This is a genomic window from Pectobacterium sp. HCp5_1, assembly GCF_032905925.1.
Classification (GTDB): domain Bacteria; phylum Pseudomonadota; class Gammaproteobacteria; order Enterobacterales; family Enterobacteriaceae; genus Pectobacterium; species Pectobacterium brasiliense_A.
Map to the genome: position 1 here is coordinate 1 of NZ_JAUMIO010000002.1, position 57,671 is coordinate 57,671.

Genomic DNA, 57,671 nt, shown 5'->3' on the forward strand with positions numbered 1-57,671 from the left:
GCACTCCGCGCTGAATTATCAGGCGCCGTCTGAATTTGCGGCGGCCTGGAGAAAGGGTAATTCTGATAGTGAAGGATCCGACATTACTAAGTGAGCGTTGTATCTAATCCTGGGGGCAGGTCAACCATTAGATAGAAGGTCTAATGATGCATATATTCTGGCTCTCTGTTTCCACATTCTGAAGCTGAAACCTGTGTCATGTAAAAAACGGCGGGAGAAAGTACGTTCCGACATATTCGCAATATCAGCCATGTCCATTAAGGTCGCCTCCCAGCGATGGCTGAGCATCAGCTCTCTTGCGGCACGAAATAAACGTTCATCATGCGGCATAGGGAGCTCCGCAGTCACGGACGGTGCTTCACTAAGAATTTCCAGTAGTAAAAGCGCCATTTTTCGCTTAGCCGCACCGTGGTATTCATCAGTAAACAGACCCGCGATTAACGCCTTCAACAGCACTGTCGCGTTAATGACATGAACCTGACTGTTCTTCGTAAAATTTGTGCACTCCGCAATAAGGCTTCGACTGACATAGATAGCACGTAATTCTGTATGGGACAGAATGCTGTAAGAGTGAGTCATCAACGGTGGGATCCACAGCGCACGCTGAGGAGGGATAACCCATCGCCTGTCTGCCGTTTCAACAAGCATAACCCCTTTAGTGGCAAACAAGAGTTGCCCTTCAAGATGGTAATGCGGGGGATCGACCTCTCCACGCTGATAAGATATGGCAGTCCCTGACCACCCCGTCGCCTCATCGTGTCTTGGCGCTTTATCTATGCAAACTGACATCTCAGATTGATCCCCTTTGTTTACCATGGTTCAGCTAACACTGCCCGGCTGATCATTTTGGCAGGGTAACGCGTACTGAATTAAGGTTGTGACAAGCATTACAGGAGCATACGCCAATGCGAGTACATTTTATTGTGCATGAAAGTTTCGAAGCGCCCGGCGCTTATGAAACCTGGGCCATGAGTCGTGGTCATGAAATAACGTTTTCCCGTGTTTATGCGGGCGAGAAACTGCCGCAAGATGCTCGGGACATCGATTTGTTGATCGTGATGGGCGGTCCACAGGATCCTGCCTTCACCGTAGATCAATGCGCCCATTTCGATTCAAAAGCTGAGCAAGCGCTGATTGCTTCTGCAGTGAGTTTCGGTAAAGCCATCATTGGTGTCTGTCTGGGCTCTCAACTGATTGGCGAAGCGCTGGGGGCTCCGTTTGCTCACAGCCCGGAAAAAGAGATAGGCGTGTTCCCCATTTTTCTGACGGATACTGGCACCCAGAGCGAGATGTTCTCTCACTTCGGAAGTCAGCTCAACGTAGGTCACTGGCATAACGATATGCCTGGCCTGACGCCTGAGGCTAAAATTATCGCCTACAGCGAAGGATGCCCACGCCAGATAATTGCTTATTCCAAATTGGTTTACGGGTTTCAATGCCACATGGAACTCACGCCAGACATCGTCGAATTATTAATTGCACACTCAGATAAGGATTTAAGTCAGGCCGAAAAATATCGTTTCATCAACACCCCAGAAGAACTGCGGGCTCATGACTACAGTGAAATGAACAAGGTTTTATTCACGTTCCTCGACAAACTGGAATCATATTATTGCCGGTCAAAAGCGTAGCGAAAATAATCTCATCCGAATAACACCAGTAGCGCGATAAATAGATGCCGTCATTTTTAGGTTGAGAAAAAGCCCCCGGCTGAGACAGTCATCGGGGGCTTAGCGGAAGAAAATGTAGAACGTTATAGGCCCAGCTCCGACAGACCGGGATGATCATCCGGACGACGACCCAGTGGCCAGTGGAACTTGCGTTCACTCTCTTTAATAGGCATGTCGTTTATACAGGCGAAGCGGCGGTGCATCAGGCCATCTGCTTCAAATTCCCAGTTTTCGTTGCCATAAGAGCGGAACCAGTTACCCGAGTCATCATGCCATTCATAGGCGTACCGCACGGCGATGCGATTGTCAGTAAACGCCCACAACTCTTTAATCAGACGATACTCAAGTTCTTTTTTCCACTTCCGCGTGAGGAAACCTTTGGCTTCTTCACGATTGGTTGCAAACTCGGCGCGATTACGCCATTTGGTGTCCAGCGTGTAAGCCAGCGATACCTTTTCGGCATCCCGGCTGTTCCAGCCATCTTCAGCGAGCCGCACCTTCTCAATCGCCGTTTCGCGAGTGAAAGGAGGAAGTGGCGGGCGAATCTGTTTATCGGACATGGTAGAGCCTCCAAAATTTGGATATATCAATAGAACGGGATTTTTTGAAACTCAGGCCTCAGTGAGAGGCCTGTTTCAACAACAGTTGCGCCACTTCTCTTGCGCTATCGGCGGCGCTGTAATCGCCCATCACGTGTGACATGGTGATAGCGCCCTCCATCAGAATCAGCAGCTGTCTGGCCAGGGCTGACGGTTGCTCGATGTTTAATTGCCCGGTGAGTTCCAGCGTGTAATCCAGCAATTTTTGTTTATGCAGCTTTGCGATCTGGCGAACGGGATCGGAAGGGTCTCCGACTTCTCCAGCCGTGTTAATAAAGGCACAACCACGAAAGCCCTCTGACTCAAACCAGCCTTTGAGTACAGTGAACATATTCAGGATGCGCTCCTGAGGGGGGTCGCCTTTATCACATTCCGTTCTGAACCAGTGCATCCAGCGTTCATCACGTGCATTCAACGCGGCAGCCGCCACGTCATCCTTGGTCGCGAAATAGCGATAAATGCTTTTCCTTGCTACGCCAGAGGTCTTGACCAGAAGGTCCATGCCGGTGGCATGAATGCCGTTCTGATAGATAAGTTGCTCGGCGGTCGCCAGGATTTTTTCTCGGGTGTCGTTTAGTTTTTTGTTCATGAACAAATGGTAGAATGATCGTTCTACCTAGTCAAGCGTTAGCCTGAAAACATTTTCAAAAAATGAAGAGTGCAGTCCGTGTGAGAGAGGCCCTTCCCTCTCAAATATGAAAACACTATTCCCATTTTAGGCCCTACACCAAGCCATAACAGGAAGTTAGAATATAGCCACTTTCAGTAAATAACGGATTTTCTGTTATTAAATAACAATAAAAACAATAATTTGTAATTATTTATGGCGTTAATGTCCTTTTGAAAACCCACGCAGGATCCTTTCAAATTAATTACCAAATGTGAAAAGGTTTAAGCTGTGATTTTTATACCCGTTGATAGTGACGCGAAATTGAATGAAGAGTCACAACATCTCGCCCAAGTACAAGTCCGGAAGGCTTTGCACAATAAATCCTGCAAGCATGGCAGGCGCTGGCGCAGCTTCCCCTGGAACTGACGGTTTATCCGAACCAGCTGACTCGCAAGCACTTTTGGTCTGAACAGGAAATTTATCTAGAATGAATCAATTAGTAGCAGCTTATCTGAATCGCCTTGGCCTTGATGCTGAGACACCGTCCCTGCAGGCACTGACCTCAATTCATCGAGCTCATGTTGAACGGATACCCTACGAAACCTTCTGGATCCACCTCAAAGAGGGATGGGGGATTGATCCACTTGAAAGTTTCAGAAGAGCAGCGACCACGCGGCGAGGCGGTTACTGTTTTCAGTTGAATGGCGGCTTATACACATTACTCACCCAGCTTGGTTATCGTGTGAGTCTCAACCCTGCAAATGTCCATGGGGTTGAAGGCCCTGAACGGATTAAACTGGAAAATCATGTCGCCATTATCGCTGAGGGGATGCAGTGTGAAAGCAATCCTAATGGCCGATGGTGGGTTGATATCGGCCTCGGCGACGCGCTGCATGAACAAATGCCTCTTATAAATGCAACCGTCCACCAGGGATTAATGAAGTTTGGAATGGAGGCCGTTGGCGAGGATGGTGTGGGTGACTGGCATCTCACTGCCGATCCATCTTGCTGGATTGCAGGTGTAAGTATGGCTGATGAGCCTACTGATATGGGGAACTTATCAGACCGCCATCACTTTAATGTGTTTTCGCCAGAGTCTGGTTATGCCAAAGTTGTCACTGCGCAACTTCGACAGCCTAACGGTAAAACGATAATGCGGGGTTGTGTTCTTACCAAAACTGACGGCAACATCGTGACCACTCATACTTCCGCGTCTCTACCCGAATGGCTGGACGTGCTGAGGGAAGAGTTTGGCCTGACTTTTGACAATGTTCCCGGTGAATCACTCAAAACATTGTGGTCCAGAGTACAGAAGATCCATGAGGAATGGCTTCAGTCCCGTGATAAGGGGTAAAGCCGTAATCTGTTCGTTGAACCTGATACGTTAACGCCCTAAATCGGTATTGCATCCGGCGGACAGCTGAAGCGCTAAGAAATTGGCGCGTGCCACCTGTGAGCGACAATATGGTCGGCAACAGTTGGCCGGAGCGGAATTTTTGAACTTCGTCGTCAAAATTTGCTTAGTAGATCTATCATAAGCGCTGAGCAATCTGTCGGTATGGTATCTCGCTTCGGATCTGAGGTGGACGGCCAGTATGAAAGACCGTGGCCCGTGACGAATTATTTGAAGGCGTTATGAATCGAGTGACAGGCCGCTGTGAGCGAGGTGCGGAAGTAAATCTTATGGTTCTAAATTTGTTAATTTCACTTGTATTGCCGCTATTTCTTGATCAATAGTATTAAATCCTTCACTGATAGCATCCCTAAGCTCTGCATCAATAATTTTTATCCCTTGCGCGTAATCCACCATTACCTCGATTTTTGCAGCATACAATCTTTCATACATATCTTTATTTTTATTATTATCAGCCATGTCAAAAAGTATTTTTTCGTACTCAACAACAAGTTGGTTGTTTCCTTTAAATGACTGTATTAGTGAATGAGCATATGTATAGATATTAATTATTGAATCTCTTGCTGCATCATTCAGTTTTGCAATAAATTTTGCATTTTGTTCATAGAATATAAAGTTATCATCCCCAACGGGAAAGTTAATAGGTAGAATCTTCCCCGGTTCGATACCATCAATATGATCTTGCATTCTTTTATTATATAGACGGATTAAAGTAAACACCTCCCCCTTAATTCCTTTTAATACAGACAACTGCAACTCAAGAGACTCCTTTTCAGCCTCTGCCCTATTAATTTTAGCCTCGCGGTCAACGCCTCTAAGAGTAAACCATCCCCCAATGACCGCTCCAATTAAAGCGGTTATAAAGGATGATAACCATTCAGGAATACTATTTAAAAAATCGCTAATCTCGCTCAAAATGGCCATTATGATGCACCTCTCAATCAACTTTTAACCACAGTCACATACAGATAAAACTGTATATCAAACTCCATCTAAAAATACAGTTAACTTTTCTAATCCTTATGCACATAAATTAGAAGGGTATAAAAAAGCATGCCAACTATTCTATGTAGCCTGCTTCCCAATAATTAATACAGAGCGGACTTAGCAACGTCTCCTTCTGGCACAGGGCTGCTGACCTGCTCCCCGTTGATCAACTCAGACTGTTGTTAGCAACGTCAGCTTCTAGCAATTACTATGAGGGTAATCCCTTCTTCAAATCGGGATACCCGTTTTGAGATCGAGCTTAAAAGATTCCCAGCCTCCTGGCGGATCCCACTCTCCAAGGCCAAGCACCGTATCATTCTCTATTGATGTAATGATCACGCCATCAATGGCGCACTGACTGGATTTCCAGAGAATTCCTGCTGGAATATCAATCAGAAAAACGTGACAGTAAGTAGCGACCATAACCCGATCATGTAGCCTGTCAGAATGGATGTCAGGAACTGAATAAATATGGGCAACGTAATCACCTAGTGGATGGCTTCTGAACGAGTGTGTGGTCATGTCAAAAACATGAAAATGATCGCCACAAATGATTGCCACGTGGGATTCATTCAGGAGAAAATCAGAAAAGGCGCTGGAAATAAGACAGCCATCCTCATCTACACGTACATACAACTGTAAAATCAGAATGGGCTCAGCGTCCTTACTGATTAGCAGTCGCCGATCCATTTCTCCATTAGGGCCAAAAGGATTGACGTCGATGATCGAAACACCTTCAGTTTCATCACCAAGCGTAGGCTGTTCAAGATAGGTCGCTTGTAATGTCATTGAGCATCCAAAGTGTGACAGGAGAAGAACTCATACTACTTTACAAGCTTATGTCACGACAGCACCGTATGTTGCCATATTGCGCTGACCAGCCCCCGCAGATTAGTACATTCCTATGTTATCAACGTCCGCTCCTGGCACGAACCTGCCAAAAAGGATTTATTTAGGCTGCCTTAGGGGACATGGTACTGCACTATCTGGCGCTTTCTATAGGGCATCCTAAATATGTTCGTTCATTCCACACACCCTGAAGTCGCCCTATGGTTTACCAGCTTAGATGTCGCCGAGGTGTCGTACAGTGTGTGTTCCATAGACCTGTCTAACGAACCTCCCGAACATTGGTCTTATAAACGAAATAAGCCGCGGCCTGAAAGCCTAAAACTGGAATTACGCATTCCATCTAATGGGAACTGATTAGTCGACCTATCACGTCATGACAAGCTGTTCAATATCCAGTGGTGCCCCAATGATGACTTACGCATCGTGTCAGACCAGCTACGCTACCGCAAGTTGATCAAGTGGCCTCGACTGCCCTGCCTCATGGGTTTTCCCCTTCTGGTTGGACAAATAAAGGAAGGTGAAGTCGGTTAAGCGAAAGGAGGCATGACGTTGCAGCCGCAACAGCCATGCCGAAGAGAATTCAGTTCAGTTAATTTCAGCGGGAAGCACGATCTCAATACAACTTCCCCCCAAGGCACTGTCTCTGCAACTTACCTGACCGCCATGCGCCCTTGCGATAGCATTCACTACGGCCAGCCCAAGCCCTGAGCCATCTGTTTTCGCCGAGCACACAGTATCAGCGCGATAAAACGCGTCGAATATCGCCGTCATATCCTGTGGCAGAATGCCCGGCCCTTCATCTTCTACCGTAATACGGATGTCGCTATTTACCCAATGACAGGTAATGAGAATTTTACCGGCAACAGAATATTTAATGGCATTACTCAGCAGCGCTGATAAAACCTGACTGATACGGATTTTGTCCACAAAACCAGTGAGTTGATCCGCCTCGATAGCGGGTGTCAGGCCTTTCTTCTCAAGTTCATCACGAAAGAGTTCGACGCTGGTTACGATCAACTGATCCATCTGTACGGTTTCACGATACAGGTAGAGCTGGCCGCTATCGGAAAGGCTTAACACCCTTAAATCATCGATAAGTCTCGATAAACCTTCAGTCTGGTTGAGCAACAGCAAAAATTGCCGGTCGTCTTTCTCAAATACGCCATCCAGAATGCCCTGAATCCTGCCTTGTAAAATGGTAACGGGTGTCCTCAATTCGTGAGCGATAGCGGCATTCCATTTCTTCATTTCACTGGACATCACTTCCAGTTTACTGGCCATCGCATTGAAATCATCGACCAATAATGCCGCCTCCCGGATTTCCCGAGCGCTATGTGTTGCTCTTGCGCTAAGCCGGCCTTCCGCAATCTTGCGGGCGCTTTCGGCCACGGCATTCAATGGAATAATGATTTTTCGCGCAAAGGACCAGGCAAAACCCAACGCGACCACGGAAGATAACAAACCAGAAATCAACGTCAGAACCCAGTCATGGGTAGTGGGTATCCAGCTATATTCATCCTGCACATCAGCAAAAGTGATGATATAGATGCTGTAAACCAAGGACAGGAGGATGAGCGTACTGAGCGCCACTTTAGACGTCAGGATGAAGAGCTGATAACGAATACCGGTTTTCACCCTCTTAGTCTCCAAGCCGATAGCCAAAGCCACGAATGCTCTCAGGTACAGAGGATAACCCCGCCTGTTCAATTTTCTTCCTCAACTTGCTGATATGGCTGTCCACCGTTCGCTCACTGGCTTCGCCCTCCGGCAGGCAATACTCCAGGATCTCCTGACGTGAAAATACCCTTTTTGGATAGCGAATAAGGTGGAGCAGAATTTTGAACTCTGTCGACGTGAGCTGGCTGCCAATATCGGTATGGGTATTTTTAATCACGACCGTGTGATGGTTGACGTTCAGATCGATATGACGCGTGCTGAACGAGAGCGAGTTTTTATCGGTGCGGTGAAAAGACATGCGTCTTAAAATGACGTGAATCCTTGCGATTACCTCGGCAGGGTTGAAGGGTTTAACGATGTAATCATCAGCCCCTGTCCGCAAAGCCTGAATCTTATCGATATCCGCATCCAGCGCGGTTAGCATCATGATCGGCACATCATTATCCCGCCTGATTTCACTCAGGACCTGCCAGCCATCCACATGCGGCATTCGAATATCCAGGATCACAAACGAGGGAGATTCGGCAAAAAAAAGTGAAATCGCTTCAAGGCCATCTTTCGCTCTCACCACAGTAAAACCTTCTTTCACCAGATAAGCGGTTAGAATTTCTGCAATTTCGTTTTCATCTTCTGCCAACAGGATTTTGATGTTTTTCATTTTTGCTCCAGATATCCGCTCATCTTTATCGCTCTCCACACCATCTCCATACAACCTACACTTAATGTAAACATATGAATTATATAATCATTCTAGCATTTTATATCTATTTTAAATATCAGGAAATGACGAGAATGATGCTTAACAGAACGACGAAAATAAGTGTGTTATCCCTCTTCTGGCTTTTATCAGCCTGTGATTCAGGTTCCGAAACCGCCACACAAACCGAAGAGATGCCGGCCATCGTGAACGTGGAGACACTCACCGCAGAACCGGTGTCCCATGAACAAACTTTTCCGGGACGAGTGGCTGCTTTTCGTATCGCACAAATTCGACCTCAGGTGAGCGGTATCGTCACTGAAATGCAGTTTAGCCAGGGAAGTGAATTAACGCCGGGGCAGGCATTATTCCAAATCGATCCCGCACCGTTTAAAGCTGACGTAAACAGTGCGGCCGCCGCGTTGCAAAAAGCGCAGGCCAGTTACAGACAGTTGCAAGCTAAAGCCAGCCGCCTTGCGAAAATAAAGCATTCAGGTGCAGTCAGCGACCAGGATTACGAAGAAGCGCTTTCCACTGCTGAGCAGGCAAAAGCGGCTATCTCGGAGGCGCGTGCCATTCTCGAACGCAAACAACTGGATCTCTCCTATTCAACGGTGAAATCCCCCATCGGTGGGCGGGTTGATCAAAACTTTATTACTGAGGGCGCGCTGGTCAGCGCCAGTGACAGTCAGGCTCTCGCAACGGTCCAGCAGATCGACAAAGTGTATGTTGATGTTCGACAGCCTGCCGCGCAAATGAACGCGCTGCGCGCCGCCGCAGGAGTCAGCGGTGAGAATGCGGCGTCCGCCGCCATTGTCTCCGCTGATGGAACGCCCTATAGCAACAAAGCACAAATCCTGTTTACCGGCGTCAGCGTTGATGCGGGTACGGGGGACGTGGTGATGCGTCTTCTGGTTGATAATCCGGACAGAACCCTTTTGCCAGGCATGTATGTTCAGGCAAAAGTCTCACACCTGTTGGACAAAGAAGGCCTGATGGTTCCGCGTGAAGCCGTGGTACGTGAAGGCACTAAAACGCATGTCTGGCTCAATGATGAAGGTAAGGCGAAATCTGTCGAGGTTGAGCTGGGAGAAGCCGTTGGCGCTAAGTTCTCAATCACAAACGGCCTTAAGGCTGGCGACCAATTAGTTATCAAGGGGATGGGTAGATTACAGGACGGAATGTCTCTGCAACTGGCACAAGGTACACACCCGTAACCCCACCCTCACTATTATTCAGGATTTTCTATGCCGCAGTTTTTTATTAATCGCCCTGTCTTTGCCTGGGTTATTGCCGTGTTTATTGTGCTGTTCGGGATGATCGCCATCCCCAAACTGCCTGTTGCCCGTTATCCCTCCGTGGCCCCACCCAGTGTCAATATCTACGCCACTTATCCGGGCTCTACGCCTGAGATGATGAACAACAACGTCGTGTCTTTAATCGAGCGTGAGCTGTCTTCGGTTAAAAACCTGCTCTATTTTGAATCGTCCAGTGACACCAGCGGACAGGCAACCATTACCGTCACCTTTAAGCCCGGTACCGACCCCGAGCTGGCTCAGGTTGACGTGCAAAACCGTATTAAAATCGTCGAGCCAAGATTGCCCCAGGTGGTACGACAGAATGGCCTCAATGTTGAAGCGTCATCCTCAGGCTTTCTGATGATTATTGGGCTTTCCTCGAAGCAGGGGAAGATGTCGGACAGCGATTTAAGCGATTATTTCTCCCGTAATATGCTTGAAGAATTACGTCGGGTTGAAGGTGTGGGGCGAGTCCAGCTGTTTGGGGCGGAAAAAGCCATGCGCGTGTGGATCGATCCGGTCAAACTCAATCAATATCGCCTGACGGTGAACGATATTAGTCAGGCGATCACCGCAGAGAATGCCCAGATATCCCCTGGACGAACCGGCGATTCCCCCGCGGTGCCGGGCCAACAAGTCACTTACCCTTTACTGGTTAAAGGCCAGCTCAGTTCGCCTGAAGAGTTTGGCAATATCACACTGAGATCGAACCGGGACGGCTCGCGTGTGGTACTTTCTGATGTTGCCCGTCTGGAACTTGGGCCACAAAGTTATACCTTTTCAACCCGGGAAAATGGGCAGATTTCCACCGGCGCGGCAATTCAGCTTGCTCCGGGCGCAAATGCGGTCAGAACAGCAGACCAAATTAAGTTGCGCCTTGATGACCTGAGTAAAGCGATGCCGTCAGGCATGCAATACACCATTCCGTTTGATACCACTCCGTTCGTAAAAATTTCGATTGAGAAAGTGGTGCACACGTTCATTGAGGCAATGGTATTGGTGTTCCTGGTGATGTATCTGTTCTTGCAGAATGTCAGGTATACCTTTATCCCCGCCATTGTTGCCCCTATCGCGTTGCTGGGTACGTTCACGGTCATGCTGATGTCCGGCTTTTCCATTAACGTGTTGACCATGTTCGGCATGGTTCTGGCGATAGGGATCATCGTGGATGATGCCATCGTGGTCGTGGAAAACGTCGAGCGCATCATGGCCGAAGAAGGATTGGGCCCGAAAGAAGCGACGCAGAAAGCGATGAAAGAGATAACTGGGGCGGTTGTCGGCATTACGCTGGTGCTCAGTGCCGTGTTTATTCCCATGGCGATGGCTACGGGGTCGGTCGGAACCATATACCGGCAGTTCACGCTGTCGATGGCCGTTTCGATACTGATTTCTGCTTTCCTTGCGCTTAGCCTGACGCCCGCGCTGTGCGCCACGCTTCTGAAACCAATTGATAAAAATGCCCATGAGAAGCGCGGGTTTTTCGGCTGGTTTAATCGCAAGTTTTCGGCGATGACCGACCGCTACGAAAGCGGCGTTACCCGAATGCTGAAGCGAGTTGGACGGTCGCTGGCCGTCTATGCGGCGCTGTGCGTTGTCCTGTTCTTATCGATGAGGAGCGTTCCCTCCTCCTTCCTGCCAGAAGAAGATCAGGGATATTTCCTGACCTCAATTCAGCTGCCTTCGGATGCCACGGAGGAGCGAACCTTAGGCGTGGTGAAAACGTTTGAAGATACTGTGCTGGGCAGAGAAGGCATCGAAACCAACCTGTCCATCATGGGATTCAGTTTCTCCGGTTCAGGGCCTAACTCGGCGATGGCATTTACCACGCTAAAAGACTGGGGTGAGCGTCATGGTGCGACCGCAGCGTCCGAGTCCGGTCACGTGCTGGAGGTGCTATATGGCCACCCTGAGGCTGAAATCTACAGTCTGATGCCTCCGGCGATTGATGAGCTTGGAAACTCTTCCGGCTTTGCCATGCGTCTTGAAGACCGAGCGGGTAAAGGGTATGCCGCCCTCAAAGAAGCACAAAATAAACTTCTGGAGCTGGCAGCGGGCAGCAAGGTTGTTCAGGGCGTCTACGTTGACGGCTTGCCCGACGGGCAAGTGATTAACCTGCAAATCGACCGCCAGAAAGCCTTCGCATTAGGTGTGGCATTTGATGAAATCAGCCAAACGTTATCCGGTGCCGTGGGTTCTTTGTATGTCAATGATTTCCCTAACGCTGACCGTATGCAGCAAGTCATCATTCAGGCAGATGCTCCGTACCGTATGCAACCAGAGGACATTCTCAAACTGTACGTACGTAATGGCAGTGGCGGGATGGTTCCGCTTTCCGAGTTTGTTCAGGCTAAATGGGAGAATTCGCCGCTGCAGCTGGTGCGTTATAAAGGCTATCAGGCCATTAAGATTACCGGCAGTGCGGCGGCAGGCTATTCAAGCGGAGATGCCATAAAAGAGATGGAGCGACTGGCAGAACAGCTGCCAGAAGGGTTCGCTGTTGAGTGGACAGGTCTGTCATTGCAGGAGCAGCAGTCTGCCTCAGAAGCGCCGATGCTGATGGTTCTGTCAATGCTGGTCGTGTTCCTGGTACTGGCGGCGCTTTATGAAAGCTGGGCCGTTCCACTGTCCGTCCTGATGGTTGTGCCGTTGGGCCTGTTAGGCGCCGTGCTGGCTGTCATGATGAGAGATATGTCGAACGATGTCTTCTTTAAGGTCGGGATGATTACCATCATTGGCCTGTCGGCAAAGAACGCGATCCTCATCGTGGAGTTCGCCAAACAGATGCATGAGGGCGGCAAAGGTTTACTCGAGTCAACGATTGAAGCCGCGCGGATGCGCCTGCGACCTATCCTGATGACTTCTCTGGCATTTACCCTGGGCGTAGTCCCCCTGATGATTGCCAGCGGAGCCAGCGCAGAAACCCAACATGCCATCGGTACGGGCGTATTTGGCGGTATGGTCAGCGGAACGATACTGGCAATATTCTTCGTCCCTGTCTTCTACTTCGCAGTCATGAAAGTGGTCGAGAAATTTACCCGTAAGGCTTAATTTTTAGTGAGGGGCGTATCGTATGCCACAGAGAAATTGACCAGCAATGACAGGCGGCAAACGCCGCCTGCAATCGTGAGTCGTAATTAATAACGTTCCAGCCAGTGGGCGTAAGGCGTTGGCAGCGTCCACGAGGCGCGATCGATGCCCAGTTCGCGTGCAGCCTGATAGCTCCAGTGCGGGTTCGCCAAATGCGCTTTTCCTACCATCACCAGATCCAACTGACCCGATGCCACAGCCTGCTCGGCTAGCTCCGGCGTGCCGAAGCCCCAGGCAGAAGAGACAGGAAGATCGGCCTGTTCGCGTACCTGCTGCGCAATCGGTCCCATAAAGGCAGGTGCCCACGGAATGTTCGCCGTCGGCGTAGAGAAACCAATGCTAACGCTCAGCATATCCAGCCCTGCGGCTTTGAAGCGGCGTGTCAGCTCAATCGATTCCTGCAAAGTTTCCTCATCGCGACCATCAAATTCAATCACGCCGAAACGGGCGGTCAGCGGCAGATGCTGTGGCCACACATCGCGAACGGCAGCCAGCGTTTCGAGCAGAAAACGGCTACGGTTGTCGAAGCTACCACCGTACTGATCGTTGCGCTTATTGGAGTGCACGGAGAAGAAACTCTGTGCCAGATAGCCGTGAGCAAAGTGCAGCTCCAGCCATTCAAACCCAGCGTCCAACGCGCGGCGAGCGGCAGCAACAAAATCATCACGCACGCGGGCGATATCTTCCAGCGTCATTTCCTGCGGCTGCTTGGGCAAATTCGCACCGAAAGCTTCTGCGGAAGGGGCAATAGTCTGCCAGCCGCGTGCATCCCCTTCAGGAATATGGTCGTCGCCTTCCCAGGGAATGTTGGCGCTGGCTTTGCGTCCGGCGTGCGCAATCTGAATACCCGGTACGGAGCCTGCATCTTTAATAGATTTAGCAACCTTGGCAAACGCCTGCGCCTGCTCATCATTCCAGATTCCGGTACAGTGCGGAGAAATGCGGCCCTCGGGGGAAACCGCTGTTGCTTCTACGATAACCAACCCGGCACCACCGCGCGCCAGAGAAGCGTAATGCACCTGATGCCAGTCATTGATCAGCCCATCATTCGCGGAATAGGTACACATCGGTGGAACGGCAATGCGGTTGCGTAAAGTAATATCTTTCAGTTTGAAGGGTTGAAACAGTGCGGACATAATATTTTCTGCCTTGTCTGGTTACTTCGATATTTCGATATTTCGATATTTCGATATTTCGATATTTCGATATTTCGATATTTCGATATTTCGATATTTCGATATTATTCGAATAATAGATTTTAGACAACCCTGACGCTATAATTCTCTCATGAGACCTTTTAAACACCCTACCCCCGAAGAATTTACTCTTGAGCGCGTCCTGTATGCCTTGAGCGATCCGGTACGCTTATCCATTGTGCGTTGTTTATCCGTACAAGAAGAAGCAACGTGTAGCGAACTTGACGGCGGTCGGCCAAAATCCAGCGTATCCCACCATTTTCGCGTGTTGCGCGACTCGGGCCTGCTGCATACTACCAACATCGGCACTACGCACATCAACCGACTGCGCCGCAGTGATATGCAACAGCGTTTCCCCGGCCTGCTCGACGCTATTCTGGCCCAATCCGCCGAGTAAATTTTTAGCATTAATGGCGGTCGTTCCGCCATTACACACGCCCGTTCATTCCCCCTTTCCCGCTATTCCAACATTGCTGCTTTGCTTTGCATTTCTATGAATATAGCGGCCACCATTTTTCCATTACTCTGATGCTGATACGGGTTTTACGAGGCAGGGTCAGAACCGCATGGATTACTACATTGGCATAGATATCGGGACCTCAAAGGTCAAATCGGTGCTATTCGATGCCGATTTCAATGAACTGCTGATTGCGTCAGCCAACACCGTGACCTACTCGCCGCAGCCCGGCTACGCCGAGCAAGAGATGTCTCAGGTGTGGGACGCCGTGCTGTCTACCCTGAAAACGCTGGCTACCTCGCCACCGCTACAGCAGGGTCGCGTACGCGCCATCGGGCTGGCCGGACAAGGTGAAGGCGTCTGGCTGAGCGATCGCCACGGGCAACCGGTACGACAGGCCATTCTCTGGAGTGATACCCGAACAGCGGAACAGGTTCATCAGCTTAAACAGCGCCCGAATCTGGAAGCGACGCTCTTTCCCGAAACCGGTTCTCCCCTGCTCCCTTGTAACAGCGCACAGCAGTTACGCTGGCTGACACAACATCAGCCAGATGCGCTGAGCGATGCCGATTACTTCTTTTTTGCCAAAGACTGGGTTCGCTTTCGACTGACGGGACAGGCTAATCTGGAACTGACGGATGCCGGTACGTCACTGCTGGATCTGCATAGCGAGACGCTGTCAAAAACCGTGCTGGATAAGTTGGACTTACAGGCGATTAGGCCGCTTTTTCCGCCGCTGCTTTATCCCGATGACATCGCCGGCACGCTCAGTGATACCGTCGCCGCACAAACAGGTCTGTCAGCAGGCATCCCTGTCTGTGCAGGCGCACTGGATGTGTCTGCCGCCGCGCTGGGTATCGGCGCTATTCACGACGGCGACATTTTCACCATTCTCGGCACCACCTGCTGCACCGGCATTGTGTGCCGTGGTTTAACGCAGGTAAGCCTGCAAACCCGGTTTGTCGCGCACGCCTGGCCGGGCCACTATCTCAACCTGTTCGCGATGCAGTCCGGCACACCGAATATTGACTGGGCGCTGAGCACGCTGGCTGACGATGCCGATTTTCAGACCATCAACGCACGCATTGCCCGCGTACCGCCTGGCAGCGGCGGCGTTTTCTATCAGCCTTACCTTAATGGCGAGCGCGCACCGTTTTACAGCACCTCGGCCCGAGCGGGATTTTTTGGTATCGAGCAGTCCACCACTAACGCGCATTTGCTGCGCGCGATCTTTGAGGGGCTCGCCTACGCGATTACCGATTCGCTTAGCGGCTACCCTGCCCACGGCGATCTCTACATCGCCGGTGGCGGAGCCGCCTCAGCGATTTGGCTGCAAATCATCGCGGACTGCACCGGGCGGCGGGTGATCGCCAGTTCGGTTAAGGAAATGAGCGCATGCGGTGCTGCACGCCTTGCCGCTCTGTCCATCGGAGAAAGTGCCAACATGGTTCCTGCCGTCAACGCACAGGCGTCAACGTTTCTCCCTGATGCCGACGCCCATCGGCAGTATCAAACACTGTTTCCGGTTTTTCGCCAACTACGCGACCAGCTACAGCCGCTCTGGCAGGCTCGGGCTCTGGCACTTAATGCACTCGACAATCACAACGCGGCGCGTTCGCACACGCCTCCTACCTCACAGGAAAGTCTTGCCTCATGAAGATCGTATTTACCGCCGAATATGGCGGCAGCCTTGATGCCTTTCAGGCACTGGGGGAATTGGTGGTAGACGGCTGGGCCATCGGTCAGCCCAAACTGAGCGAAGCGGCGCTGATTCGACTGGCGGAGAACGCCGACGTCATCGTCACCAGCTATGACGATATTACCGCCCGCGTCATTGAGGCGTGCCCCCACCTGCGGCTTATCGCCTGTACACGCGCCAATCCGGTCAACATCGATATCGAGGCCGCACGCCGCCGGGGTATTCCGGTGCTTTACACACCCGGACGCAATGCCGATGCCGCAGCAGAATTAACGCTGGCGCTGATGCTGAATGCCACCCGCCACATCCCTCAGGCCCATAGCGCCCTGAAGCGCGGCGAATTCACGCGTGAAACCGACACCGCGCTACAAACGCAGGACGGGCTACGGCAGGATGTGGTGTGGGACGTAGACAAACACAGCCCGTATGAGGTTTTCAAAGGCGGTGAACTGCGTAATAAGACGCTCGGCATCATCGGCTATGGCAGTATTGGTCATCGGGTCGGGAAGCTGGCGCGTGCCTTCGGTATGCAATTGCTGATAGCGGATCCGTATGTCGCCGCCGAAGAGATCGACGAGCCGGGCATTCGCAAGACTACGCTGGACGCGCTGTTTTCGCAGTCCGATTTCGTCAGCCTGCATCTGAACAGCACGCCGCAGACCAAAGGGCTGGTCAACCTCGACAGACTCAGAACCATGCGCCCCTCGGCCTATCTGATCAACACCTCGCGTGCTGCCGTTATTGTCGAAGCCGATCTGATCGCGGCGCTACGCGAAAAGTGGCTGGCGGGTGCCGCACTTGATGTTTACGACAGCGAGCCGCTCTGGCGTCATCACCCGTTCATTACCGAATTTGATAACGTGGTACTCACGCCGCACATTGCCGGCGCGACGCGGGAGACGCTGGTGAAACACACCGCGATGATCGCCGCCGACCTGCAGCGGTTTATTCGCGGCGAACCGCTGCTTTACGAATGGAAATAGACGCGGCACTAATCTGGTAGATCAACGTCTCTTAATAGGTAGGCGCTTCTGCCATAAACTTCAGCGTATGCTCCCAGTCAATCACGCCCGCATCAGAACCCAATCCGGTGGCAACCAGCCCTGAAACAGCCGAACCGAGCTGGCAGGCCTGCTCCAGATCCCAGCCTTTTGCCAGGCCGGCAATAAAGCCACCGCAGTAGCTATCGCCGCACCCGGTCGTGTCCGATACCGCCACGCGATAGGCGGGAATGTGCAGCGTGACATCCTGACCGAACACGTAAGATCCGGCGGCACCCGCTTTGAAAATACAGGTGCCGACGCCGCGATCGAGAAAGAAAGCTGCAATCTCCGCTGGTGTAGTCAGGCCGGAGATAAACGCGGCCTCGTCCAGCGACGGCATAAAGTAGTCGACATCTGGCAGCAGTGGCGTCAGCAGCGACAGCGTCTCCGCATTTGGCGCAATCAGATCGAAACTGGTCGTCAGCCCTTTAGCTTTAGCGTGTCGAAGCAGACGCGCGCTCTGTCCCTGATCCATTTTCGCCAGCAGACCCGTACCGCCGTGGTGTAAGAAACGTGCATTGCACACGGCGTCAAAGTCCTGCTCGTCGATGAACAGGTGATCTGACGCCCCGCGATAGTGCAGCGCAGGACGTTCACCGTCCGGCCGAATGGTCAGAATGGTCGCGGAGGTCGATGCCGCCGTCGTTCGCTGTACCAGCGAACAGTCGATGCCCAACTTGCGATAGGTTGCCAGAATAAAATCGGCTTTCTCATCTTCACCGAGGCAAGCTGCCGTCGCGGTGCGGATACCGATGGCGGCATTCATCGCCGCACCGCTGGCTGTACCGGCGGGATTAAGGCGAATTTCATCGATAAAGTGTACACCGCCGCCTTCGGGTAAACCGGTCACCGGCCGACCGGCAACATCCAGAATGGTTAATCCAACAAAAACCGCATCAAATTGGCTCACGCTCGCTCCTTCTTCACATTCTGTTTTTTTATTCGTGGTCGATTCATTATTGCCGCTGACGCAGTCGCCCTTGCAGGAAAGAGAGCGCCAGCGCCAGCACTAAAATCACGCCGCTCAGCGCATCTTTGACGATAAAATTCAGCCCCATCAGGTTCAAACCGTTGGCGATCATACCGAGAAACAGCACGCCAATTAGCGTCCCCGCCACGTTGGGTCGCCCCTGCGCGTGGAACGCGGTGCCGATGAACACCGCGGCAATCGCGTCCATCAGGTAAGCCTGTCCGGCCAGCGGCGTAAACTGACGCAGATTGGCGGATAACACCACGCCACCGATAGCGCACGTCACCGACGTGACAATCAGCAGCCAGAACATCGTGCGCCGCACGTTAACGCCGGCAATCAGCGCCGCTGGCGCATTCAAGCCCATCGCATGAATACGTTTACCGGCAATCGTCCGTTCAAAAAACAGGTAATAGGCAAGCCACAGCACCGCCACAATCACGATCGGCACCGGAACGCCCCACAGATCGCTAACGGCCAAATCATGGTACTGCGGTGCCATCCGACGGTAAGCGATCGGCCCGCCGCCCTCGGTGTAAATGCGTTCGATGCTACTACCGATAAACCACGTCCCGAGCGTTGCCAAAAACGGCTTAATGCGGCAGTGAATAATCAGCACCGCGTTAAGCAAACCAATCAGTGCGCCTCCCGCTAATGCTGCCAACACCGCTGCCTGCCACGGCAAGCCATAGACTTTGAGTGCCACCAGCGCGAAGGCGGCACCAAAATCCAGCGCAACGCCCACGGACAGATCGATCCCACCTGCGGTCACCACTAGCGTCATAGCCAGAGCCACAATCAGCAGCACCGCACTGCCCTGCAGCAGATTTCCCCAGTTACCTAACGTCAAAAATATCGGGTTTTGCAGCGAGAAAAACACCAGAAAAGCCAGCAGAATGACCAGAAAACCATAACGAATAAAGAACGACAGCCCCAGTCTGCCGCCCGGCAGCGTAGGCTGCACCGCCAAAGAAGAAGGTTTCACGCGTGACTCCTTTGCCTGCGTAGCGAGGCGGCGGCGAGCACCACCAGAATCAGTACGCCCTTAATCGCGCCGACCCAGAAGATATCAACTCGCAGCAGCGCCAGACCGTTCGACAGGGCGTTCACCAGCAGCGTACCCAGCAATGCCCCCCAGATGGTGACCACCCGACGGCGTGAAAACGCCGCACCAAGAAACGTCGCCAATACCATCTCCAGCAACAGTGGTTCTGCCGTGCCGGGAGAACTGCCCGATCCTTGCGCCACCAGCGTCAGCGAGGCCAGCGCCGCCGCCAGCGCCCCTAGCAAATACGAACCGATAACCAGCGGCGTATGGGAAATGCCTGACAGTTGCGCCGCTTCGCGGTTTCCGCCCGCGGCCTGCAAATGCTGGCCCCAGCGGCTATGGTGAACGAGAAATTGAAACAAGAGGAAGACCAGCAGCATGAACCAGACCGCCAGCGGCAACCCTAGCAGGCTGCTATCGCGAAACGCCACAATCACCGGATCGCTCACGCTGATGCGCCGCTGCTGAGTCAGTAAATTGGTGAGCCCGATAACCGCCACGGAGCAGGCTAATGTCGCCAATAGCGGCGGTAGCCGAATCGCCACCACCAGCGCGGCATTCACCGCCCCTGCCAGTAGCGCAGCTCCTGCCACCAGCGCAATCAACCACGGGTAGCTGAACCCTGCGTTCGTCAAACCGTCGCTGATTATCGCCACGGCAAGTACCGCAATCGCAGGCAGCGAGAGATCGATACCGCCGGAGACAACATCGTCACCGCCGCCCGTAATGACGCAGACCAGCCCGAAGCACAAGATCGCTAGCGGCGCACTTTGGCGTAAAATAATGGTGATATTTTGCCAGCTGAGAAAATAAGGTGCGCTCAGGCAGAGGAACAGCAGCAGTGCCGCAAACAGCACTAAGGGTATATGATTAAAAAACCCGGCTAAACGCGGCGTCACTCGGAGGGATTGTAAGACACGAGTCATACCGCCTCCTGCATGCGACCGCTGCTGGTCAACGTCAGCAGGCTATCCAGCGAGAGGTGTTCCGTCGGCACATCAGCGATGAGTTCACCGCGCCACATCACCAGAATGCGATCGCACAGCCCCAGAAGTTCACCGTCATCGCTGGAAGAAACGATAACGGCCCGCCCTTCTGCCGCGAGCTGCCGGGTAAGCTGATAGATTTCTGCTTTCGCGCCAATATCAACCCCCAGCGTCGGTTCATCAAGAATAAGCAGCCGGGTATCGGTCTTTAGCCAGCGCGCCAGTATCACCTTCTGCTGGTTACCGCCGCTTAAATTGCGCACGGGCACGCTGACATCGCGCGGCCGGATATCCAGCGTCTGCGCCAGATGGTTCGCCTGCGCTACAGCTTGCTTACGCCGCAGCCAACCGCGCCAGGCGACAGCGGGCAAGGAAGCCAGATTGATATTGTCCGCCACGGATAGCGGTAAAATCAGCCCATCGTGACGACGATCGCGCGGCACCAGCGCCATCCGCTGCGCGATGGCCTGTACTGGAGAACGCGGGCGCAGCGTCTGACCCTCGATCGTAATATGTCCTTCACGGGCGGGCGTAATGCCATAGAGCGCATCAATCAGCGCCTCACGTCCCGATCCTAACAACCCCGCAATGCCAACAATTTCTCCCGCCGCCACCTGAAAACGGATTGGCTGAAAATGCTGCCGATCCGTGAGCTGTTCAACCTGTAGCAACGGCGTACCGCTTTTCTCTGTCTTGCGCTTCCCGTCAAACAGGCTGGCAATCTCTCGCCCCACCATCAGACGAATCATTCCGTCGATATCCTTCGTCGCAGGATCGTCCAGCGTCGTCACGCCCTTACCATTGCGTAACACGGTAACGCGATCGCAAATATCCGCAATTTCATTGAGATAGTGAGAGACATAGATAATCGCAATACCGCGCTGTTTCAGCGTCTGGAGCGTATGCAGTAGCTGCGTGGCTTCTCGTGCTTCCAGCGGTGCCGTCGGTTCATCAAACACCACCAGCCGCGCCTTGCCGTCGATCAGCGCTCGTGCGACCTGCACCAGTTTGCGTTCCGCCAGACTTAACTCCCGGATGAGCCGATTGGCGTCTATCGATAAATTGAATGTGTGCTGAAAAAACTGTTCCGTTTCACGCAGCATCGCCCGACGATCGACGCCTCGCCAGCGGTTCACTCGTTCCTGACCGAGAAACACCGACTCCGCCACGGTAAAATGGGGAATCAGATGCAGTTCCTGATGGATAAAACGAATGCCGTGCGCGTGGATCACCGCGGGCGTCACAGCGCTCAACCGCTGCCCATCGACAGCGATCTCGCCGCCATCTGCGGCATAAACGCCAGCCAGCACCTTGATTAAGGTCGATTTCCCCGCGCCGTTTTCCCCGATCAGGCCGAGAATTTCTCCCGGCCGAACCATTAACGAAACATTGTCCAGTGCGGGAATCCCTGCAAACTGCTTGCTGATGTGCGTCATTGCCAGACCGCCGCCGGACGGCGACGGGGCTGAGTGATATCCCACCATAGGCTATTTCAGTTCGCCATAGCCAAGCTGTTTATAGACCGCCTTGGCTTCCGCCTCCCCTTTGACAGGCAAGACGGGTACAAACGTCTGCGGCAGCAGCGTGGCACCCGCAAAATAGCGTGCGACGTTTTTCGCCGACGTGGTGCCAATCAGACGCGGCTGCTGCGCAACGTTGGCAACAAACGGACTGCCTTTTTCCGCCATAATTTCCAGCGTTTCTGGCCCGGCATCAATCGCCGTGACCTTCACGTCCTTGTCACGCCCCGTTTCCTCCAATGCCTGCACCACGCCGATGGCTGGTTGATCCCAGCAGGCAACGTGGATTGCATCCAACGTGCCTTTCGGGTACTGGCTCAGCAGCTCAAGGGTTTTCTTACGCGCATCTTCCGGCGAGTTGGAATATTGTTCGGCCAGCTCAGGCTGAATGATTTTGATCCCCGGATAATCCTGCAAAACGTATTTCCACAGGTCATAGCGAATACCGCAGATGCGCAGCGCGTTGGAGAAGGCGTTGAAAACCGCGATGTTCCCCTTTCCGCCCAGCGCATCCGCCGTATAGCGCCCAATCGTCGAACCGATCGCGTAGTTATCTGACGTTGTGTTATTGATGGAGTAAGACGAGACATGATCGACGGTAAAAACCGGAATCTTTGCCTCACGCAGCGCTTTAAACTTCGGCTCTACCGCGCTGTCGCCGAGAATACTGATCACGGCATCAACCTTGCGCGCCAGCAGGATATCGTGATTATTGGCATGAACCTGATTATCACGCCCCCCATCCACGCCCACAACCTGCCCACCAAGTTTCTCAATTTCTTCGGTCGCCCCTTTGTAGGCCTCACGGTCCCAAAAGTGCTGTGTTCCCACTACGGCAACGCCAATGGTTTTTCCCTTCAATGACAGTGTCTCATCCGCTGCCTGAACCGAGGTCATTACCCCTGTAGCCAGCACGCACGCAGCGAGACGAGAAAAGCGAGTCTTCATCATTTTTATCCCGATTTTTATAAAATTATTAGCAGGGAAAGAGATTAGCAACGGGAAAAGTTAAATCGAAATAACAAAAATGATAATGGCTAGTGATTAAATAGAAATAGCATTGATAAACAGATGTAGCGATTTTTACTTATTGAATTTACAGGAATAAGTTATAAAAAATGCATCTTGTTTTTTGTCCCTATAAAGGGAATGGTTAAGGTTCTTCTATACCCAAGGGAAAAGCAGACATGACAACGCTAGCGATTTACCACCGTCCACAGATCACGCAACCCGTCCAGCAACTCACCACGTTTACTGACATCGCTTCCCTGCTCGCCAGCGCCGGGATCCAGCTAGAGCACTGGCAGACCGATGCACCACCGTTAGACGCCAGCAACGAAACCATTTTGGCTCAGTACCAGGCCGACATTGAACGTCTCAAACAGCAGGAGGGCTACACCTCTGCCGACGTGATCAGCCTGACACCGGATCATGCTGAGAGACTGGCACTGCGGGAAAAATTTCTTCAGGAACATACCCATAGTGAAGATGAAGTGCGCTTCTTTGTGCGCGGCAGCGGAAGCTTCTTTGTGCCGATTGGCGAGCAGGTTTTCCAGCTTACCTGTGAGGCAGGCGATCTCTTACGCGTTCCCGCCAACACGCCGCACTGGTTTGACTGTGGCGAATTTCCTGATTTTGTCGCGATCCGTATTTTTACTAATCCAGAAGGCTGGGTTGGGCACTTTACCGGACGGGAGACGTTTCACTAATTCCACGATCGTTTCTGCATTTCTCCGCCGTTCCCTTTATACTGTGCGTTTTGTACCAAGACGAACGGCGAGACCCCTTCCGTAATGATGAATAACGATGTCCTGCGCAGCGTGCGCTATATGCTGAATTTGAATAATGACCACCTGCTGAAGATCCTGGCACTGGTGGAGATGACCGTCCCTCCCCAGCAGTTGGCGAGCTACGTCAAAAAGGAAGGGGAAGAAGGTTATCAACCTTGCCCAGACATCGTGATGAGTTATTTCCTGAACGGGCTGATTCTGCAAAAACGTGGACAAGATGAAAACCAGCCTGCGCCGCAGTTTGAGCGCAAGATGACCAACAATATTATTCTGAAAAAGCTGCGTGTCGCGTTTTCATTAAAAACGGATGATATTCAGGCGATCCTGCTGGCACAGAATTTCCGCATCTCAGTACCGGAAGTCACCGCGATGATGCGCGCGCCCGATCATAAAAACTATCGCACCTGCGGCGATCAGGTGATCCGCTACTTCCTGAAAGGGCTGACGGCGCGAGTACGCAAAAGCTAAAAGCGCCGTTAACGAAAGACGTGAGCGTTGCCTGACTGACCTTTTCTTATAAAGGCATCAGCAGCGCTCGGTTTTTAGTACGGTATCTTTTAATACGGTATTGTTTAATACAGTATCAATGCTGTGTGTCATGCAGGATAGCGGTGACCAGTTGCTCCAGCTCTTCGTTTTCAAGCTGAGTGACCTGCTGCACGCTGTTCTTATCCATTCCCGTTAGCAATAAATTACGGGCAATTTGTCTGGCACTGCTTTTCATCCCTTGTTCAATGCCCTGCACCAATCCTTGTGCTAATCCTTGCTGAATACCGCGTTGGATTCCTTCCTCGAATCCCATTTTTTTCAATTGTTCTGCAATCGTCATAATGTCCTCCTGACCGGTTGATAGCGGTGCTGCCAGTGCGTCAATGAAATCTGCGGGTTTGGATGTGTTTCCCGCCTGTGCAATATAAAATAACAGCGCACGACGCTGCGTCAGCGGCACCGACCAGCGTTCAAATAGTAACCCAATCTCACGCGCCAACTCCAGCATATCACGGGTACGAATATGCTTCTGTACCAGTTCCAGTAACGCCATACGTCGGTGCGTGCGAATCTCATCGTCCGGCATGACGGTTAAATCCACCAGTGGGAAAGGCTGTTCATACAGCGCTTGTGCCAGTACGGGATCGGCGAAGCTGTCCAGCCAGCGGAGGCTGTAAGGATAAGGACGCGCTCTGCCATGGTAAAACAGCAGCGGCACCACCAACGGTAAGCGATCGTGTCCCTGATCCAGATGTTGCTGCATAGCAGCCAGACAATAGCGCAGCAGCCGGAAAGCCATCTGCTTTTCCGGGCGACTTTGGTGTTCAATCACACAGTAAATATACCCTTTGCCTGCGGTGGTGCGCAGTGAGTACAGCACGTCCGATATCCGCGCACGCAGCTTTTCATCAATAAACGATGCGGATTCCAATTGCAGCGTGCTGAAATCACAGCGTTTGCGGATTTCATCCGGCAGATGAATCGTCAGAAAATCCCGTGCGACTGCGATATCGCTTAAAAACTGTTTGAAGATCGCATCATGCGATGGCATCTCGTCCCCTTCCCTGTAGACCATGACTGAAAATTCAGTAGGGAGGGTAACGGGGACACGACAATAAAGCAGAAAACCGCGTAGAAAGTGGAAAGCGCCTCGAAGAAAAACCGATTTATGTCGAGGCGCTGATTGTAGGCAGAGAGCCGTTGCCGTCAGGCGGCTTCATGCTTTTCCATCATCAAGCGTGCAGGCGCAGCGTCGACGTGCAGCGCCGGATGACGACAGAAGCGGACGACATCGCCGACCACCAGCAGGCTAGGCGACTGTGGCTGATAACGTGCCAGCAGTGCCGGTAAGGTCGCCAGTGTTGCAGTCAATAACCGCTGATCCGGCTGAGTACCGCGTTCGATAATCGCGACGGGCGTCTGCGCGGACAGCCCGTGCTCGATCAAGCGCTGACATAGCCGACTGCTGTGGCTCAGCCCCATATAGAACACCAGCGTTTGCTGGCTGTCCGCCAGCGTCGGCCAGTCCAATTGCGGTTCGCCATCACGCGAATGACCGGTCACGAAGCGCACCGACTGCGCACAAGCCCGGTGCGTCAGCGGTAGCCCTACGGCCGCCGCACAGCCTGTCGCGGCGGTAATACCGGGTACGACGTGGCAGACAATTCCGGCCTGTTGGGCATAATCCATCTCTTCGCCACCGCGCCCAAAAATAAACGGGTCACCGCCTTTCAGACGAATCACCCGCTGCCCGGCCTGCGCCAGTTCGACCAACAGCTGATTGATTTTTTCCTGTGACAAACGGTGACAGCCGCGCGTTTTTCCGACATCGATGCACAACGCCTGCTCCGGCACCAAATCCATAATCTCCGCCGACACCAGCCGATCGTAGACCACCACATCCGCCTGCTGGATTGCCCGCAGCGCCTTCAGCGTCAGCAGTTCTGCATCACCCGGCCCTGCACCTACCAGCCAGATTTCACCGCCGAGTACAGGCTGACGCCGTTGGCCCTGCGCCAATATTGATTGTGTTGTCATCATGTCACACCTCATTACGCCGTAGCGCTCAACCTGCTTTTTTCAATTCATTGACCGTTATCGGCACATGCTGGCTCAATAACGCTTTCAGTTCGGGGATACAGGAACCGCAGTTGGTCCCACATTTCAGCGTGCCGCCTAGCGCTGCCACGCTGTGGCAGCCTTTACGAATCGCGCCGACGATGATCGCTTCACCGACGCTATAGCAACTGCAAATCGTCGCCCCTTGCGTCACCTGCCCCTGCGGTGCCTGCCCCGCCAGTAACGCATGGCGTTCGTGCGGGAGCTGCGGTGGAGTGGTAAACGCCTGACACACCGCATCGCTGTCGATACGCAGCGCCTGTGCACTGACATAGCAAGCCAACACCACACGGCCATCACGCCAGCCAATCAGGTGAAATACGCCGTTACCCTGTGCAACCTGACACTGCATGTTTTCCAACCCATAATGTTCGGCCAGCCATGCCTGCCAATCGTCTACCGGCACGCGGTCGGCAAACAGATACTGCGTCACGCCCTCATGAGGCACTTTGCTCCAGTAGGTGGCAGGCGGCGGTAGAACGTCATGCTCTGCGGGTAACGTTAATAGCGCAGTAGGTGGCTCGTCAGCAAAAAACAGCGCTGCCTGCCAGGCTGTGTGCCAACGCTGGATACGCACCCGGCTGTGCTTGCTTTCTGGCTGGCCGGAATACGGATCGGTAATCGGCGCCACTAAACTGTCAGCCCGAGCCTGAGCGCTGAACTGCTGATTCCAATGCATCGGCACAAACACGCTACCGCGCACCTGTCCGGCGTCAATCCGCGCCCGCGCCAACATCCAACCGTGCACCGACGACAGGCGTACCAGATCGCCCGCCTGAATATCATGCGTCTGCGCATCCTGTGGATGCAGCTCGCAGTAAGGTTCGCTGATATGCCGCATCAGCCGAGCCGCTTTGCCCGTACGCGTCATGGTGTGCCACTGATCGCGAATACGCCCCGTGTTCAGCATTAGCGGATACGCCGCGCTCCACGGGCTTTGCGGCAACGACGGCGTGACCGCCACCAGACACGCTTTGCCATCGGCGTGCCAGAATCGGCCATCGTCACCCAGTCGAGCGCGCCCGTGTGGGTATGTCGCATTCACCGGCCACTGTATCGGTTCCAACTGCTGCCACTGCTGATTGCTGAGCGTCGCCAGCCCGCTGATATCAAACGCGCGACTACCGTTATTCTCAAATCCAGACAGCGCCGCATGTTCACGAAAGATCTCTGCCGGATGCTGATAAGCAAATGCCTCGGCAAACCCCATACGTTGCGCCACCTGACTCAACATCCACCAGTCGGCTTTGGCTTCCCCCGGCGCAGGCAGAAAGGCTCGCTGACGAGACACCCGGCGTTCGGAATTGGTTACCGTGCCGTCTTTTTCTCCCCAGCCCAACGCAGGCAGTAAGATATCAGCGGTTTCTGCGGTATCGGTGTGGCGCATCACTTCGGAGACGATCACCAGCGGGCAGCGTTCCAGCGCCTGTTTCACCCGGTCAGCATCCGGCATCGACACCACAGGATTGGTGCCCATAATCCACACCGCTTTAATATCGCCGCGTTCAACCGCGCGAAACAGCTCCACCGCATTCAGGCCGGGCTGCGTCGCCACATTATCGCTCTGCCAGAAGCGCCCTACGCGCTCGATATCCTGCGGCGTAAAGCCCATATGGCTGGCAAGTTGATTGGCCAGCCCGCCAACTTCCCGCCCACCCATCGCATTTGGCTGTCCGGTTATCGAAAAGGGGCCGGAACCCGACACGCCGATTTTGCCGCTCAGCAGGTGAGCATTGATGATCGCGTTACATTTATCACTGCCCGAGGACGATTGATTAACGCCCTGCGAATAGAGCGTGACCACTTTGTCGCTCATGCTAAACAGGTGATAAAAACGTGCGATATCGGCTTCATCTAACTGACAGAACTCCGCCACCTGCGCCACCGACCACGTCTGCGCCGACTGTAATGTCTCTTCTACACCGGAAAAACGCTCGGCCAATTCGGTGCGATCGATACGTGGATCTTGTGCAATCCACTGCAGCAGGCCGTTGAACAGCCCGGCATCGCTACCGGGTTGCAGCGGTAAATGCAGATCGGCAATGTCACAGGTTGCGGTACGTCGAGGATCGATCACCACCACCTGCATCTGTGGCCGCTGCTGTTTCGCCTGCACCAGCCGCTGATACACCACCGGGTGCGCCCAGGCCGTGTTAGAACCGACCAGCACCACCACATCCGCCAGTTCGATATCTTCATAGTTGCAGGGAACAGCGTCTGCCCCCAGCCCGCGCTTGTAGCCGATCACCGCAGATGCCATGCACAGCCGCGAATTGGTATCCATATTGGCGACGCCAATAAAGCCCTTCATCAGCTTGTTGGCGACGTAATAATCTTCCGTCAACAGCTGACCTGAACCATAAAACGCCACCGACTGCGGGCCGTGCTGCTGCATCGTCGCCAGCAGCCGTTCAGCTACCGTATCGAGCGCCCGATCCCAGCTAACGCGACGCCCTTCCACGAGCGGCCACAATAGCCGGCCTTTCAAATCCAGCGTCTCTCCCAGCGCGGAGCCTTTGACGCACAGCCGGCCCAAGTTCGCCGGATGTGCGGGATCCCCGCTGATCTTTACCGCACCTTGCCCATCGTGTTCTGCCAGCACGCCACAGCCGACGCCACAATAGGGGCAGGTTGTCCGACAGACGCGCGCGTTCATGATGCTTTCGCCATGGCAGTGTCTGCCAGCACGACGCCTTCAGGCACGGCTAACGGTTGACGGCATACCCAAATCTCGTCGTCTTCCACACGTACCGGCCAGGCACGTACGTACAGCGCGCTGTCATCCGGGCTCACACCATCCCGCAGCTTAAAGCGTTTCTTGTACAGCGGTGAAATCACCACCGGTTCACCCGCCACGTCACCGATCAACCCACGCGACAGCACATTCGCTCCACTGCCCGGCTCGTGGTTTTCCAACGCGTACACCTGCTGCTCGCTACTCGGCAGGTGGAACAGCGCGATCTGCTGCTGTCCGAGGCGCGCCGCCATGCCGGCATGGCGCGGAATATCGCCCAGCGTCGCCACCTGTACCCATTCCGCCTCATGCGCGGCGGGTTTCAGAGCAACCGGTTCTGGCGAGACCGCTTTTTCATGATCCTGCGCCGGACGGATCTGTCCGCGTTCTGGCACCATCACTACCGCTTCATCCGGGCTATCGCTGTTCAGGAAGCCGCGGAATAGCGCCAGACGTTCCGGGCTTTCCAGCGTGGTTTGCCATTCGCACTGGTAGGCATCTACCACGCGCTGCATCTCTTTATCTAACTCTTCACCGATATTCAGGCTGTCTTCCAAAATAACCTGACGCAGATAGTCGATACCGCCTTCCAGATTATCCATCCAGGTACTGGTACGCTGGAGACGATCGCCGGTGCGGATATAGAACATCAAGACCCGATCGATGGTGCGCAGCAGGGTTTCCGTATCCAGATCGCTGGCGAAGAGATCGGCATGGCGCGGTTTCATGCCGCCGTTGCCGCACACATACAGATTCCAGCCTTTATCTGTGGCAATCACACCGATATCTTTGCTTTGCGCCTCAGCACATTCCCGGGTACAGCCGGAAACCGCCATTTTGACTTTATGCGGCGAACGCAACCCCTTGTAACGGTGCTCCAGTTGGATCGCCAGCCCAGTGGAATCCTGCACGCCATAGCGACACCAGGTCGATCCCACACAAGATTTCACAGTACGCAGCGATTTGCCGTAGGCATGGCCGGTTTCAAATCCGGCATCGATCAGCTCGCGCCAGATCTCTGGAAGCTGCTCCAGGCGCGCACCGAATAAATCCACGCGCTGACCGCCGGTGATCTTGGTGTACAGGTTATAGCGCTGTGCCACCTGACCGATCGCGATCAGCCCTTCCGGCGAGATCTCCCCTGCCGGCACGCGCGGCACGACGGAATACGTACCGTCTTTTTGGATGTTGGCAAAGAAACGATCGTTGGTATCCTGCAACGGCAGGTGCTGCGGTTGCAGCAGATAATCATTCCAGCAGGACGCCAGCATCGACCCCACCAGCGGCTTACACACTTCGCAGCCTAAACCGTGGCCGTAACGCTCAAGGAGGCTGTCGAACGAGCGGATCTCATGCACACGAATCAGGTGGTACAGCTCCTGACGCGAATAGGCGAAGTGCTCACAAATGTCCTTCTTCACTTCGACACCCAGTTGTGTCAGTTCATACTCCATCACCTGTTTCAGCAGCGGCACACAGCCGCCGCAGCCCGTTCCCGCTTTGGTGCAGGTTTTCAACGCGCCCAGTTCGCCGCAGCCGCCCGCCACCGCCGCCGAGATATCGCTTTTGCTGACGTTATGACAGGAGCAAATCTGTGCGCTAGCTGGTAATGCCGCCACGCCCAATCCTTTCGGCGCATCGCCAGAACGCGCAGGCAAAATCAACCCTTCCGGCTGTTTAGGCAACGGCATATCGTTAAGCATCATTTGCAGCAACGTGCTGTAATCGCTGCTGTCGCCAATCAGTACCGCCCCCAGTAAACGCTTGCCGTCGGCAGAGACGACAATTTTCTTGTAAACCTCATTCGGACCGTCCGTCCACTGGTAGCTTTGGCTCCCCGCCGTGCGCCCATGTGCATCGCCAATCGAGGCGACTTCAACGCCCAGTAGCTTCAGCTTGGTGCTCATGTCCGCACCGGTAAATGGCGTATCGCGCTGCGCCAGCGTATCCGCTACGCTGCGTGCCATCTGGTAGCCCGGTGCCACCAGCCCAAAAATTTGGCCTTTCCACAGCGCACACTCGCCAATAGCAAAAATTGCGTCATCGGAGGTCTGGCAGCGGTCGTCAATCACGATGCCACCGCGCGGCCCTTTCTCTAAATCGCAGCTGTCTGCCAGCTTGTCACGTGGGCGAATCCCGGCAGAAAACAGCACCAGATCGGTTTCCAATACGCTGCCGTCAGCAAAGCAGAGGCGATGCAACGCCTGCTCACCGTCGGTGATCTCGCGTGTTTCTTTACTGAGATGAATCTGTACGCCCAGCGCTTCAATTTTGCGCCGCAGCATCGCAGCTCCGCCGTCATCAAGCTGCACCGCCATCAGGCGCGGCGCAAACTCCACCACATGGGTGTCCAGCCCCAACTGACGCAGGGCGTTTGCCGCTTCCAGCCCCAGCAGGCCACCGCCAATCACCACGCCAGACTTGCCCTTTTTCGCCTGTGCGGCAATCGCGTCCAGATCGTCCAACGTGCGATAAACCAGACAGCCGGGGCGCGTATTGCCGGGAATCGGCGGAACAAAGGCATAAGAGCCGGTCGCCAGCACCAGCTTGTCGTAGGCGGTTTCCCTCCCCTGCGCGTCGCACACGCATTGACGTTCACGGTCGATCGCCACGATCTCACTGGCGCTGCGCAGCTCAATGCCGCTCTCGGCAAAAAAGCCGTCTTTTACCAGTGACAAAGAGGCGGCGCTGCGGCCGGAAAAATACTCGGAGAGGTGAACGCGGTCATAGGCTTCATGGCGTTCTTCACCAAATACGACAATGTGGTAATGCTGATGCAGGTCGCGTTCAACCAGCTGTTCAAGAAAATAGTGGCCGACCATACCGTGGCCGACGACCACCAAAATAGGTTTGCTCATGACAGGAATCCTTACAGCTTCAGGCTGTGGGTCAGAATCAGGGGAAGAAAGGCCGAAAAGCAGCGAGGCAGGCGGAGTCATCTCGCCCGCTGTCGTGCTCTCCATCGCGGCCAGCAGGCGCTGGCTGTCGTCAGTGTCGCCATACAGCAGAACACCGCTCAGCCGCCCGTCGCGCAGTAGCAAACGGCGGTAGTGCTGCGTCTGCGGATCAAAAAGGGTGTACACCTCATCATCCGGTGCCACGTTAATATCGCCGCCGCTGACCACGCCAATTCCCGTGACTTTCAGCCGCGTTGCCGCCTGTTCACGCTGATAGTCTTTCGGTGTGTGTCCGGCCAGGCGCTGTGCCACCAGCGTGGCATGGGCGAAACACGGGGCAACCAGCCCGAAGGTTTCGCCATTGAGTTCACAACATTCGCCGATTGCGCTGATATACGGATCAGCAGTTTGCAACTGTCCGTCCACCAGTACGCCGCGGTTACAGGGTAAGCCGCAGTCGCGCGCCAGTTGACTCGCGGGAATCACCCCCGCGGTCACCACCACCAACCCGGCCGGAATAGTACGGCCATCTGCCAACGCAACAGCCGTGACGCCTTTTTCATCGCCGTGCAGCGCGACGACCTGCACATCGGTCTCACAGGCAATACCGCGAGCACGCAGGCTGTCACACAGCAGGTCGCTCGCCGTGGCATCCAGTTGGCGCTCCATCAGAACCGGACCGCGATGCAGCAGCGTGACGTCAGCCCCGCGCAGTTGCAGCGCCGCTGCCGCTTCAATGCCGAGCAAACCGCCGCCAATCACCACCGCAGGAACGGACCGACGAATCGTCGCCAACATCAGCTCGACATCATCCAGCGTGCGGAAGCCGCACACGCCTGCCAGATCGATACCGGGCATCGGCGGCATAAACGGCGTGGAACCGGTCGCCAACACCAGATGATCGTAATGCAGCTGCCGTTGCGTCGTTGTCACCTCACGCTGCTGGCGATCAATATGCGTAACCCGCTCACCCAGGAGATAATTCACCGGCAGCGCCGCATCGTCGTCGATAGCCGCAGGCGTCAGCAGCGTATCCGTAAACGCTTTCTCGCCACTCAATACTGGCGACAGCAGGATGCGGTTATAGCTGGCGCGCGGTTCATCACCAATCACGGTAATGCGGTAGCGCGTTGCGGCCAGTTGGCGTAGCACATCGACGAATCGCGCACTCGCCATCCCGTTACCAATCACAATCAGATGCGGTTTCATCATCGTTCCGGCCTCGCTGTCAGGCTGCTTTAGGCTGTTTTTCATATAAGAAATGCAGCACCTGCTGACGGTAGTGGTGGTAGCGTGGATCGTCAGCCAGCGTGACGCGCGAACGTGGACGTTCCAGCTCGACTTTCATGATTTCACCGACCGTCGCCGCGGGACCGTTGGTCATCATCAGCACGCGATCCGACAGCAGCACCGCTTCGTCAACGTCGTGCGTAATCAGCACAATCGTGGTTTGCAACCGCTGCTGAATCTCCATCACCGCATCCTGAAGATGTGCGCGGGTCAGCGCATCCAGCGCGCCGAACGGTTCATCCATCAGCAGGACTTTCGGCTTCATGGCCAGCGCGCGGGCAATCCCTACACGCTGCTTCATCCCGCCGGAGATCTCATTCGGCCGCTTGTTCAGCGCGTGCTCCATATGCACCAGTTCAAGATTGTGGGTAATCCATTCGTGCATTTCGCGTTTGCTCATCTGACCGCGAAACACCTGTCGTACCGCCAGCGCGACGTTTTCGTAAGTGGTCAGCCACGGCAGCAGCGAGTGGTTCTGAAAGACCACGCCGCGCTCCGGCCCCGGGCCGTCGATTTCACGGTTGTCACACAGCAGGCCGCCGCTGCTCGGCAGTGTCAGGCCGGCAATCAGGTTCAATAACGTGGACTTGCCGCAGCCGGAATGGCCGATCAGGCTGATCGTCTCACCCGTGTGAATATCAAAACTCACCTGATCCAGCGCCAGAAACTCCCCGCTGGCGGTATTGAAACGCTGGCTCACCTGCTGCACTTGAATAATCGGTGTTGTACGCATCGTCGGCTCCTTAGCGGTTGTCATAGCTGAAACGGTTAGCAATCCACACCAGTCCCTGCTCAAGCAGCAGGCCGATAACGCCAATCACCACGATGGCGATGATGATGTTTTCCACATTCAGGTTGTTCCACTCATTCCAAATCCAGAAGCCGATACCGACGCCGCCGGTCAGCATCTCCGCCGCCACAATCACCAGCCAGGCGACACCAATCGACAGGCGCACGCCGGTCAATACGTTAGGCAGCACCGCAGGCAGCAGAATCTTGCGCATGATGGTGAATTCGGAGAGCTTCAGGACGCGCGCCACGTTCAGGTAATCCTGCGGGATACGGCGCACGCCTTCGGCGGTATTGAGGATCATCGGCCAGATAGAACAGATAAAAATGGTCCAACTGGATGCCGGTTCGGCACGCTGGAACAGCAGCAGGCCGATAGGCAACCACGCTAGCGGACTGACCGGACGCAGCAGCGAAATGATCGGATTAAGCATGTTGGCCAGAAAGGTAAAACGACCAATCAGGAAGCCAGCGGGAATGCCGACCAGTGCCGCCAGCCCGAAGCCGATACCCACACGTTGCAGCGAAGCCAATACGTTCCAGCCAATGCCCTGATCGTTCGGCCCCGCGATGTAAAACGGGTCGGCAAAGAGGCTGAGCGCCGCAAGCCAGGTCGTCCACGGCGTCGGGAAGTTTTCGCTGTTGAGCGCGGCAATCTGCCAGACCGCAACCAGCAGCCCCAGTCCGAGAACCGCAGGGAAAAGTTGCTGAAACAGCTTACGCAGCAGCAAGCGGTAGGCAAAAGCAGGAGCTGCCGGCGCTTTTGCGGGCGTTACGGGTTTAGTTGGCAGCGGCGTAATGTCGGCGCTGCGTACGGTTTCCGGGGCGTTATCCGCGGTAATTGGAATGACCTGGGCCTGGTTTTTCATCATCAACCTCACTTATTTCTTCACGCTAAAACTGTTGGCATAACCCGCTGGATCGCTACCATCCCAGCGACGGCCATCGATGAGCACGCTGCTGCGCATGTCGCTACCGGGCAACGGCACGTTCCCCACGGCCTCGGCCGCCTGCTTGTAGATATCAATGCGGTTAACCTGCTTCGCGACGGCCAGATAGTCCGGCTCTTCGGTGAGCAAGCCCCAGCGTTTGTGCTGAGTGAGGAACCACATGCCGTCGGACAGGTACGGGTAGTTCACTGAACCGTCGTGGTAGAAACGCATCGCGTGTTCGTCTTTCCAGCTTTTCCCCAGTCCGTTTTCGTACTGGCCCAGCATGCGTCCGACGATGGTTTCTTCTTTGGCATTGATGTACGCGCGTCCGGCAACGACGCCTGCCGTTTCGCGGCGGTTGTCGTCCGAGGCATCAATCCAGCGCGAGGCATCGAGAATCGCGGCGGTCAGCGCGCGGGCGCTATGCGGGTTGGCGTTTACCCAGTCAGCGCGGGTACCCAGCACTTTTTCCGGGTGATCCGGCCAAATGTCTTGCGAGGTGGCGGCGGTAAAACCGATTTTTTCGCTGATGGCACGCTGGTTCCACGGCTCGCCGACGCAGTAGCCGACCATATTGCCAATCTTCATGTTCATCACCATCTGCGGCGGCGGCACCACGACGGTGCGCACGTCGTTCAACGGATGAATTCCGGCGGAAGCCAGCCAGTAATAGAGCCACATGGCGTGCGTACCGGTTGGGAAGGTTTGTGCGAAGGTATAAGTGCCAGCCGGACTGGCGGCGATATATTTTTGCAGCGCGGCGAGATCCGTGACGTTGGCTTCACGCAGTTGGTTTGCCAGCGTGATCCCTTGTCCGTTCTGGTTGAGCGTCATCAGCGCTGCCATGTTGCTCTGCGCCCCGGACAGCCCCATTTGCAGACCGTACAGTTGGCCGTACAGAATGTGGGCCGCATCCAGCTCGCCTGACACCAGCTTGTCGCGTACCGCAGCCCAACTGGCTTCTTTGCTGGGAACGATTGTGATGCCATATTTCTTATCGAAACCTTTCACTGCCGCCATCACGACCGAGGCGCAGTCCGTCAACGGAATAAACCCGACCCGAATTTCCTTTTTCTCCGGCGCGTCGGAACCCGCGGCCCAGGCGCTATTCATCAACCCCGGCAGCATCAGGCTGCCGCCCAGTGCAGCACTCCCCAGCAGAAACTGGCGGCGAGAGACGGTCATGCTTTTGGTTTTGGAATCACTCATCAACGACACCCTTGCGCAAAACACCTTTTCAGGCGGTAAAAACAAAAACGGCGTCCACAAGCCCATGCAGAATCTGCACGCTTATGGACGCCGTTGTCCGATTAACACCTTCCGCACCGCCGTTGGCCCGAAACGCATTATGAATGTTTGGTTGTTGCTAATGAGTTAAAGCAAGGTTTGTGCCAGATGTCACAGTTTTGCGTATTGCCGAGCGGGATTGTTTAATCGGGAAGTGAACTGAAATTTCTGTAACCACATGTAAATTATGATTATTATTTCGTGCGCGAGAATATTGCCATTTCTATGCTACGCCGTAGCACGCGCCCGACACGGGGCGCTCAGTCGCCGCCGCCCCGTGGCCCGTGGCTTTTTCGCGAGAAATAACGTCGCTACGCGATACCTTCAGAAAAAACAGTCTCTTAGCGGACCGTCGTTGACGCGCTCCCGGCGCGGCAACGACTTTCGCGGCTTCCCTGCCGCTCATCCTAAGCCTGTTTTTCCTTCAGCGTTATTTACGCTCATCACAACACAACGACAGCGAGAACCCGCTACGCACGAAACCACTTCACCCCCTCAGTTACTCCGCTATTTATTCCACGATTTCCTCTTCACAAGACGGCGTCTTGCACCGCGAGCAAGCAGAACACGCACAGTTCATGTGCATATACCTCTTAAGGGGTATCTCCGAATACATCTGCCACCGCGAGCATCGCCGTTGCGATGTCAATCAGCTTTTTATTCTGACTCATCGCCATGCGGCGCAGGGTTTTGTAGGCCTCTTCTTCGCTTAATCCACGGTGCTGCATCAGCAAACCTTTCGCACGATCGATCTGCTTTCTTTCATTCAACGTGGCTCGCAGCGCAGCCAGTTCATGATCCTGCGCCTGTAAGCGCCGCGATTGTTGCTGCACCAGCGATAACAGCGATCGTCCCAACTGTGGACTGACACCATCGCTATTCAGCCAGCCGGGAGGGACGTTCTGCCCTTCCACATCATGACCAGCGATAAATATCGAATAACCGGGATCGTCACGCTCCTGCTGCACCATCAGCGCGTCGAGATCCGCGCGCTGATCGCTGCACGCCTTCTCCGCTGCCGCAATACGGGTACGGCAGCGCTGCATCAGCGTCTGCTCCAGCTCATCTTCCATCCGCTTCATTTCGTCGATGCGCCGCGTGGCAATCGAAAACCAGTGCAGGCTATCCGCTTCCGACAGCTTTTCTATCGGGCTGCGGGTGCACACAATGCGGCGCAGGCGCTCAAACTCACTGTCTAGTGCAATAGCACGCCAGCGCTGTTGGTTTTCCTCATCGCTAAAATTCAGAAAGGTATCGAAGCAGCGTTCCTGCCGCTCAATCAAATCCAGCAGCTTTTGCCGGGTTTCCTCATCAACACTGCCCGCCGCATAGGCCGCAGCACCCATAGCCCGCTCCTGCCCTGCCAGCTCTTTTCCCTGCATAAAACTGAACATGGCAATCAGCGCGCGGGAAATCCCCGGATCGGCCGCCGTGTCCGAGACTTCAAAAACCAACGCCAGCAGATTACGGACAATATCGTTGAAAAATGTCATCGCCTGCGGCTGAGGCAGCAAGCGCTGGCGAATCTGCTGGCGCAGCGCGGGCAATAGACTTAGCGCATAAACCACGCTGGCAACGCGGCTGAATAAACGGCTCGCCTGCGGCAACTCCGCCGTCATTTTTTCCAACCCGGCCAGATGCGTCATCAAATGCGTCTGCGCCACCTGCACATCTTTCTCACGTAGCGCCAGCTCGTCGGCGAACAATCGGCCGTCGGAGCAAAGAAACAGGTTGGCTGTTCCCCGTTCACGCTGCAATAGATGGACGAGCTGGCTAATTTTGCCCACCAGCTCACCGCTTTGCAGCAGGTAGCGCAGGCTGTTCAGCTCACACTGGCGCGAGGCAAGTAAAAATCGAATTGTCGTTGAAGGCTCCGCCACCATTGCACTCTCTCCTGAAAAAACCACAATCAGGACTATGCAATTAGCGCGCCATTTGCATCAGCTCACAGTTATCAGGAAGCAAGGACATAGCATCCGCACGGTGACTGCCGCTTCCGCACACGTTTCACCTCAATTTTTAAACTCCGTTGCTAAACCAGCCTCATCGCAAAAGGTACTCTCTTCATCGTTACTAAAACGGTTTTATAGCCATCGGCACGATGCTGACATCGGCGTGGAAACAGAAAAAATCGCTGTAAAAGCCGCATCGTAGCGACGACACAACCATAGGAAGGCATGAACATGGCAAATTTATCTGAACAAGAAAGCTGGATTGATGGAATTTATCAGCTTGAGACATCGGATCCCGTTGTCGCAGGCCCAGGGGGGATCTCCAACCGTCAGGCAGAGCAGTTAGCCAGCCGCACGGCTTACCTGAAGAAAATGCAGGAAACCACTGGTGAGAGTTTGCAATTACATCTGGCGGCCAGCGATCCGCATTCGCAATATGCCCCCAAAAATAGCCCGGCACTGACGGGAACGCCCACCGCGCCCACCGCCGCGCAAACGGTAAACAACACGCAAATTGCCACTACAGCATTTGTGAAATCGGCTATCGCCGCGCTGATCAACGGTTCTCCAGCAGCACTGGATACGCTGCAAGAGTTGGCAAATGCGTTAGGTAACGATCCGCACTTCAGAACAACCATATTGAATGCGATTGCTGAAGTGAAAACTGACGCGGCCAGTAAGCTGAATGCTCATGCTTCCATCCTCGATGCGCACCCTCAATATGCCCCAAAAGCGAGTCCGGTATTCACAGGAATCCCAACCGCGCCGACGGCTGCCTCCGGTTCTAATGACACGCAATTGGCGACAACGGCCTTTGTGAAAGCCGCCGTAGCCGCATTGGTTAATGGTTCTCCTGCGGCGCTCGATACGCTGCAAGAACTGGCTAATGCGTTGGGCAATGATCCAAATTTCAGTACAACCGTACTGAATGCACTAGCCGGGAAGCTGGCAAAAGATCAGAACGGCGCGGATATCCCGAATAAAGCTGAGTTTCGTCAGAATGTGGGAATAATCGAGTCGGCATGGGGCGGCAAAGCCGTGCAAATAAGCCACGTCAATATTCTGGATTATTTTAAGGCGAATCGGCCGTCAGATTTGTATCAATGCGATTCCGCTAATGTTACGGGGTTACCCACTGGGTTTGGCCCTTCCATTATGGAGTGGAAATCGTCGACGGATGGGTTTGGTGTACTGAGCGTCGTAGATGTTACCAATCCGTCACGCACTGCATGGGTGATATTGGGTAATGGTTACTGGCAGGGATGGGTCACTCCAGTGGTGTCTTATGCTAGCACGACTCGCATCCCGACTCGTATCATTGAAATCAATGAACCGAATGTCGATGGCGATTATGTTATTGAGTATGGTGGGACAAACGGCACGCCATCCTATTGCTATGTTGATTTTCACACAGATGGTAAATCCAGCACTGACTATAACGTACGGATTGCCACACCGCCGCCAGCACCAGGCGAAGCATTGTCACTGATTAATATCACAGCTAGCAAACTTCTGGTGAATTCTGCAAGAGTCTGGACTGAAGGGGACTTTACGCTACCTCTCCGCAGAGAGCACGGCGGCAGTGGAACAACGTCAGGTTCTGTTAAAAATGCTGATGTACCAATGGCAATTCATGAAAGCCAATTGGGAACCCGGTGGTCAGAAAATCAAGAGATCGGTTCAGTATCAATGGCAGAAACCGGCAGATGGTTTTCGTATATTTCAGTGCGCCACCGAGCTGGACTAGCTGCTGACAGCAATCAGTATGGTTTTGTCATTTTTGATGAAGACATGGCGATGCCATCTGACGATTTTTATATACAAAAACAATACGCAGGCGGGTGGCGTAGCCCGATTCGATTATTCCATTCGGGAAACCTAACCCCGTCAACCATCGGCGCTATGCCCACCGCTGAACTTGTTGGAATGCCACAACTGTTCCCCGGCGCTGTAGCGCCAGCGGGCTGGCTAAAATGTAACGGCCAGCAGTTCGATACCGCGCAATTTCCTGTTTTAGCATCCCGCTATCCGTCGGGTTTCCTGCCAGACCTACGCGGCGAGTTCGTGCGCGGCTGGGATGATGGGCGCGGCGCTGATGCAAGTCGTGCTCTCCTTTCAGCGCAGGGTGATGCAATCCGAAACATAACGGGTAACTTGTTTTATGGTTATGACGCAGACGGAAAAATAAAAATAAACTCGTCAGCAGGTGCGTTGTATTACGACGAGAGTGAAAAACTACGCGATACTGATTCCTACCTGAGTGTAGTGAATAGCGGCGACGCAAACGCTTGGTATCGTTCAAAATTAGACGCATCACGCGTCGTCCCGACAGCTAACGAAAACCGTCCACGCAATATCGCCTTTAACTACATCGTGAGAGCAGCATAATGAGCAACTATTCAACACAAATTAAAAACGCAGAACTCAACGAACGCGGATTAGCCATCAATACCGGTTGGATTACGGTTTATCACGTGAACCCGGCTACGCGGGAATATCAGAGCGCCAGCTATGAATATGTGATGCAAGGTGTTGGCCTGCCCGCCGACAGCTATGCCGACGAACCGCAATTGCCGCCTGTCGGCCAAGCCTTGCGCCGTAGCGCAGATGGTAAGGCCTGGGAACAGGTGCCAGACTATCGCGGCCAGATGGTTTACAACACAGAAACCCGTCAGGCGCAGACGGTGATGCAATTCGGCAATCTGCCTGAAAATATGACGTTTCTGGCTCCAGCAACCGAGTTTGATCAATGGGATGGTGCGGCCTGGGTGACAAATCGGGAGGCGCAACAGCTTGCCGCAGCCCAAAACGTGCAGCAAGAACTAGCGGCACGGCGCGCGGCGGCAAACACCCGCATTACCGAGCTGAGTTACGCTGTGGACTTAGCCATTGCCACAGATGAGGAGCAAGAACGGCTAACCCAATGGAAAATTTATCTGGTCGCGTTGAGCCGCCTTGATCTCACTGCTGCATCCGTCGTGTGGCCAGTAGCGCCCTCCGTGTAATCGGTGTAACCCGCATCCATTACATCAATAATGGTGTGCCGTATTTAACATACGGCACACACGCCTTATCGCCCTCTCTTTGAGCAGGACATTCTGATAATTTCTAATTATTTTTATCGCCAAATGTAAAATAAAATAAAAAAATGAAACTGTTATATTTATATATTTCAAATCTGTACTATTTAAATTAAAATAAGTCACTAACACATGAAAAAAACAAGCATAAAATGATAATAAATTTAATTTCGATAAAATTAAAAACCAAGAACAAGTTAAAATTAAACATATAAAACCAAAAAATCAACATTAACGACAAAGACGTCAAATCGAAAAACTGTACTATTTATCCTTCAGTTTTTGCACGGTATAATCTCCACACGTTTCACTCACTATTTATTCTTATCTCACGCCGATCAGTGATCGTTAATTTCCGACGGATACAAATTCCGTCGACGGTAATTTATTCGCATTTATTCATCACTATTTATTCCGGCAAGTATCGGAATAACTGCATTTTCCTGCCTGAAGTTAGGAGCGTAACATGTTTGATGTCGTTGAGCTGTCGCGGCTGCAATTTGCCCTGACCGCCATGTATCACTTTCTTTTTGTCCCGCTAACGCTGGGGTTGTCTTTCCTGCTGGCCATTATGAACACCACGTATGTGTTAACCGGCAAGCAAATCTACAAGGATATGACCAAATTCTGGGGCAAGCTGTTCGCCATCAACTTTGCGCTGGGCGTGGCAACCGGTCTGACGCTGGAATTTCAGTTCGGTACCAACTGGTCTTACTATTCTCACTACGTGGGCGACATTTTTGGCGCGCCGCTGGCGATGGAAGGGCTGATGGCGTTCTTCCTCGAATCCACGTTGATCGGCCTGTTCTTTTTCGGTTGGGATCGTCTGACTAAAGTCCAGCATATGCTGGTGACCTGGTTCGTTGCGCTGGGCTCCAACTTCTCCGCCCTGTGGATTCTGGTCGCCAACGGCTGGATGCAAAACCCGATTGCCGCTGAGTTCAATTATGAAACCATGCGCATGGAAATGCTGAGCTTCGCCGAACTGGTGCTGAACCCGGTCGCGCAGGTGAAGTTCGTCCACACCGTGGCAGCGGGCTACACCGCTGGTGCGATGTTCGTCCTCGGGATCAGCTCTTACTACCTGCTGAGAGGCCGCGATATTGCCTTTGCCAAGCGCTCGTTCGCCATTGCAGCGAGTTTCGGCCTGGCTTCGGTGCTGTCCGTCATCGTACTGGGTGATGAATCCGGCTATGTGATGGGCGACGTACAGAAAACCAAGCTGGCAGCGATCGAAGCCGAATGGGAAACACAGCCTGCACCGGCCTCTTTCACGCTGTTCGCTATCCCCAATCAAGAAACGATGCAGAACGATTATGCGATCCACGTTCCCTACCTGCTGGGGCTCATCGCCACGCGTTCGCTCGACAAACCCGTCGTCGGTATTAAAGACCTGATGGCGCAACATGAGATTCGCATTCGTAACGGCATGACGGCCTATGGTCTGCTGGAGGAACTGCGTTCGGGCAACACCGATCCCGCCGTTCGTGCCCAATTTGAGGCTGCCAAGCGCGATCTTGGCTACGGCCTGCTGCTTAAGCGCTATACCGATGACGTCGCCAACGCCAGTGAAAACCAGATTCAGCAGGCAACCAAAGACTCAATCCCGCGCGTCGCACCGCTGTATGTCGCGTTTCGCCTGATGGTGGGCTGCGGCGTGCTGATGCTTGGCATTTTTGCGCTGTCGTTCTGGAGCGTGATACGCGGCCGCATGGGACAGCGTAAATGGCTACACCGCGCCGCGCTGTACGGGATTCCCCTGCCCTGGATCGCGATTGAATCCGGCTGGTTCGTCGCCGAGTACGGCCGTCAGCCGTGGGCAGTCGGCGAGGTTCTGCCTACCGCCGTTGCCAATTCTTCATTGGAGGCACACGACATTCTGCTGTCGATGGGGCTGATTTGCGGACTGTATACGCTGTTTCTGATTGCGGAAATGTATCTGATGTTCAAATTCGCCCGACTGGGGCCAAGCAGCCTGAAAACCGGCCGCTACCACTTTGAACAACCGACCGCATCGTCCCTCGCAACACCTGCAAAACCGTAACGGGAGCCATAATAATGCTGGATTATGAAACATTACGCCTGATTTGGTGGGGATTGATTGGCCTGTTGTTCATCGGCTTCGCCATCACCGACGGCTTTGATATGGGCGTAGGCATTCTGCTGCGCCTGCTGGGTAAGAACGATACCGAGCGACGGGTGATGATCAACGTGATCGCTCCACACTGGGACGGCAATCAGGTCTGGCTGATCACCGGCGCGGGCGCGCTGTTCGCCGCCTGGCCGATGGTCTATGCCGCCGCCTTTTCCGGTTTCTATTTCGCCATGATCCTGGTACTCGCCGCCCTGTTCTTCCGCCCGGTTGGCTTTGATTATCGCTCCAAGCTGGAAAACCGCCGCTGGCGCAATATGTGGGACTGGGGCATTTTCATCGGCAGCTTCGTCCCCACGCTGGTATTCGGCATCGCTTTCGGGAACCTGTTGCAGGGCGTGCCGCTGAGCGTCGATATGTATTTGCGCCTCACCTACCACGGCGGATTCTTTGGCCTGTTGAACCCGTTTGGGCTGCTGGCGGGCGTGGTAAGCGTCGCCATGATCGTCGCACACGGCGCGATTTACCTGCAAATGCGCACCACCGATGCACTTCAGCGCCGCGCGCAAAAAACCGTACTGTTTTCCTGTGCACTGATGAGCCTCACCTTCTTACTGGCTGGCTTCTGGGTGCAAACCGGCATCGACGGCTACGTGATTACCTCAGCTATAGATAAAGCGGCCCCGTCGAATCCACTGCACAAAGAGGTGGCGCAGCAGGCCGGTGCCTGGTTAGCCAACTTTACGGCACATCCTGCGCTGTGGGCGATCCCCGCGCTGGGCGTGATTCTGCCGTGGCTAACAGTGCTCTTCTCACGCCTGAATCGCTGCGGTTGGGGTTTTCTGACCTCGTCATTGACGATTGTCTGCGTGATTCTGACGGCAGGGATTACGCTGTTCCCGTTCATTATGCCTTCCAGCTTTGCCCCTAACGTCAGCCTGACCATCTGGGATGCCACATCCAGCCAGCTTACGCTTCAGGTGATGACCATTCTGGCCTGTATTTTTGTCCCCACCATCCTGCTTTATACCAGCTGGTGTTATTACAAAATGTTTGGCCGGGTCGATGCCCGCTACATCGAAGAAAATAAGCATTCCGTTTACTAAGGATTTGAGGAGAAAGAAGATGTGGTATTTCGCCTGGATACTCGGCACGCTGCTGGCCTGCGCATTCGCGCTGGTCACCGCATTAGCGGTAGAGAACCATGAAGCGGGGAAAGACGCTTCGTAGCTTTCGTTTTCACAACACATCGTGCTGATAAACCTTCGTTTTTGGCAGGCCATTGATCCCGTGACGGACATGGCCTGTCATCGCTCACTCCCAGGCTACACCTGCTCCGCCGCAATAAATGCGGCCACGTTCATCACATTGGCTGGCGGCTGGTGTCGCTGCAACTGCTGCGTCATATAACGCATATAGGGATCGATATGGGAAAAAATGGCCTTATAGCCCGCACAAAGATGGTTATGCCAATGCTTATCAACACGGTGAATACGATGTTTCGGGCACCCGCCGTGGCAGGCGAAACGGTATTCACAGCGCACGCATTCTGGCGATAGATTAGCTTTCTGCATACCAAACTGGCGTTGCTGTTTGCTATTGACCAACTTATCCAACCGCTCGGTGGTCAGGTTACCCAGCCGATGTGCTGGGTAAACAAAATGATCGCAGCTGTAAATATCACCGTTCATCTCAACTACCAGCCCTGTGCCACAGGTCGCCTGCATGACGCAGAGGCTGGGCTTGTCTCCCGCCCATGCGGCCAGTGCGTTATCGAACAGTTGCACAAATACCCGTCCAACGTCGTGGCGCACCCAGTAATCAAAAATGGTGTTCATAAAATGGCCATACGCCTCGCCGCTGACCGACCACGGCGTCACCTGCGTGTTCCCTAACGTCTGTGGATGAATTAATTCACCATAGCGGCTATCAACCGGACGCTGTTCAACGGCAGGGATGAATTGGACATGTTGTGCTCCCAGTTCCTGAGTCAGGAATTGATAGATCTCCAACGGAGCCTGCGCCGTTTCATTATTCACGACGGTTAACAGATTGAAATCAACCTTGTGCTGTTTTAGCACCGCCACCGCATTGATTACCCGATCAAAAACCGATTTCCCGCTGTGGGTAACGCGGTAGCGGTCGTGCAACCATTTTGGCCCGTCTATCGACAAACCAATCAAAAACTGATTCTCCGCCAGAAACGCCGCCCACTCCTCATCAAGCAATACACCGTTGGTTTGCATGCTGTTGCGAATGACCTTTCCGTGAGCATATTGTCGCTGGTAGGCCAACGCGCGGCGGTAGAAATCGATGCCCGCCATCGTGGGCTCGCCGCCCTGCCAGGTAAATTCAATTTCGCCTGCGGGATTGGCTTCAATGTACTGCCGCACGTACTGACGCAGGATGTCGTCATCCATATGCCGCTTTGATTTCGCCGCTTTAAGCGTTCCCTGCTCTTTCTCAAGATAGAAGCAATAGTCGCAGGCAAGATTACACTGATAGCTGGTGGGTTTTGCCATCAGGTGAAAAGGTCGTTTCATCTTACCTCCCGCCGGGATTTGCCGGATGTTAACGATCGTCGGTTATCCACGCACTTGAAAAGTGACCATGATCACTCTCTGGATATTTGATATTGACAGTGTGAGAAAACAATGGAAATAATAATTTCAGAAACACAATAAATCAATGAAATTATTATTTCTTAGAACAATGCACAACACCAGGGGTTCTCTCATGAACAGTTTCTTCTCCGGCGCACAAAAGTTGGGTAAATCGTTTATGTTACCTATCGCCGTCTTACCTGCTGCGGGTTTACTGCTGGGTATAGGCGGTGTGTTTTCCAACCCAATCACTATCGGAACTTACGCGTTCCTTGATAATGCTGTCTTGCAGGCCATTTTCACATTGATGAAACTGTGTGGCAGCGCCGTGTTTGATAACCTGCCACTGCTGTTTGCCGTCGGGATTGCAGTGGGTATGACCAACACCGATAGAGGAACCGCAGGGCTCGCTTCTGTGTTGTCTTTTCTGGTCATGAACAAGGCCATTAATGCCATGTTGGTGATCACAAACACGCTGGCGACAGATAATCTGGCCGTGCATGGACAAGCCGTTATTCTTGGTATTACGACGCTTCAGACTGGCGTCCTTGGTGGCATTCTTAGCGGCCTGCTCACCGCATGGTTACACGGGCGCTATAACAAGATCGCGCTACCCGAACTGCTGGCATTCTTCAGCGGTTCTCGCTTTGTTCCGATCGTGGCGTCATTTGCTGCACTGTTTCTTGGCGTGTTGCTCTTTTACGTTTGGCCGCCGATCCAGAGCGGTATTTCCCACCTGGGTGGGCTGGTAGAAAAGACCGGGTATATCGGCACGATGTTCTACGGCATGATTCTTAAATGCCTTATCCCATTCGGCCTGCACCATATTTTCTATTTACCGTTCTGGATGACCAGTATCGGTGGAGAACAAATGGTGAACGGTACGCTGGTGCAGGGAACACAAAAAATCTTCTTTGCGCAACTGGCCGATCCCAGCGTGACGCAATATTACATCGGCGTTTCCCGTTTCATGGCAGGCCGCTTTGCTGACTTTATGTTTGGTTTACCCGGTGCCGCACTGGCGATCTACCACTGCGCCAAGCCGGAGAACCGAGGCAAAGTCGCCGGACTGTTGCTTTCCGCCGCGCTGACCGCATTCGTAACCGGCATTACCGAACCGCTGGAATTCGCCTTTATGTTCTGTGCACCGCTGCTGTACCTGGTGCATATCGTCTTGACCGGCGTAGCGTTCATGCTGGCGCACGTCCTCGAAATTACTGTCGGACAAACCTTCTCCGGCGGACTGATCGATTTCCTGCTGTTCGGCGTCTTGCAAGGCAATGCCAAAACCAACTGGGTGTTGATGCTGCCGCTGGGTGCCGTGATGTTTACCCTTTACTACTGCTCATTCCGCTTCCTGATTCAGTTACGCCAGTTGAAAACGCCTGGTCGTGAAGATGAGTCTACCACCGACAGCGAAACACCGACGCTTGCCGGAACCGAGCGCGCTCAGGGCATCATTGCCGCGCTGGGCGGGAAAGGCAACATCATTGACGTGGACTGCTGCGCCACCCGACTGCGCATTACCGTTAGCGATCCCACAAAGGTGAAAACCGATGATTTTAAAGCGTTAGGCAGCCGTGGGACGTTTATTCGCGGGCAAGGCGTTCAGGTGGTATATGGCCCACATGTCACGCTGATTAAGAACGAAGTTGAAGAATTAATGGCCGTTTAACGGTTAGCAAGGATAAGAAAATGAAAGCTGTCATGTTGATGTTCGATACGCTGACCCGTAACCACCTCTCGCCCTATGGCGGTGACGCCATTACGCCTAACTTTGCCCGTTTGGCGCAGGAGTCGGTGCAGTTCGATAACTTTTATGTCGGCAGCATGCCCTGCATGCCGGCACGGCGCGAGCTTCATACCGGTCGATATAACTTCCTGCACCGCAGTTGGGGGCCGCTGGAACCGTTTGATTTCTCCATGCCGCAGGCGCTGGACAAGCACGGCATCCACACTCATATGGTGACCGACCACAAACATTACTGGCGTGATGGTGGGGCAACCTACCATACCCGCTACTCCACCTTTGAATTTATTCGTGGGCAAGAAGGCGACTGCTGGCAAGGCAAAGTCGCCAAACCCGCCATCCACTATCAGGGCATGGAGGATGAAAACACGCGCCAGCGGCGAACCAAGCGCATTACGCAGGATTTCATCAACCGCGCCGCGATGCCGACCCAAAAAGAGCACTACACCGAGCGCACAATTCAGGCCGGGCTGGACTTCATCAACAACAACAAAGACGACGATAACTGGTTCTTGCAGATTGAATGCTTCGATCCCCATGAACCCTTCTTCGTGCCTGAAAAGTATCTGGACATGTACGGTTGTAAAGCGGAAGACTTCAACGGCTGGACACCCTACTACTGCGCGACGGAAAGCCCTGAGCATGCCGAGAAGGTGAAGACGTTTTATCAGGCGCTGGTCACGATGTGTGACGATTATCTTGGTAAGGTGATGGACAACCTCAAGGCAAACGGGCTGTGGGACGACACCCTGTTTATCGTGTGTACCGATCATGGATTTTTGCTGGGCGAGCACCAGTGGTGGGGCAAAAATATCATGCCGGTGTATAACGAAATCGCCAACACGCCCTTCTTCATACGCGATCCTCGTAGCGGAATTCAGGGAGAACGGCGGCAGGCATTGGCACAAACCATCGATATTCCTGCCACGCTGCTCGATTATTTCAACGTACCGCTGCCGCCCACCATGCACGGCAGGCCGCTACGTCCGGCGATTGAAAACGATACGCCCATCCGTGACAGCGCGCTGTACGGGTACTTTGGCGGGCACGTGAATATCACCGACGGTGAGTACGTCTACATGCGCGGTCCGCGACAAAACGACAAGACGGATCTGTTCGAATACACCTTAATGCCCACGCGCATCGACAGCCCGTTTGCGCTCGGTGATTTCCGGCATATGACACTGCACCCCGGATTTGATTTCACCCAAGGTGCGCAGGTCATGAAGATCCCAGCCACCTTTGGCTACCTCAACGCCTATCGCTATGGCGACAAGTTATTCAATGTCGCTGATGATCCTCGGCAGAAAGAGGCGTTGCAGGATCCACAGCGGGCGATGGCCTATGCCCAGAAGATTGCCGCACTATTCAGGGAAAATGACGCTCCGCCTGAACTCTATTCCCGTTTCAGCCTCGATGCGCTAAGTGCCGATCGGGAACAGCAGGATCGGGCACGCTATGAGCACTATCCTGAACTGGCTGGGCTGGATGTCAGTTGCGAACACCGCGGCGTTTATGAAGCATTGAGCCTGCTGATTAATGCAGGAAAAGCGGCCAATCTCTCGCTCACCGCGATGCTGCAATCGATTCCTCAGACATCTATGCTGCGCGAAAGCGATATTTTCCTGATGATTGCGGCGGCATTTTCTCCGGCAGCACAGTCGGAATTGGTGTATCAGGCGCGCCTGCTCTTGCGGATTGATTGACAGGGAAACGATGAACACATTAACGCTGAGTAATACGCAGCTGACGCTGCAAGTGCATCCCAACGGCGCGGAAATGCGTAGCCTGACGGATGCTCAGCGGGAATGGCTCTGGCAGCCCGGCGATACGGGCTGGCAGAGTACCGCCCCGCTGCTTTTTCCTGTTGTCGGGCAACTCGTTCATCAGGGAATTTATCATTACGGTAAACACTGGCCGTTACCTGCTCATGGTTTTTTGCGGCACCAGCGGTTTACGGTGGTAGAACAGTGTCAGGAAGCGCTACACCTCCGCTGCCATGACACGTCAGAAACGCTCGCCATGTGGCCATTTCGCTGGCAGCTTGATGTCCATTATGAACTGCACGACAGGCGTGTGGTGGTTCGCTATCGGCTGGTCAATACCGATGACAATACGCTGTGGTTTTCGCTGGGCTCACATCCCGGATTTGCTATTCCAATTGGCCAGGAGCCCGGTTGGCACGTCCGCTTTTCATCTGCGCGCTGCCGCGGTCCGTGGCCTACCCACCAGAGAACACTGATCGTGAACGACGCGGACCCCGCTCCTATTGCTGACGTGCTGCCGTTAACGTCCGAGACATTTGCCAACGGCGCACTCTATTTCAGCCATGCGGAGCAGCAGACCATCGACGTTGTTTCGCCTTCAGGGACTAGCCTGATCCAACTCTGTACCGATATGCACCCTTGGCTCGCACTCTGGTCAGAGCCGGGTGCCGATTTACTCTGTATTGAGCCGCTTTTTGGGACGACAGACGCGCCCGATGTCACAGGCGAATTGCGGCACAAGCGGGGTATTGTGGCGCTACAATCGGGAGAACGCTTTGAATGTGGCTTTAACTTCACCGTCAACGCAGACGAAAAAGGAAGAGCAAGGTAAAATGCGGGGAATATTCAGCAGCGGTACGACAGGCCTGATTCAGAATCAGCACGCTCTGTGTACGATGGCGACGCAGGAATCCCCCATGAGCATCAATAAAGAAAAAGTTCGAACGTATATCGCGAATATCTTGCATGGCCTCAGCGACACGAACCAGACTATCGCCAATTACGTGCTGCAAAACCCCAGCATGGTTGCCCAATTGCCGGTCAAGAAATTGGCAGTGGAGATTGGCGTGAGTGAAGCAACCATCGTCCGGTTCTGCAAACATATCGGCTATACCGGTCTGCTGGAACTGAAAAGCGCGCTGAATCGTGAGTTGTTTGATGACAGCGATCTGTCATTGCCCGCCACTCCCGATATCCTGATGAATGATACGCGTCACGATGTCGCACAGAAAATTGCCCTCACGGTAGACAGAGCCGTCAAGGAAACCATCGATCTGATTGATATGCAGACGATCAATCAGATAGTCAGTCTGTTTATCTCGGCGCGTCGCGTGATGTTTATCGGCTTCGGCGCATCTGGCCTTGCGGCACTGGAAGCGCGTGACAAGATGAACCGTATCGGCATTGATTCCGATGCCTTTACCGACCGATTCTCAATGACGTTAAAACTGGCGAATTTGAAGCCTGACGATCTTGTTGTCGCGTTTTCACACTCTGGCGAAACCCCGGAAGTGGTGAATGCCTTTAAACTCGCGGAAAAAGCAGGCGCCACACGGCTTGCAATAACCCACAGCACACACTCGCCGCTCACGAGTTTAGGAAATTATGTGCTGTTAACCTGTGGCGAAAGTGAACGCTATCAGGGGGATTCTATCGGCACCCGTGTTTCGCAGCTTTTCATGATCGAGTTTCTCTGCACCGAGCTCACCAAACAGAACTTTAAAGACTTTTCCAGCCAGAGCATCTCAATCAAAGCGCTGTTGATTAAAGAGCGCGTTAAACAACATTCAACCTGAAATCAGACGACAACATGACAACACCCAGACAGGACAAAACACCGTGGTGGAGTCAGGGGAAAACCCCGGACTACCGTTTTTCACTAGCGAATGAGCGCACCTTTCTGGCGTGGATCCGCACTGCGCTGGCGTTTCTTGCCGGCGCGGTGGGTATCGACCAATTTACCGTGCACATCGATCCGCTGTTGCGTCAGGGGCTGTCGCTGTTGCTGGTCGTTAGCGCGGCACTACTCGGTGCGTTGGCGTATCGTCGCTGGGTTAGTAATGAGAAAGCGATGCGTCAGGAAAGCGACATGCCGTATACGCCAATGCTGCTGATCGTGACGCTGTTTATCACTCTCATTGCCATCGCGCTTGCCGCCATGATTCTGTTCGGGTAGCGCATGGACACGACACGCGATCCGGGGTTACAGCCACAGCGAACCGGCATGGCCTGGACACGCACCCTGTTTGTGATGTTGATAAATAGCTTGCTGTGTTTTCGTCTAAGCATGGTGAATGACAGCCGAGTGGTGTTTGCCTGCGCCATTCTGCTCTTGTGTGTTTCTGCGTTGATGTCGGTGCTGGCGATTCTGCGCTACCGCTTTAACGCCCGTTGCCAACCGGTGCTATCACGCGCCAGCCACGGGCTGATCGTGCTCACGTCAGCGTCAATTGTGCTCACCGCGCTGGTCTTGCTGCTGCATTTCAGCGGCGTGTGGTAAGCCCCAATTTTCTGTAGTTTTTTCTGAAAAGAAAGGTTTTCTGAAAAGAAAGGCGGTGAAGCCCAAACGCGCCTCACCGATTAGACGGATTATTCGATCGAACTTTCCGGGAACAGGAACGGGTTGATGCTACTGCGAGAAAAACCTTCTTCCTCCATTTTCACATCCAGCACCAACGACGCCAGATCGTCGGCGACGGCTTCTACACGGTGATCTTTTTCCTGATATAGCAGCTTCAGATACGTGCCACAGTGGCCACAGCTTTCCGCTTTGATGGCGGAGTTTTCGCTATCCAGCGACCAGTAATTCAGCTCGCTCGATTCTTCACAGTTGCTGCATTTCACCCGCACCATGTGCCATTCGCTTTCGCACAGATTACAGTGCAGATAACGCAGCCCGCTGGACGTACCTAACTGCACCACGCCCGAGACCGGAATACTGCCGCACACGGGGCAGAACTGGCGATGTTCGCCGGGTACGGCACGCGCTTTACCGGGCAGTTGGCTTGCCATCTGCGCCCAGAACAGCGACAGCGCCGCCCAGATGAACGGGGCTTTATCATTGCTCTCGGCACGAAACTCGTGTTGCAGCAGCGCCGTTGCCTGTTCTTCCAGTTCCTGCTCTGAGGCTTTTTCCAGATTCTCCAGCGTAGATAATACCTGTCCGCTAGCATCTGGCTTTAATTCTTCGATCAGCGCACGCAGCAGCGTGTGCCAGTGCGCATCACGCGGGAACACCGTGATATCAAGCGGCGGACGATCGCCGGACTGTTTCAGCACGTCACTCAGGTCAAGCTTCAACGGATGATCGTGCAATACCTTCTGCTGGGCTTCCACCACGCCTGCGGCGAAAGTGAGATAGTCCCCCAGCGGGTGATCTTCAGCTAACTGACGCAGACGCTCCGCGCGGCTGCTGTACAGGCTTTTCAGATTGGCAAAAAGCAACGGAGGAATATTCCCTTCCGGCATCGATTTTTCGTTCTGTTCTAACTGTTCCTGAGGAACAATGCGAATACTCATCAGGGGGATTTTTCCTGTTGTTTACGTTGTCTATCCGATAGATTTCGGGGTGCAGGAAGGCCGCCAGCGCGGTCCGAAAAGATAGCGGGTATAGCTCACCTTTAACAGAGATTATACGCACCGTGCCTGGCGACTTTCTGATTTCCGGCAAGGTTATGGCTGTTTTTCGCCATCCATTCAGTCACCTTCCGCCATGACGGAAACAGTAGCAGAAAAGCGGCAAACATCTCCACACCTCTAAAGGGGTGATCACGCCAGACGCTCGCTTATCTGCGATCGAATCAGCGCTGCCAATACGATCACGCTTTGTTCACAGCGCTCGTCCCATTCATAGGAGGCGTTGAAGCGGAAATAACGATCGTATTTGTCACCGGTCGTGAACATTTTCCCCGGCGCAATACTGACGCCTCGTTCCAGCGCGCGGCGGTATAGCTCCGTGCTGCTGACACCTTCAGGCAACTCCAGCCAGAGAAAATAACCACCTTGCGAATGATTAATGAGGACATCGCCCGGGAGGTGTCGTCGTAGCGACTGTAACGCCGCGTGTTTACGCTGTTCCAGCGCTCGTCGCAGGCGACGCAGGTGGCTGTCATAGCTGCTGGTCGCCAGATAATCCGCAATCGCCAGTTGCATAGGTGCACTGGTTGATAAGGTACTCATCAGCTGTAAACGCTGAATGCTGCCCGCATAGCTTCCGGCCGCCACCCAGCCGATGCGGAACCCCGCCACCAGATTTTTAGAAAACGAGGAGCAGTGCAGAATCGAGCCTTTTTTATCCAACGCTTTTGCGGGCAACGGACGTTGCAGGCCCGTATAAAGCTCGCTGTAGACGTCATCCTCTACCAGCCCGACACCATGTTTTTCCAGCATCACCACCAGCCGCTGTTTCTTCTCCCAGGACAGCGTGCAGCCGAGCGGGTTATGAAAATTGGTCATCAGCCAGCAGGCTTTGATCGGATAGTCGTTCAGCGCCTGCTGCAACGCATCAAGATCGATGCCCTGCTGTGGATCGGTTGCAATCGCAATCGCTTTGAGTTTGAGGCGTTCGATCGCCTGTAGCGCGCCATAAAAAGCGGGAGATTCGATCACCACATAATCGCCCGGTTCCGTCAGCGCCTGAAGGCTGAGATTAAGGGACTCCATCGCGCCCGCCGTAATCACAATCTCATCGGGAGAGACGGCAATCCCCTGCAACGCGTAGCGCTGAGCAATGTTCTTCCTCAGGCTTTCATTACCCGGCGGCAAGTTATCCAGCGCGCTGTGTGGCTGCATATGACGCGCCACCGAGGCCAGCGAGCGTGTCAACTGACGCTGTGGAAAGAGCTGTGGATCGGGAAACGCCGATCCGAACGGCATGACCGCCGGATCTTTGCTGGCCTGAAGCACATCAAAAATGAACGCGTTGACGTCTACGTCTTCGGTCAGTTGAACGCGCTCCTGCCCCACGGGCGAATGCAGGCTGTCTGCTGGTAGCGTGGACAGCTTTGGTGCCGCGTAATAACCCGACTGTGGACGCGACACAATCAGCCCCTGACTTTCCAGCAGCTGATAGGCGTGCAGCACGGTCATCAGGCTCATACCCGAATGCAGTGATTTTTCCCGCAGCGAGGGCAGTTTGTCGCCCGGCTGCCAGATCCCTTCCTGAAGCTGCTCACGGATCTGGTGAGCGAGCTGTTCAAACTTTGCCATAGCGCTACAGTTTCGGTGGGTGAGTCTGTCATTATTTTTAGCTCGAACATCACCGACAGGTCATGATCGAGAAGGATGCTTTATCGAGCACAACGCGCTGTTCGAGGACTATGTGCGAGGACTATGTGCGAGGACTATTTCGCCGCGTAGCGTTGTACAAAATCCAGCAGAATCTTGCGCGCCCAGACGGGCTCCTGCGGAATATCCATCATTCGATCGACATCCCAGCCGCCCTGTCGTAGCGCCGCTTCATTATAACGCAAGCACGTCAGCATGATGTCCGCGCTGAATTCTGGGTGAAATTGCACGGTCAGGACTTTATCGCTGTAGCGGATAATCTGGCAGCCGTCCATCTCTGAACTTGCCAGCACCTGTGCACCTTCCGGCGGTTCCAGCACGGATTGCTGATGGGTCAGATAAGCACCAAACTGCGGCGGATAATCACGCAGTAAGATGTCTTGCGCTGCGGCTTCATGGGTTGTCACAACCTGAACGCCCACTTCCTTGCCGTTCGGGTTATCCCCCACTTTACCGCCCAGCGCATCGGCGAGCAGTTGGTGCCCATAGCACACGCCCAGCAGCGGAACATCCGCGTAATACGCTTCACGCAGCCAGCCTGCGGTATATTCGCTCCAGTCCAGTCGATCGGTGACCATCGACCACGAGCCGGAGATCACCACCGCAGCCAGCGTATCGAACGGTGGCAGCGACTCGCCACGATCGGGACGGACCACCTGCACCGGCAGCGTGTTTCCCTGCACCACATCGGTAAACCATTTCCCCTGTTGCCCAACCTGAGACGCAATGCCTTCCGGCGGTTGACCCAACTGAATCACCAGCAATACCTTTTCGCTCATCGTCCTGTTCTGCCCGTATTTGAAAATCACAAATTTGAAAAACCATTCGTCTGAAAAACCACAAGAATGCGGCGCTCACTGCTTATAACGAACGTAGCACTGTGACTCAATGAAAACCAGCCATCATGAAAATCTGCGCATGGGGAAAAAAACCTGCGCATTATTTTATCATCGTGAAATGGGGCGGTTTGAGGGCAGAAAGAGTCTGCTAACGGGAAGACTGTTGACGGTAGGCTAGCGAGAAAACATCGTAGAAATCAACGTCACCTTTCGTACGTCGAATTTGCTCTATCCCTGCTTTCACGGTTGATGGTACCTGCTCGTTGCGTAGCAGCTTATCCTGCGTGTCCTGTGATACGTGGCGGACCGTAAACCACTCGCCGTTATAACAAACACGGAGATCCAACGTATCAATGTCTTCAAAGCGATAGGTCGGGTTGATATCTACCGAGAGCGCCAGCGTCATCACCAGCAGGAAAACGGTAAAACCGATCAGATACGGTAAACCAAAATAAGAGGCATAAAAGAGGATGAGCGCGACCGGCACGTAGCTCACCAGCATCGCGGTAAACAAATAAGGGTGAGACTGCATGAATTTACGGCTGAAACGTATTTTATTGTCGCGTTTTTCTTCCCGGTTAATGCGTTCGATCTCTTCGGTAAGAAGGCGTTTTACTTCATCCATCGTCATCACCATCGTGCTTGAGGAATACAACACTGCTGGCATCGATTAGAACATAGCCCCATGAGAGATAACAGATACAGTTTTCGACAGATTAACTATAACAGTTTGTCGGATGCCGGGATGGATTACCCCGGCAACCTCGGTGACAGAATGGCGGAGATTACGGAATGGCGGGCATCGTGAGATCGGGATCGATCAGATTGTAGATGTGATTGCCAAACACGGGTTGCTGCAACAGTTGATCAACCGCCAGCGCGACATCCCAGCGTGACACCAACCCCAGCGTAGCAGCACCCTGCGTCAGTTTTGCATTGTGCGTCGCAACCACGTCCAGCAGACCGCCGGGACGAACAATACAGTGATCCAACGTACTGCTTTGCAACCAGCTTTCTGCCAGAGATTTCTCACGTACCGCGAAGCCAAACGCAGCTCTGGCGCGTGGCGACAACAGCGGCCAGCTATCGCCGCAGCCCAGTGACGTCACCAGCAGCATACGCTTGAGGCCTGCCTGTTCGGCACCATCGATCACCGTGCGATGACCCTGATAATTTACCGTGCCGCCGCCCATTGTCGATACCACAATGGCAGAAGGCCCCGCCACACGACAGGCTTCCGCGACCGTTTCCGGCTCGCAGGCATCGCCTTCTACTACCGTCATTCCCTGCTCACGCCAGTGTTTGGCCTGTTCAGGATTACGTAATACGAGTACGACCGCCTGCTCGCACTCAATAGCGCGCTGTAATAAGCAGGCGCCGACTCCATTGCCTGCGCCGAAAAGTAACCACGTCATACCTGCTCCGGTTGTAATTCACTCGCCAGCGCACGGAACGCCTCAACCTGAGCGCTCAACAGCTGGCGGTGGCTGTCTCGTCCAAGGAAAATTTTAAACATCGCTGCACCGCTGGCATTAAAGAACACCACGGACGCTGTGTCCATCCCCATGAATTTACGTTCAATAAACGCAATGTGCTGACAGCTCGTTGCGCGGATATGTCCGCTCAGGCCATTTTTGCCACGCAGGTTAAAGTAACCGTGGCGATGTGTACCGGTTGGCAGCTCGCTCTTGAATTCCAGAATCGCGTCCGCCGTGTGGCTGATTAGCGTCACTTCACCCCAGGTCGCAATCGTGTCCCAGACGTGATCGAAACGATCGCTCGCCGCCAGCGTACGCTGCGCCGCAGGCAAGGCCTCAACGACAGCAAACAGCGAGGTATTATATTTTCCGGCAATCTCTTCCAGCGTGCCATCAGGGTTGGTTGCCAGTAATTCATTCAGTGTCATCGTCATGTCTGCGTCTCCGGTTAGTGCGCATGCTCTTCGGCATTAAGCTGGGGGATAATTTGTTGTAATGCCTGCATCAGGTTATTCGCCCAGAAGCGGCCATCGTTGGTCAGGCGCAGGCAGGTGGAATCGTCACAGGTCAACCCGGCCTGATGCCATTGGCTAAGCAACGGCTGAAGTTCACGGGCATGTCGGGTCAGTTGAGGCAGCTTGATACGACCAACCTCAATGCCCGCCTGAAGCTGATGTTGCCACGGCCCGGTC

Annotated in this window: 48 protein-coding genes and 1 pseudogene (1 of these 49 running past the window's edge); 20 read left to right on the top strand and 29 right to left on the bottom strand. The window is 53.9% G+C overall.

Annotation, left to right across the window (positions count from 1 at the left end; genetic code table 11):
- Nucleotides 1-123: 123 nt before the first annotated feature.
- Nucleotides 124-789, bottom strand: a pseudogene (locus Q3A88_RS01550) (AraC family ligand binding domain-containing protein); the annotation flags it as partial.
- A gap of 116 nt (nucleotides 790-905) precedes the next feature.
- On the opposite strand from Q3A88_RS01550, the gene Q3A88_RS01555 reads away from it, so the two are divergent.
- Nucleotides 906-1,631, top strand: a complete 726-nt coding sequence (locus Q3A88_RS01555; protein WP_317177282.1) for a type 1 glutamine amidotransferase — start codon at nucleotides 906-908, stop codon at nucleotides 1,629-1,631.
- Between the two features lie 122 nt (nucleotides 1,632-1,753).
- On the opposite strand, the gene Q3A88_RS01560 is transcribed toward Q3A88_RS01555, so the two are convergent.
- Both Q3A88_RS01560 and Q3A88_RS01565 read right to left on the bottom strand, forming a co-directional pair.
- On the bottom strand, nucleotides 1,754-2,230 hold the full coding sequence (locus tag Q3A88_RS01560; protein ID WP_014915971.1) for a DUF1348 family protein: 477 nt from the start codon (nucleotides 2,228-2,230) through the stop codon (nucleotides 1,754-1,756).
- A gap of 58 nt (nucleotides 2,231-2,288) precedes the next feature.
- Nucleotides 2,289-2,858: a TetR/AcrR family transcriptional regulator gene (locus tag Q3A88_RS01565; RefSeq protein WP_317177376.1), complete on the bottom strand. Its 570-nt coding sequence runs from the start codon at nucleotides 2,856-2,858 to the stop codon at nucleotides 2,289-2,291.
- 508 nt (nucleotides 2,859-3,366) lie between these two features.
- Between Q3A88_RS01565 and Q3A88_RS01570 the strand changes: the two genes are divergently transcribed.
- A complete protein-coding gene (locus Q3A88_RS01570) occupies nucleotides 3,367-4,233 on the top strand; it encodes an arylamine N-acetyltransferase family protein (protein ID WP_317177283.1) in 867 nt (288 codons plus the stop codon).
- Nucleotides 4,234-4,560: 327 nt separating this feature from the next.
- Here the strand turns inward: Q3A88_RS01570 and Q3A88_RS01575 are convergent, their stop codons facing one another.
- The 4 genes from Q3A88_RS01575 to Q3A88_RS01590 form a co-directional block, all read right to left on the bottom strand.
- On the bottom strand, nucleotides 4,561-5,217 hold the full coding sequence (locus tag Q3A88_RS01575) for a hypothetical protein (RefSeq protein WP_233989454.1): 657 nt from the start codon (nucleotides 5,215-5,217) through the stop codon (nucleotides 4,561-4,563).
- 291 nt (nucleotides 5,218-5,508) lie between these two features.
- Entirely contained in the window at nucleotides 5,509-6,069 is a 561-nt protein-coding gene (locus Q3A88_RS01580) for a hypothetical protein (RefSeq protein WP_233989452.1), read from the bottom strand.
- Nucleotides 6,070-6,714: 645 nt separating this feature from the next.
- The gene (locus Q3A88_RS01585) at nucleotides 6,715-7,764 is read right to left on the bottom strand and encodes an ATP-binding protein (protein WP_317177284.1); all 1,050 of its coding nucleotides are present in this window, start codon (nucleotides 7,762-7,764) and stop codon (nucleotides 6,715-6,717) included.
- 4 nt (nucleotides 7,765-7,768) lie between these two features.
- Nucleotides 7,769-8,464 (bottom strand): response regulator, encoded by a 696-nt coding sequence (locus Q3A88_RS01590; protein ID WP_233989450.1) that lies wholly within the window; start codon nucleotides 8,462-8,464, stop codon nucleotides 7,769-7,771.
- 134 nt (nucleotides 8,465-8,598) lie between these two features.
- Here Q3A88_RS01590 and Q3A88_RS01595 point away from each other — a divergent pair, with 134 nt between their 5' ends.
- Together Q3A88_RS01595 and Q3A88_RS01600 are read left to right on the top strand one after the other, a co-directional pair.
- A complete protein-coding gene (locus Q3A88_RS01595; RefSeq protein WP_233989449.1) occupies nucleotides 8,599-9,720 on the top strand; it encodes an efflux RND transporter periplasmic adaptor subunit in 1,122 nt (373 codons plus the stop codon).
- Nucleotides 9,721-9,750: 30 nt separating this feature from the next.
- Nucleotides 9,751-12,849, top strand: coding sequence for an efflux RND transporter permease subunit (locus Q3A88_RS01600; protein WP_233989448.1), 3,099 nt, complete (start codon nucleotides 9,751-9,753; stop codon nucleotides 12,847-12,849).
- Between the two features lie 86 nt (nucleotides 12,850-12,935).
- Here the strand turns inward: Q3A88_RS01600 and Q3A88_RS01605 are convergent, their stop codons facing one another.
- Nucleotides 12,936-14,024 (bottom strand): NADH:flavin oxidoreductase/NADH oxidase, encoded by a 1,089-nt coding sequence (locus Q3A88_RS01605; RefSeq protein ID WP_039464904.1) that lies wholly within the window; start codon nucleotides 14,022-14,024, stop codon nucleotides 12,936-12,938.
- A 151-nt stretch (nucleotides 14,025-14,175) separates the two neighbouring features.
- Between Q3A88_RS01605 and Q3A88_RS01610 the strand changes: the two genes are divergently transcribed.
- From Q3A88_RS01610 to Q3A88_RS01620, 3 genes are all read left to right on the top strand, one after another.
- Nucleotides 14,176-14,481 carry an ArsR/SmtB family transcription factor gene (locus tag Q3A88_RS01610; RefSeq protein WP_010278714.1) on the top strand — a complete coding sequence of 102 codons (306 nt, stop codon included), beginning with the start codon at nucleotides 14,176-14,178 and terminating at the stop codon, nucleotides 14,479-14,481.
- A gap of 169 nt (nucleotides 14,482-14,650) precedes the next feature.
- Entirely contained in the window at nucleotides 14,651-16,198 is a 1,548-nt protein-coding gene (locus Q3A88_RS01615; RefSeq protein ID WP_317177285.1) for an FGGY-family carbohydrate kinase, read from the top strand.
- The gene (locus tag Q3A88_RS01620) at nucleotides 16,195-17,223 is read left to right on the top strand and encodes a 2-hydroxyacid dehydrogenase (RefSeq protein WP_180785468.1); all 1,029 of its coding nucleotides are present in this window, start codon (nucleotides 16,195-16,197) and stop codon (nucleotides 17,221-17,223) included. The genes Q3A88_RS01615 and Q3A88_RS01620 overlap by 4 nt, the downstream gene beginning before the upstream one ends.
- Before the next feature lie 31 nt (nucleotides 17,224-17,254).
- Here Q3A88_RS01620 and Q3A88_RS01625 read toward each other — a convergent pair whose 3' ends face one another.
- From Q3A88_RS01625 to Q3A88_RS01645, 5 genes are read right to left on the bottom strand one after another with little or no spacing between them, the layout of a single operon-like run.
- Nucleotides 17,255-18,193 (bottom strand): sugar kinase, encoded by a 939-nt coding sequence (locus Q3A88_RS01625; RefSeq protein ID WP_317177286.1) that lies wholly within the window; start codon nucleotides 18,191-18,193, stop codon nucleotides 17,255-17,257.
- Nucleotides 18,194-18,239: 46 nt separating this feature from the next.
- Entirely contained in the window at nucleotides 18,240-19,238 is a 999-nt protein-coding gene (locus Q3A88_RS01630) for an ABC transporter permease (protein ID WP_180785472.1), read from the bottom strand.
- A complete protein-coding gene (locus tag Q3A88_RS01635) occupies nucleotides 19,235-20,227 on the bottom strand; it encodes an ABC transporter permease (RefSeq protein ID WP_317177287.1) in 993 nt (330 codons plus the stop codon). The genes Q3A88_RS01630 and Q3A88_RS01635 overlap by 4 nt, the downstream gene beginning before the upstream one ends.
- Nucleotides 20,224-21,771 carry a sugar ABC transporter ATP-binding protein gene (locus Q3A88_RS01640; RefSeq protein ID WP_317177288.1) on the bottom strand — a complete coding sequence of 516 codons (1,548 nt, stop codon included), beginning with the start codon at nucleotides 21,769-21,771 and terminating at the stop codon, nucleotides 20,224-20,226. The genes Q3A88_RS01635 and Q3A88_RS01640 overlap by 4 nt, the downstream gene beginning before the upstream one ends.
- Before the next feature lie 3 nt (nucleotides 21,772-21,774).
- Nucleotides 21,775-22,755 (bottom strand): sugar ABC transporter substrate-binding protein, encoded by a 981-nt coding sequence (locus Q3A88_RS01645; RefSeq protein ID WP_043901888.1) that lies wholly within the window; start codon nucleotides 22,753-22,755, stop codon nucleotides 21,775-21,777.
- Between the two features lie 239 nt (nucleotides 22,756-22,994).
- On the opposite strand from Q3A88_RS01645, the gene Q3A88_RS01650 reads away from it, so the two are divergent.
- Together Q3A88_RS01650 and Q3A88_RS01655 are read left to right on the top strand one after the other, a co-directional pair.
- Nucleotides 22,995-23,516: a 1,2-dihydroxy-3-keto-5-methylthiopentene dioxygenase gene (locus Q3A88_RS01650; RefSeq protein WP_100016593.1), complete on the top strand. Its 522-nt coding sequence runs from the start codon at nucleotides 22,995-22,997 to the stop codon at nucleotides 23,514-23,516.
- A gap of 84 nt (nucleotides 23,517-23,600) precedes the next feature.
- Nucleotides 23,601-24,065: a DUF1456 family protein gene (locus Q3A88_RS01655; RefSeq protein ID WP_174865216.1), complete on the top strand. Its 465-nt coding sequence runs from the start codon at nucleotides 23,601-23,603 to the stop codon at nucleotides 24,063-24,065.
- A 115-nt stretch (nucleotides 24,066-24,180) separates the two neighbouring features.
- Here Q3A88_RS01655 and Q3A88_RS01660 read toward each other — a convergent pair whose 3' ends face one another.
- The 8 genes from Q3A88_RS01660 to Q3A88_RS01695 all read right to left on the bottom strand — a co-directional run bounded on the left by Q3A88_RS01660 (nucleotide 24,181) and on the right by Q3A88_RS01695 (nucleotide 38,016).
- Nucleotides 24,181-25,137 carry an Rpn family recombination-promoting nuclease/putative transposase gene (locus Q3A88_RS01660; protein WP_317177289.1) on the bottom strand — a complete coding sequence of 319 codons (957 nt, stop codon included), beginning with the start codon at nucleotides 25,135-25,137 and terminating at the stop codon, nucleotides 24,181-24,183.
- Between the two features lie 155 nt (nucleotides 25,138-25,292).
- Nucleotides 25,293-26,126 carry a uroporphyrinogen-III C-methyltransferase gene (gene cobA / locus Q3A88_RS01665; RefSeq protein WP_039520305.1) on the bottom strand — a complete coding sequence of 278 codons (834 nt, stop codon included), beginning with the start codon at nucleotides 26,124-26,126 and terminating at the stop codon, nucleotides 25,293-25,295.
- 25 nt (nucleotides 26,127-26,151) lie between these two features.
- On the bottom strand, nucleotides 26,152-28,860 hold the full coding sequence (locus Q3A88_RS01670; RefSeq protein ID WP_110162223.1) for a nitrate reductase: 2,709 nt from the start codon (nucleotides 28,858-28,860) through the stop codon (nucleotides 26,152-26,154).
- Complete coding sequence (gene nirB, locus Q3A88_RS01675) at nucleotides 28,857-33,044, bottom strand: nitrite reductase large subunit NirB (RefSeq protein ID WP_317177377.1); 4,188 nt, start codon at nucleotides 33,042-33,044, stop codon at nucleotides 28,857-28,859. The genes Q3A88_RS01670 and nirB overlap by 4 nt, the downstream gene beginning before the upstream one ends.
- A 19-nt stretch (nucleotides 33,045-33,063) precedes the next feature.
- Nucleotides 33,064-33,858 carry an ABC transporter ATP-binding protein gene (locus tag Q3A88_RS01680; protein ID WP_039281768.1) on the bottom strand — a complete coding sequence of 265 codons (795 nt, stop codon included), beginning with the start codon at nucleotides 33,856-33,858 and terminating at the stop codon, nucleotides 33,064-33,066.
- Nucleotides 33,859-33,868: 10 nt separating this feature from the next.
- Nucleotides 33,869-34,783, bottom strand: coding sequence for a nitrate ABC transporter permease (gene ntrB, locus Q3A88_RS01685; RefSeq protein WP_039281771.1), 915 nt, complete (start codon nucleotides 34,781-34,783; stop codon nucleotides 33,869-33,871).
- A gap of 12 nt (nucleotides 34,784-34,795) precedes the next feature.
- Nucleotides 34,796-36,055, bottom strand: a complete 1,260-nt coding sequence (locus Q3A88_RS01690; RefSeq protein WP_039515338.1) for a CmpA/NrtA family ABC transporter substrate-binding protein — start codon at nucleotides 36,053-36,055, stop codon at nucleotides 34,796-34,798.
- A 671-nt stretch (nucleotides 36,056-36,726) separates the two neighbouring features.
- Nucleotides 36,727-38,016 (bottom strand): nitrate regulatory protein, encoded by a 1,290-nt coding sequence (locus tag Q3A88_RS01695; protein ID WP_110162221.1) that lies wholly within the window; start codon nucleotides 38,014-38,016, stop codon nucleotides 36,727-36,729.
- Nucleotides 38,017-38,316: 300 nt separating this feature from the next.
- Here Q3A88_RS01695 and Q3A88_RS01700 point away from each other — a divergent pair, with 300 nt between their 5' ends.
- The 5 genes from Q3A88_RS01700 to cydX all read left to right on the top strand — a co-directional run bounded on the left by Q3A88_RS01700 (nucleotide 38,317) and on the right by cydX (nucleotide 44,487).
- Entirely contained in the window at nucleotides 38,317-40,473 is a 2,157-nt protein-coding gene (locus Q3A88_RS01700) for a phage tail protein (protein ID WP_317177290.1), read from the top strand.
- Nucleotides 40,473-41,090 (top strand): tail fiber assembly protein, encoded by a 618-nt coding sequence (locus Q3A88_RS01705; RefSeq protein WP_317177291.1) that lies wholly within the window; start codon nucleotides 40,473-40,475, stop codon nucleotides 41,088-41,090. The genes Q3A88_RS01700 and Q3A88_RS01705 overlap by 1 nt, the downstream gene beginning before the upstream one ends.
- 541 nt (nucleotides 41,091-41,631) lie before the next feature.
- Nucleotides 41,632-43,209, top strand: coding sequence for a cytochrome ubiquinol oxidase subunit I (gene cydA / locus Q3A88_RS01710; protein WP_116162617.1), 1,578 nt, complete (start codon nucleotides 41,632-41,634; stop codon nucleotides 43,207-43,209).
- Between the two features lie 14 nt (nucleotides 43,210-43,223).
- Entirely contained in the window at nucleotides 43,224-44,363 is a 1,140-nt protein-coding gene (gene cydB / locus Q3A88_RS01715; RefSeq protein WP_317177292.1) for a cytochrome d ubiquinol oxidase subunit II, read from the top strand.
- 19 nt (nucleotides 44,364-44,382) lie between these two features.
- Nucleotides 44,383-44,487, top strand: coding sequence for a cytochrome bd-I oxidase subunit CydX (gene cydX, locus Q3A88_RS01720; protein ID WP_010278781.1), 105 nt, complete (start codon nucleotides 44,383-44,385; stop codon nucleotides 44,485-44,487).
- A gap of 95 nt (nucleotides 44,488-44,582) precedes the next feature.
- On the opposite strand, the gene Q3A88_RS01725 is transcribed toward cydX, so the two are convergent.
- Nucleotides 44,583-45,800 (bottom strand): anaerobic sulfatase maturase, encoded by a 1,218-nt coding sequence (locus Q3A88_RS01725; RefSeq protein ID WP_317177293.1) that lies wholly within the window; start codon nucleotides 45,798-45,800, stop codon nucleotides 44,583-44,585.
- Between the two features lie 193 nt (nucleotides 45,801-45,993).
- Here Q3A88_RS01725 and Q3A88_RS01730 point away from each other — a divergent pair, with 193 nt between their 5' ends.
- Genes Q3A88_RS01730 through Q3A88_RS01755 form a run of 6 tightly spaced genes read left to right on the top strand, consistent with a single transcriptional unit; the run spans nucleotide 45,994 to nucleotide 51,876 of the window.
- Entirely contained in the window at nucleotides 45,994-47,535 is a 1,542-nt protein-coding gene (locus tag Q3A88_RS01730; RefSeq protein WP_110162216.1) for a PTS transporter subunit EIIC, read from the top strand.
- 20 nt (nucleotides 47,536-47,555) lie between these two features.
- A complete protein-coding gene (locus Q3A88_RS01735; protein ID WP_317177294.1) occupies nucleotides 47,556-49,316 on the top strand; it encodes a sulfatase in 1,761 nt (586 codons plus the stop codon).
- 10 nt (nucleotides 49,317-49,326) lie between these two features.
- Nucleotides 49,327-50,208 (top strand): aldose epimerase, encoded by an 882-nt coding sequence (locus Q3A88_RS01740; protein ID WP_317177295.1) that lies wholly within the window; start codon nucleotides 49,327-49,329, stop codon nucleotides 50,206-50,208.
- Nucleotides 50,159-51,172 (top strand): MurR/RpiR family transcriptional regulator, encoded by a 1,014-nt coding sequence (locus Q3A88_RS01745; protein WP_317177296.1) that lies wholly within the window; start codon nucleotides 50,159-50,161, stop codon nucleotides 51,170-51,172. Before Q3A88_RS01740 ends, Q3A88_RS01745 begins: the two co-directional genes overlap by 50 nt.
- Nucleotides 51,173-51,186: 14 nt before the next feature.
- Nucleotides 51,187-51,552: a YidH family protein gene (locus Q3A88_RS01750; RefSeq protein WP_014916006.1), complete on the top strand. Its 366-nt coding sequence runs from the start codon at nucleotides 51,187-51,189 to the stop codon at nucleotides 51,550-51,552.
- A gap of 3 nt (nucleotides 51,553-51,555) precedes the next feature.
- Entirely contained in the window at nucleotides 51,556-51,876 is a 321-nt protein-coding gene (locus tag Q3A88_RS01755) for a DUF202 domain-containing protein (protein ID WP_317177297.1), read from the top strand.
- An 89-nt stretch (nucleotides 51,877-51,965) separates the two neighbouring features.
- Here the strand turns inward: Q3A88_RS01755 and fdhE are convergent, their stop codons facing one another.
- From fdhE to hutW, 7 genes are all read right to left on the bottom strand, one after another.
- Nucleotides 51,966-52,895: a formate dehydrogenase accessory protein FdhE gene (gene fdhE / locus Q3A88_RS01760; protein ID WP_317177298.1), complete on the bottom strand. Its 930-nt coding sequence runs from the start codon at nucleotides 52,893-52,895 to the stop codon at nucleotides 51,966-51,968.
- A 249-nt stretch (nucleotides 52,896-53,144) separates the two neighbouring features.
- A complete protein-coding gene (locus Q3A88_RS01765; RefSeq protein WP_233989426.1) occupies nucleotides 53,145-54,584 on the bottom strand; it encodes a PLP-dependent aminotransferase family protein in 1,440 nt (479 codons plus the stop codon).
- Nucleotides 54,585-54,718: 134 nt separating this feature from the next.
- The gene (locus tag Q3A88_RS01770) at nucleotides 54,719-55,441 is read right to left on the bottom strand and encodes a glutamine amidotransferase (protein ID WP_317177299.1); all 723 of its coding nucleotides are present in this window, start codon (nucleotides 55,439-55,441) and stop codon (nucleotides 54,719-54,721) included.
- Nucleotides 55,442-55,649: 208 nt separating this feature from the next.
- A complete protein-coding gene (locus tag Q3A88_RS01775; protein ID WP_317177300.1) occupies nucleotides 55,650-56,126 on the bottom strand; it encodes a YlaC family protein in 477 nt (158 codons plus the stop codon).
- A gap of 160 nt (nucleotides 56,127-56,286) precedes the next feature.
- Entirely contained in the window at nucleotides 56,287-56,916 is a 630-nt protein-coding gene (locus Q3A88_RS01780) for an NAD(P)H-binding protein (RefSeq protein WP_094371161.1), read from the bottom strand.
- Nucleotides 56,913-57,413: a heme utilization cystosolic carrier protein HutX gene (gene hutX, locus Q3A88_RS01785; RefSeq protein ID WP_317177301.1), complete on the bottom strand. Its 501-nt coding sequence runs from the start codon at nucleotides 57,411-57,413 to the stop codon at nucleotides 56,913-56,915. The genes Q3A88_RS01780 and hutX overlap by 4 nt, the downstream gene beginning before the upstream one ends.
- A gap of 14 nt (nucleotides 57,414-57,427) precedes the next feature.
- Nucleotides 57,428-57,671 carry the final stretch of a heme anaerobic degradation radical SAM methyltransferase ChuW/HutW gene (gene hutW, locus Q3A88_RS01790; RefSeq protein WP_317177302.1) on the bottom strand. 1,070 nt of this gene lie beyond the right edge of the window, so only the last 244 of its 1,314 coding nucleotides appear in the window; its start codon lies beyond the right edge, outside the window; it ends in the stop codon at nucleotides 57,428-57,430.

What these genes read in the sequence shown, in the direction of transcription:
- Q3A88_RS01645 (WP_043901888.1), bottom strand. Translation starts at nt 22,755, where the DNA reads ATGAAGACTCGCTTTTCTCGTCTCGCTGCGTGCGTGCTGGCTACAGGG.
- Q3A88_RS01765 (WP_233989426.1), bottom strand. Translation starts at nt 54,584, where the DNA reads ATGGCAAAGTTTGAACAGCTCGCTCACCAGATCCGTGAGCAGCTTCAG.
- cydX (WP_010278781.1), top strand. Translation starts at nt 44,383, where the DNA reads ATGTGGTATTTCGCCTGGATACTCGGCACGCTGCTGGCCTGCGCATTC.
- nirB (WP_317177377.1), bottom strand. Translation starts at nt 33,044, where the DNA reads ATGAAACCGCATCTGATTGTGATTGGTAACGGGATGGCGAGTGCGCGA.
- Q3A88_RS01610 (WP_010278714.1), top strand. Translation starts at nt 14,176, where the DNA reads ATGAGACCTTTTAAACACCCTACCCCCGAAGAATTTACTCTTGAGCGC.
- Q3A88_RS01750 (WP_014916006.1), top strand. Translation starts at nt 51,187, where the DNA reads ATGACAACACCCAGACAGGACAAAACACCGTGGTGGAGTCAGGGGAAA.
- cydB (WP_317177292.1), top strand. Translation starts at nt 43,224, where the DNA reads ATGCTGGATTATGAAACATTACGCCTGATTTGGTGGGGATTGATTGGC.
- Q3A88_RS01695 (WP_110162221.1), bottom strand. Translation starts at nt 38,016, where the DNA reads ATGGTGGCGGAGCCTTCAACGACAATTCGATTTTTACTTGCCTCGCGC.
- Q3A88_RS01730 (WP_110162216.1), top strand. Translation starts at nt 45,994, where the DNA reads ATGAACAGTTTCTTCTCCGGCGCACAAAAGTTGGGTAAATCGTTTATG.
- cydA (WP_116162617.1), top strand. Translation starts at nt 41,632, where the DNA reads ATGTTTGATGTCGTTGAGCTGTCGCGGCTGCAATTTGCCCTGACCGCC.
- Q3A88_RS01565 (WP_317177376.1), bottom strand. Translation starts at nt 2,858, where the DNA reads ATGAACAAAAAACTAAACGACACCCGAGAAAAAATCCTGGCGACCGCC.
- Q3A88_RS01595 (WP_233989449.1), top strand. Translation starts at nt 8,599, where the DNA reads ATGATGCTTAACAGAACGACGAAAATAAGTGTGTTATCCCTCTTCTGG.
- Q3A88_RS01635 (WP_317177287.1), bottom strand. Translation starts at nt 20,227, where the DNA reads ATGACTCGTGTCTTACAATCCCTCCGAGTGACGCCGCGTTTAGCCGGG.
- Q3A88_RS01755 (WP_317177297.1), top strand. Translation starts at nt 51,556, where the DNA reads ATGGACACGACACGCGATCCGGGGTTACAGCCACAGCGAACCGGCATG.
- Q3A88_RS01615 (WP_317177285.1), top strand. Translation starts at nt 14,651, where the DNA reads ATGGATTACTACATTGGCATAGATATCGGGACCTCAAAGGTCAAATCG.
- cobA (WP_039520305.1), bottom strand. Translation starts at nt 26,126, where the DNA reads ATGATGACAACACAATCAATATTGGCGCAGGGCCAACGGCGTCAGCCT.
- Q3A88_RS01775 (WP_317177300.1), bottom strand. Translation starts at nt 56,126, where the DNA reads ATGGATGAAGTAAAACGCCTTCTTACCGAAGAGATCGAACGCATTAAC.
- Q3A88_RS01650 (WP_100016593.1), top strand. Translation starts at nt 22,995, where the DNA reads ATGACAACGCTAGCGATTTACCACCGTCCACAGATCACGCAACCCGTC.
- Q3A88_RS01680 (WP_039281768.1), bottom strand. Translation starts at nt 33,858, where the DNA reads ATGCGTACAACACCGATTATTCAAGTGCAGCAGGTGAGCCAGCGTTTC.
- Q3A88_RS01735 (WP_317177294.1), top strand. Translation starts at nt 47,556, where the DNA reads ATGAAAGCTGTCATGTTGATGTTCGATACGCTGACCCGTAACCACCTC.
- fdhE (WP_317177298.1), bottom strand. Translation starts at nt 52,895, where the DNA reads ATGAGTATTCGCATTGTTCCTCAGGAACAGTTAGAACAGAACGAAAAA.
- Q3A88_RS01600 (WP_233989448.1), top strand. Translation starts at nt 9,751, where the DNA reads ATGCCGCAGTTTTTTATTAATCGCCCTGTCTTTGCCTGGGTTATTGCC.
- Q3A88_RS01555 (WP_317177282.1), top strand. Translation starts at nt 906, where the DNA reads ATGCGAGTACATTTTATTGTGCATGAAAGTTTCGAAGCGCCCGGCGCT.
- Q3A88_RS01640 (WP_317177288.1), bottom strand. Translation starts at nt 21,771, where the DNA reads ATGGTGGGATATCACTCAGCCCCGTCGCCGTCCGGCGGCGGTCTGGCA.
- Q3A88_RS01705 (WP_317177291.1), top strand. Translation starts at nt 40,473, where the DNA reads ATGAGCAACTATTCAACACAAATTAAAAACGCAGAACTCAACGAACGC.
- Q3A88_RS01560 (WP_014915971.1), bottom strand. Translation starts at nt 2,230, where the DNA reads ATGTCCGATAAACAGATTCGCCCGCCACTTCCTCCTTTCACTCGCGAA.
- Q3A88_RS01670 (WP_110162223.1), bottom strand. Translation starts at nt 28,860, where the DNA reads ATGAACGCGCGCGTCTGTCGGACAACCTGCCCCTATTGTGGCGTCGGC.
- hutX (WP_317177301.1), bottom strand. Translation starts at nt 57,413, where the DNA reads ATGACGATGACACTGAATGAATTACTGGCAACCAACCCTGATGGCACG.
- Q3A88_RS01700 (WP_317177290.1), top strand. Translation starts at nt 38,317, where the DNA reads ATGGCAAATTTATCTGAACAAGAAAGCTGGATTGATGGAATTTATCAG.
- ntrB (WP_039281771.1), bottom strand. Translation starts at nt 34,783, where the DNA reads ATGAAAAACCAGGCCCAGGTCATTCCAATTACCGCGGATAACGCCCCG.
- Q3A88_RS01780 (WP_094371161.1), bottom strand. Translation starts at nt 56,916, where the DNA reads ATGACGTGGTTACTTTTCGGCGCAGGCAATGGAGTCGGCGCCTGCTTA.
- Q3A88_RS01605 (WP_039464904.1), bottom strand. Translation starts at nt 14,024, where the DNA reads ATGTCCGCACTGTTTCAACCCTTCAAACTGAAAGATATTACTTTACGC.
- Q3A88_RS01620 (WP_180785468.1), top strand. Translation starts at nt 16,195, where the DNA reads ATGAAGATCGTATTTACCGCCGAATATGGCGGCAGCCTTGATGCCTTT.
- Q3A88_RS01725 (WP_317177293.1), bottom strand. Translation starts at nt 45,800, where the DNA reads ATGAAACGACCTTTTCACCTGATGGCAAAACCCACCAGCTATCAGTGT.
- Q3A88_RS01690 (WP_039515338.1), bottom strand. Translation starts at nt 36,055, where the DNA reads ATGAGTGATTCCAAAACCAAAAGCATGACCGTCTCTCGCCGCCAGTTT.
- Q3A88_RS01590 (WP_233989450.1), bottom strand. Translation starts at nt 8,464, where the DNA reads ATGAAAAACATCAAAATCCTGTTGGCAGAAGATGAAAACGAAATTGCA.
- Q3A88_RS01660 (WP_317177289.1), bottom strand. Translation starts at nt 25,137, where the DNA reads ATGCCATCGCATGATGCGATCTTCAAACAGTTTTTAAGCGATATCGCA.
- Q3A88_RS01575 (WP_233989454.1), bottom strand. Translation starts at nt 5,217, where the DNA reads ATGGCCATTTTGAGCGAGATTAGCGATTTTTTAAATAGTATTCCTGAA.
- Q3A88_RS01655 (WP_174865216.1), top strand. Translation starts at nt 23,601, where the DNA reads ATGATGAATAACGATGTCCTGCGCAGCGTGCGCTATATGCTGAATTTG.
- Q3A88_RS01580 (WP_233989452.1), bottom strand. Translation starts at nt 6,069, where the DNA reads ATGACATTACAAGCGACCTATCTTGAACAGCCTACGCTTGGTGATGAA.
- Q3A88_RS01770 (WP_317177299.1), bottom strand. Translation starts at nt 55,441, where the DNA reads ATGAGCGAAAAGGTATTGCTGGTGATTCAGTTGGGTCAACCGCCGGAA.
- Q3A88_RS01570 (WP_317177283.1), top strand. Translation starts at nt 3,367, where the DNA reads ATGAATCAATTAGTAGCAGCTTATCTGAATCGCCTTGGCCTTGATGCT.
- Q3A88_RS01740 (WP_317177295.1), top strand. Translation starts at nt 49,327, where the DNA reads ATGAACACATTAACGCTGAGTAATACGCAGCTGACGCTGCAAGTGCAT.